The organism is Rhizobium ruizarguesonis (assembly GCF_012349115.1).
GTDB lineage: Bacteria > Pseudomonadota > Alphaproteobacteria > Rhizobiales > Rhizobiaceae > Rhizobium > Rhizobium ruizarguesonis.
Window position 1 is genome coordinate 1 of the sequence record NZ_PQIG01000077.1, and the last position, 55618, is coordinate 55618.

Genomic DNA, 55618 nt, shown 5'->3' on the forward strand with positions numbered 1-55618 from the left:
CGCCGGCCCCCTCATCCGCCCTACGGGCACCTTCTCCCCGCTGGGGAGAAGAGGGGATCGAGACGTTGCGGCATGTCCCCTCGGCCGGGCGGACGAAACCGACCCCGCGATCTCAGCCGATAATCAACGCCGTGCCATAAAGCCCCAGCGCAAACACCGTATGAGCCAGCAGATTGAAGCATCGGACCTTGTTCGGGGTAGGGTGTTTGGAGGCGGCCCAGCCGATGCCGAGGCCGGGCTGCAGCAGGAACCACCCTGCCCCGACGGTGACGATGCCGAAGATCCAGGCGGGAAGAAATGTCGGGGCCGTCAGCCAGGCCGAGCCCATGATGATGGCGAAGATCACCCCATAGAGGATGCCGACGGCGTAATGGCTGATCCAGCCGAGCGCCAGCTCATGGGCATAGGGCTCGGCATCGGCAATGCTCTCGTGAAAGACCTTGCCGCGGCCGAGGTGCCAGAACCAGCGTCCCACAGGTGCCCAGTTGGGCGCCGCCTGGCCGAACTGGGTGAGCAGGATTGCCCAGAGGTCCATGAGGATGGTTGCGCCGGCGCCGATCACCAGGCCGCGCCACAGAATATCGAACATTGGGAATCACCGGAAAACGTTGCGATTGCAGGACGCTACAAGATCATCGCAGACGCGCCGGCGCAATGGCTCCGGTGAATTGAATGGCCACATAAGGGAAGGATTCCAAGGCTAATCCGGCTGCGGTCCGCCCTCGCCCTCAGTTTCTCCGGCGCCATTGCCGATATCGCCGCTGATATCCTCGGCAAACTTCCGCATGAGCCGCACGAGTTCATTGAAGTCGTGTTCCTCCCAGCTCTCGAAGATGGCGCGGCCCATCCGCTCGCGGGCGACGTCGATGCGATCGGTCATTGCCTTGCCCTTCGGGCTGATGACCGCCTCGCGCACGCGGCGGTCGGCGGCGTTGCCGCGGCGCTCCACCAGATCGAGACTTTCGAGCTTGGCGACCTGACGGCTGACGGTGGTGTAGTCGCGCCCGGCGCGGTCGGCGAGTTCGACCACCCCGATCGGACCGAGCCGTTCGATCGTGACCAACAGCGGAAACAGCGCACGATCGAGCGAAATGCCCGCCTCGCGGACCATCTGCTCGTCGCGCTGCGGGCGGTTCATGACGCTGACGATCTCGATCAAAGCCCCATGCAGTTCGCGCAGTTTTTCACTGATATGTGTATTTTGCACATTCTTTGTTGACGCCATGCCGATTCTCCTATTATGTGCATAATACACATATGGAGAAACCAATGACAGAAAATTCCACAGTCGACGTGCTGATATCAGGCGCCGGGGCTGCCGGCCTGACGCTGGCGATCGAGCTGGCGCGGTGGGGCGTGTCCTTCCGCCTGATCGAAAAATTGAACGACCCATTCCGCGGTTCCCGCGGCAAGGGTATTCAGCCGCGAAGCCAAGAGGTGTTCGAGGATCTCGGCATTCTCGACCGGATCGTCGCGCTCGGCGGCGCCTACCCCAGACAGCGGGAATATCGCGATGACGGCAGCGTTAGCGAATCCGATGCCGTGATGGGTGGGGCGCCGACGCCCGCCGAGCCCTATCATCTTCCGCTGATGGTGCCGCAGTTCCTGACCGAAGGGGTGATGCGCGAGCGCCTGCTCGAACTGGGGCACCGGCCCGAATTCGCCAGTGAACTTATCGGCTTCGAACAGGATGAGGCGGGCGTGACCGCGCGGCTTAAGGGCACATCCGGCGAAGAGACCATCCGCGTACGCTGGCTCGTCGGCGCCGATGGCGGCCGCAGCTTTGTGCGCCATGCGCTGGATATCGGCTTTCCCGGCAAGACGCTCGGCGTGCGCGCTATCGTCGCCGATGTCGTTCTCAAGGGATTGGATCGCGACGTATGGCATCGCTTCGGCGATGGCGACATGCAGCGGCAGATCGCCATTTGCCCGCTCGCGGGGACGGATCTGTTCCAGATCCAGGGACCCATCCCGCTCGAAGGCGAGCTCGATCTCTCCGCGGCAGGCTTGACCACCCTGGTGAAGGAGCGCACCGGCCGCGACGACATCGAGGTCCAATCGGTCTCCTGGGCATCGGCCTTCCACATGAACGCCCGGCTTGCCGATCGCTACCGGCTCGGCCGCGTGTTCCTCGTCGGCGATGCCGCCCATACGCATCCGCCGACCGGCGGACAGGGTCTGAATACCAGCGTTCAGGACGCCTATAATCTCGGATGGAAACTGGCGGCGGCCACTGCCGGCGCGCCCGACGCGCTGCTCGACAGCTATGAGGAAGAGCGCCGCCCGGTCGCCGCCGCCGTGCTCGGTCTGGCGACCAATCTTCTTGACGCCATGAAGCGAGGCGATATGCGGCGCGGCCGCGATGTGCATCAACTCGATATCGGCTATCCCTCCTCCTCCTTCGCGCTGGAAAAGCCGGAGCGGAGCGCCGGTCTGCTTGCGGGCGACCGTGCACCCGATGCGCCGCTCAGAGGTGTCGCCGGCCAGCCGACGCGTCTGTTCGAACTATTCAGGGGGCCGCACTGGACGCTGCTGGGCTACGAGGCCGAGCAAGCCGCCGTGCCGCCACGCCCGAGCCTGCATATCCACAGGATCGGCCGGTGCGGAGATCTCATCGACGACGGCGGGCATTTCCATGATGCCTACGGCGTGACATCGGGCGACTGGGTGCTCGTGCGTCCGGACGGCTATGTCGGCGCCATCATTGCGTCCGGCGAAGTCTCAACGCTGGAAGCGTATCTCGCAAAAGTCGGCCTTGCTGCGTAAGCGGCAACTCAAAGCACCACGGTGTTCTTCGCGCGCCTGAAAACAGGTGTGAGTGCCGTAGCCAATCGCCACGCCGAGTAGCGCACTTTCGTTTGCTAGCCGCCGCACAAGGCCCAAGAGAGCCTCATCCTGAGGCGCCGTAGGCCATAGGCCGAAGCCTCGAAGGACGAGGCGGGTGTTCGGCGCCAGATGTGAGATGGCAGAGAGCAGCGTTGCGGCAGGTCCTTCGAGGCTCCGCCCAATGGGCTACGCGCCTCAGGATGAGGAGCGTTGGAGGATGCCGCATCATAGACCAAGCGGCATCGGATCTTTCAGAGAGCATCCCGCTCGTATCGCGGCGCCCAGCCGCGGGCCATCCCGCGGCTCATTACGCTTTCCGCCAGCGCCAATTGCTGGCGGAGATGTTTGCAGTCATCGAGCAGCGAGCGTATCGCCGCTTTGGCATTGTCGTCATGCCAGGCGAGCACGGCTTCGACTTCCCAGGCCTGATCGGGCCAGGTTTGTTCCGGCCCAGCTTGTTCGGGGGATGCCCGATCGGGTTCCAAGGTCCTTGTCGGTCGCATCAGTTCAGCGCCAACGGCAATTGCACAGGGCGCGGCAATGGCGGCAGCGGCCGGCTGAGTTCGACTTTTCTCTGCCAGGCGGCACGCCGCTGTTGATCCCGCTCGCGGGCTGCGCGGGACGCTTCGACGAGCGCAAGGGCGTTGGCGATCACCTGTTCCGTATGCGTCATGATCATCTCCAATGTTCCTGTTTTGTTCTAAGTTAGAACTTTGGCAGGAAAAGTCAAGCGTCGGGACGATATGGCTTTGAGGATAGTTGAGGAAGCGCGGAGAGTATTCAGTCCGCCGCTTCTATCACGGCGATGCCCGCCTCCTGTGCCGCCCTGATGAAGGCCGCCCGCACGTGTTCAGGTGGGAGATCGCCGATAATCGCATCCAGGCACGACTTGACGGCCTCGAAATACTCTTCGCCGTCGTCTACCGGCCAGTCGCGCAGGAGCGTGCGCGCGGCGTCCCACACAGAGTTAATAACGGCATAATGACCAAGCCCCATTGAGGCCAAGCCAACCGGTCGAAAATGTGCCGTCTGTCTCACTTTGCTACAGCTTTTCCCAATTTCGGTGGAGCTTATGGATACGATGCAATTTGCGTGCCGTTGGTATGCCGCGTCAACGGCCGAAGCGGGGATTTTGATCCTGGCCAATGATGCCGCGACGGACGTGTTTCTCCATCCCTCCGGGTCCCTGCAGGCGACGCGTTTGAGAACATGGAACGCTTGAAGCTTCCTGAGCGACCCCCGAGAGCCCCACGATCAGTCATTAAGCAACTGATTATGGTAAATATCAGGCTTATCATCCCAAGCCCGCTGATTAAACCTCAGTCTTTCCTTCTATACTCCATAAGGATTACAGCAACTCATATGCTTTGCTGGAAGCAAAAGTCTCTATCATCCTTCATTGATTGTCCCAGAGGTGGACGGAGTTTCATCCGGGTCGTACAATGCGATCTATCCTGCACGCGGCGGATCTGGGAGGAGCGCGCGATGCCTATTTTCATGGATCGGCACTTTCTTGAAGGAACGACGGCCGCCGACGTTGCCCGGGCGCATCGCATGGATCTCGACATCCAGGACAAGTACGGCGTCAAGTTCCTGACCTACTGGTTCGATCAGCGGCGTGGGACCGCCTTTTGCCTCGTGGATGCGCCGGACGCGGAAACTGCGCAATGTGTGCATCGCGAGGCCCATGGCTTCGTCGCCGGCGAGATCGTCGAGGTCGCCTTGTCAGCGGTCGAGGCTTTTCTTGGCCGAATTCATGATCCGGAGCCGGCGCCTGGCCAGTCGTCCAGCGACGTCGATCCCGGCCACCGGGCAATTCTCTTTACCGACATCGTCGGATCGACAGCGATGACATCGCGCCTCGGCGACCGGATTGCGACAGAAATGGTCAGAGCCCATGACGCTATCGTGCGCCGATGCCTCAGCCAGAATTCAGGTCGCGAAGTGAAACACACAGGCGACGGCATCATGGCGGCCTTCGCCGCGACAACGGCAGCCGTCGAATGCGCCATGGCGATCCAGCGGGAATTCGAGCGTTACAACGGCGGAAACACCGAGCCTATCCATATCCGCATCGGAGTGGATTGCGGCGAGCCGGTCGAGGACAGCAACGACCTCTTCGGCTCGACCGTGCAACTTGCCGCGCGTCTCTGCGCGGCAGCCTCCACCGACCAGATCCTCGTCTCGGAGAATATTTTTCGGGAGTATGGCGCCGCCGATCTCTTCACTCACGCAACGCGCCGACGGTTCAAGGGGTTCTCGAAGCCGATGCAGGTCTTCCGATGCGACTGGGCCAATGCCGACGTAAACTAAGATCTGTTGGATCCGATACCCGAATAGCCGGCTGCCTCTTGGCGGGGCTTGCCGCGGCGCTTTTTGGCCAAGAAATAGGCGATCATCCGATCCGGAGATATCTAAACCAAAACGCGCCGCAACTGATGTGACGGCGCGCCCTCACCTGCCATGCAGACGGGCCTAACAGGCCTATATCTGACTAAGCATTACCAATTTGATGGTTCATCAGCCGCTCGAATTTGGGGCCGCCCTCGACCATTGCAAGTACGCCCGACATCTTCAGGAACCGGCGGAAATTCTCGCGCGCAGCGCTCAACGGGAAACGCCCGTTGGCCGTATCCCTGCACGCCTTCAACAGCGTGTCATATGCCAAACCCCGTTTGTCCTCCGGCCACCCGTCCAGAACATCGAAGATTTCATCGAGGCACGTGACCTCATCGATGAAATGTTGACGATGAAGCAGAATCGGATCAAACCGAGTTGACGACATAGTATCCTCCCATTTATATTACTTTTTATGGTGTAATTTTACTGAATAACCGCGATTTTTTCAAGTCAAAATCGAGTTCGTCGGACTATTAACGTCATGCAACTACTTCCACAACGGCAGAATAGCCCGATCAGAGTAGACTTAAGCGCATTTGACCATCGGTTGAGGGTCGACGCATCACCAATATAGATTGGTAGATCAATCGTAGGAATGTTTCGGATCAGCTAAGCGTGATCAGACGTGCTAGAAGTTTCGTATATTCTCGTGTTGGCATGGTAGATTGCGACCATGACAACCTCGCGAGGAGACGTTCGGATGAACCGATTTTTTTCATTGGTAGCGGGAGTGCTGATCGGTGTGTCCGCGTTCACGTCTTCCTGCACATCGCCTGCAAGGCAGGATCACCAGGATTTTCAATATCAGCGGGATACATCGGTAAACCCGGCATGCGCGGATGGGTTCAGACCCAGCAATGCGCGCTCGTGCAGTTATTGAAAGGTTAGAGCCGGAAATTGGGTTTTGCACTAGGGGCGGCACGCGACAGCAATGGGGCCGGTCGGGAACTCCTAACCTGCTTCACCGTTATGTGATCGGGTCACAGTTGGCCCGATCCTAAACAGGAGAACGGTTCCCCATGAACAATTTGATCTGGCTCGTCGGCGCTGTCGTCATCGTGCTCGCGGTTTTGAGTTTCTTCGGCTTCCGCTGATTGCAGACGCGCTGATGGAAATGTGGCGGCACAACCGCGTGTTCCCTACCCGGCGATCGGATGGACGATGAATTCCTCCGCGCCGATGGATCGATTGGGACGGGCGTGCCTAGTATCTCTGCACAGTGATTATGACTCTTTGGCCGTATCGGGATAGGTGCGGCCCATTTTGGTGCGGGCTTTGTCGGTCGTGAACATCCACTTGATTTGGGCGCCGGCGGTGTTGCGCTGTTTCTCCCATGCGGCAAGCTCACGGACAAGGCGCGCTTGGGGTCGTTGATTCTGCGATCGAGGCACCGGCAGCGCAAGGCGCCGATTTCGATCTCGACCATGTTCAGCCAGCTGGCGTGCTTGGGGGTGTAATGGAGCTGCAGGCGACGCAGAATGCGCCGGGCTTCGGCGGGCGCAAAGGCTTCAGACACTCAACACGCTGCCATCGTTACAGGTGGTCATTCACGGTGCCGCATGGTGGCGTTTGAACATACGGTAGGTTGTCTCGACGAGACCGATCGTCCAGCAGATGGGGCAACCGCGAAAAGCCACCATCGACACGCCAGCCAGGGCCAGCGAATAAAATGGATGTGGCACAGAGATCGATATCGCGTAACTCAAAGCGCTGATGCCGACAATACCGCGGGCCAGATGTTCGACAAGACCATTGCTGGCGAACATTGTCTTGGGCGAGGCGGTAGGTGACAGGTTCATGGGATTCATGGAAATTCATCTCTCCAATTCATAGTGGTTCAATCAATCCAAGAGGTATTCACGTAGCAGCGCCCGGCTCCGGTGCAGTCGACCCTTGATGCTCTCGCGGGTGAGGTTCAGTGAAGCGGCGACCTCGTCGATCGTCATCTCTTCGATATCGCGTAGTATGATCACCTCGCGGTAGTGTTCGGGCAGGGATTGGATCGCGCGTGAAAGGTCAAGCCGGAGTTCGTCCTGCGACAAATGTGCCAGGCGGTCCACGTTGGCCGGATTCAGCAATGCGTCGTCCAGATTGTCCGGCTTTCCCATCGCGCGCATTGCCATGCGCAAACATTCGCGGCGTACCACGGCCAGCAGCCAGCCCGATATCGAGCCCAGTGCGCGCAACGTTCCGACGCGGCGGTACAGTAGCCACAATGTCTCCTGCACCACGTCGTCAACGTCGTCGGAAGCGCTGCAGCTGCGCCGCGCATAGCGCCGAATGTCTGGCTGTGCGAGGTCCAGCAAAGCCAAGATGGCTTGCTTGTCACCATTGCGCGCGTCGTCAACCAGAGCCAGGTCATACTTCGGCGTGTACATGCGGGTGTCCTACTTCGCAGTGTCGAGGCGGCGGTTCGCGGCATCCAAGCGGCGGCCCGCCATGGCACACATGGGACAAAAACCGATGAAGCCGGTGAGCATTGTGCTGACGCCGACGCCAGCAATCGCATAGCCGATCATAAGCCCACTTAAGCCCAGCAAGCCGCAGGCGATCATAGCCAAACCGGCAACGACACGAACCGCGCGTTCCCATCCAGGTACATTCTTGACATAAAGCACGGTAAACCCTCCAAAGTTGCAAGCGCAATGGCACGCTCGAAAGGTAAGAGGGCTGGGAATGCAGTTTCGGTTCGCGTCGTTCTAAAAATATTTCAACAGCGCCATTTCCAGGTCACCCCGCCCTCGGTTCATCAGATGGTTCTTACGCTCGAACGCGCCGGCCTGATCCGACGCCAAACCGGCGTCGCCCGAAGCATCGAAATCCTGGTCGCCCCAGAAAACTTGCCAATCCTGCAATGAACCAAAATCAACCCGTCAAATCCTCCGTGCAGAGGTACTAATCGAAAGCTATGTCTCCGCCGGCGTCAATCGGCGGACGCCTAGAACGGGGTCAAAGCCGTCGATTACCTCTCGCACATCTTCGCGAGGTTCTTCTCGAGACTTCGGCGCAGCGCGTCGGAAATCTCGGTCTGCAGTCCTTTGACAATATCGCCGAAGCGACCGCCAGTCTGCACGATCTCGATCGAACTCTCGGTGGTCTTGCATGTCGCAAGGTCGACCTGCAGATGGACTTCTGCGGTCGCCGAGAACCCGCCTTTGACGAGAGCTTCGTCCGATGTCTTGCAAGCCAGCGTGCCCCGGGCACTGGCCTGCGCAGCGTCGCCATTCACCGACACCTGGAGGTTTTCGATCTTCACCGAATCGAGCTTGTCGACGCCTACCTGCACGGTAATCCCAAAACTCGAGACCTTCGCCTTGAGCGACCTGCAAGGTTGCGCGTCTCCGATGGCCCGCTCCAGCGCATTCGCCGCTTGCGCCTGTGAGACGATGAGCGGTTGCAAGGCAAGTGCGCCTATCGCAAGCAGGCCCAGCCAATAGCGCATCTCCTTCTCCTTCCCGTATAGTCCGATGACCAGCCCGCGGACGCCCCGCATCATAAGCGTGCAACAGGCCATCGGCAAAGCAATGCCGATCGCCGCCACACACTCGGCACCTGAGCGACTCCTTTGCTATCGCATTTGCCATTTTCCGAGCTGCGGCGGGTCGATTCGAGATCGACCGCCATGTCCTCGACTATCCGCAGAATGACGTGTGAACAGCGCGAAAAGTGGATGATCACCCCCTCGGTCTTCCTTTACAATCAGTCGTTTCGGCCTCTCAAGCCAGTGCATGGGAAAATCGATGGATCGTCTTGTTGGTGCAGATGAAGCGACGCAATCGGAGAAGCGGGCTGAGAAAGCTGATCGGCCGGAGGGCTTGGCGCGGGATGTTGCGGTCATCAAGATCGGCGACTGTCTGCTGGGCTACAAGGCCGTCCAGCGCCGCATGCGGGCCAGCCGTTGGAACCATTTCCGCGGCCGGATGCGCGAGATCGAAAAATTGATCAGGCATCGTCACGGAGACATCGTGCCCGAGGCCGATGACGCATTGATCTATGTCGAGGTGATCGCCGGCCTCGCCCTGGTCGAGTTCAAGGAAGAGTTCGTCGAGGTGGTGCTCGGCTGGGCGGCGCGATGGCTTCCCTGGGCTGGGAAAGCCGACATAGAGGACGTCATCTACGAGCGGACCAAGGCGCGCTTTTCTGACTTGTCCGCCGACGCGCTCGGTCACGCGCTGCATCTCAGCTACGCGGAACGGAGCGCCCTCAATATCCGCACCATCGGTGCGTTCGATGTGACGAAGCGGAAGAGAGCAAAACTTCAAAAGGAAAAGCGGCGCCAGCGGGACCGAGCGCGAAAAGAGGAGCAGCGCCGTGCCGCCGGCGCCCTTTCCAGAGCCGACTATCTCGCCAATTCTTTCAGCCAAGCGCGCCCCTGGGAGGCTTTCGGCATCAGCCGCCGGACGTGGGAACGCCGCGGCAAACCGATGCCGGATCCGGAGACGATATCGGACTGCGGTTCGATCTCGCTCGCCGCTTAGTCGGCGCTTTCTCGGCCTTTAGCCGGGTGGTCCGAACCAGCTATTCACAGCCTCCTGCAGACCATCCTGCGTCCCGTTACCCACCCACGCCACATATCCATCGGGCCGGATCAACACGGCGGCTGGAGCGGAGACCGCACCCAGCGCAGGCAGCTCCCATGGACCGTCATATCTGCCGTCGACCAACCTGATGCGATCCGACCACCGCGGGATGTCGACGCTGCCGGGCGCGCCAAGGTTCAAGAGCACCGGCCGCGCATCTTGGAGCAGCGTAAAAACACGCACAGGACCATCTGAGGTAACCAGGTCGAGGTCAGGCATGCGGCGACCGAGCAGCGGGTGCCCCTCGCCGAACTCGTAATGGATAGCCAGTCCAGACATTTCGGCAGCGATGCGTTTGCGCGGCTCCTCCATGCCAAGCAGCTCCGTCACGATGTCTCGCAAGGCTTCGGTACGATCATCGGTGCGCTGCAAGGCGACCTGCGCCATCGTCATGCGCAACACGCGGGCCGCAACCGGATGGCGCTCGGCATGATAGGTGTCGAGCAAGGCTTCGGGCGACGTGCCTTTCACCACCTGGGCCAATTTCCAACCGAGATTGACGGCATCCTGCACACCGGTATTGAGGCCCTGCCCGCCGACCGGAGAATGCACATGGGCGGCATCGCCAGCGAGGAATACCCGGCCCTTGCGGTAGGCCATCGCCTGCCTGGACATGTCGGTGAACCTGGAAATCCAGTTGACGCGATGGAGTCCGTAATCTGTTCCGAACGCGGCGATGAGCGCTTCCCTGAGATCGTCGAGCGTCGGTTCGGTCATGGCGCCGGCATTCTTCTCCGGCACCATCACGCCGATCGGACCTTCCTTGGCAAAGACGATCTTGCCGTCGTGGATTTCGTACTCCTCCCTGCCGAAGGCATAAATACCAAGGGCCGTGCGGTGGATGCCCAATGGCGGCTCCTCTTCCATCTCCACTTCGGCCAGGATATTGCCGGTCGTCGGATCCCATCCCTCAAACGCAATGCCGGCAACCTTGCGAACCAGACTGCGCCCGCCATCGCAGCCGACGAGATAGCCTGCCCTGAGCGAGGCGCCATCGGAGAGTTCGATGGTGACGCCTCTGTCGTCCTGCGCGAAACCCGTTACCTCGAGACTACGATAGATCGGCACCGCCAGCTCGTTGACCCAGCCGGCCAGAATGCGCTCGATATGCTTCTGCCGCAGCGCCAGCCCGTAATTGTGCCGGGTCGGAAAATCGCTGATATCCAGACGCATGACCGCGAACCCCGTGACCTGGGCTGTCTGCCCTTCCGCGAGGAACCGGTCGACGATGCCGCGCTGATCGAGAATCTCGAGCGTGCGCGCACTCAGACCGCCGGCACGCGTACCCGCAAGCTCCTGGTCAGGGCGGCGTTCGACGATCGCCACGTCGACGCCCGCCAAGGCCAGCTCGCCTGCCAGCATCAGGCCCGTCGGCCCTGCCCCCGCAACCACGACTGCATGTTCCCTCATCCGCAAACTCCCTTATTTCAATTGCTCCAACGCAATATCTCAGGGTTCCAGAGACCTGGCCCCACTGCTTTCTCCCCATCAAATCGGCCCATCCAATCGGCCCTGCGCAGATACCGATTTTCTCTGTCGCAGGTTGTTCTCCCTATAAATATAAGCTCCATACTGGTTGGAAGGACTTGCGACAGGATTTCAGGCTTGCTCTCCAAAGCCCTATTCGCCGCCACTTGCGGGTCTCTTGCTGTGGAGCCCAAGCTTTTCAATACGACCTGACCGGGTGGGCGCCGGATGTGGCAGGCGCCGTCCGGGGTCGTTCCTCTCGAAGGGGATCAATCAATTCCTTGGAAAGACGTATCTCACTGCGGAGCTGGAGCTTTTTGCGGAATCGTCTCAGCCGCCGGTCGCTCGGACGGATCGGCGGGATGGCCATAGATTGTGTACACGGCCCCCGCCAGCACCCCCAAGACGAGAAGAGCGACGACGTACAACATCATGCCACGGATTGCCGTCTTCGGTGTCTCGTCCATCAAGATCTCCAAGGTTACTCAGCGGTCAAATTCGCTGCGAGCGCCTTTGGTTCCGACGCGGAGGTTGTTCAAGTGAGCACCCATTCACGGAACGATCCGGTCCGGATCTGGTTTACCCCACATCCTGGTTGCTATGGAGGTCGCCATGTGGGCAATCCTGACCGGAGCCGCTCTCATCATCGGCGGACTTCTTTTTCTCTTTACCTCGGCGCTTGGTCGAAGACCGAGTGATCCGCATCAAATGCCGCAAGGCGGCACCACGCTGGAGCCACGGCGGCAAGGCCTCAGATTCCTCGGGATATCGAAAAACTGGCCGGCCCTGGCGGTTATCGCACTCGGCGCACTTCTCTTGGCTTTTGGCGGATATTCGTGACATCCGACAGCACTCGACCGCTCCAAAATTCCGGCATTATGGGGGCACGTGCGGCCCTTGTTTCACAATGCCGCCGAGATAGTGCAGCAAAACCACGAACGTCGATTGACGGCAATATAAGAGCCGCCGGTCAATGCTTGAGGCATTTGCGGCCCATTGCCATTGCTTTGTAAGTTCCCTTCAAGTCGACGACAAAGGTCCCCTTGGTTTCCGGAAACACGATCATTTCATATTTCTTCGCCAGGTCGCGCTTGAACTCCGGGCTGTCCGTCAAGATGTAGCCGCCAGAATATCCGCCCTTGAGCTCACCGTGGGTGCTGGTGGCAACACCACCATAGAGATGACCTCCGATTGAGACGAAGACTTCCGACTTGGTCCCGTTCTGAAGGCCGATATCAGCCTTCGAGAATACGCCAAGATATCCCACCTGCTGATCTGCGGTAACACCCATTTGCACCGAACTTGCACCATAGTCGCGCACGATCAAGCAATCTCCGCGGGTTTGATTTGTATAGACGGTCCAGTTCTCAACCTCCCCATATTTGACAAGCACATCACTGGCTTTGGGAACGGGATTTTGTCCATAGGCCGCCATCGCCGACAGCCCTACTGACGTCGCAGCGATCAGTGTCAAGAAACTTCTCATCGATATCCCCTTTTCGTGCGCAGGCTGAATTGCTCTGTGGCCGGGGCGGTGATCTGCGCGACCCACGTGATGACCCGGAAAAATTGAGCGGCAGAAAAAATTGGAACGGCAAGGCGGTCGAGAAATGCTTGGGCACTGTTCTGGCGGATTGGCATGCCCCGATGCCGGATCTGGATGTGTGGAACTTCTATTCCAATTACCGCGGTCGAGACCGACCGCGACCATATATATGAATATGCTAAATAAGGAAATGAGAATGATCTCGATTTCGACAATAAAGGACTTGCAATCTTGTGGCAGCAAGCGGCTCGAGAAATGTTGGCCGGCAGGCGCCGACAGCAAAAACCCGGCTTTCACCGGGTTTTTGCTCAGGCACTACCAAGTCTGGCGACCGCTCCAGTCATCGATGTCGCGTTTAATACGATCCCTTTCGATGCCATACCGCTCCTGGATCTTGCCTTCCAGCTGGTCGCGCTTGCCGGCGATCTGGTCGAGATCATCGTCGGTGAGTTTGCCCCACTGCTCCTTGATCTTGCCCTTCGCCTGCTTCCAGTTTCCTTCGATCCGATTCCAATCCATGGTCGATTTCTCCTGTTGTTGATGAGAAGAAAACGGACCGCAGTGGAAGTTGGTTCCTGTGTCTCAGCGGATTTCCGCGAAGCTCAATTCCAACGGCAAAGACGCAAGGCGCTGCCCATGTCAAATATCCACACCCTAATGAATAAAACCATAAATAATTCGTGAAGAACGAATAGATGTATAAAATATTTATTTATGCATGAAGCAAATATTCCTCTGTTCTTGTGCTATACTGCCCCATGGGGAGAAGAACAATGGCACTCGATGTATTCGTGAACCTCTACAATTTAGGTGGCCTGGACGCACTTAACGTTTCTCTGCGAAGCCTGCCAGATGAAGAAAGGCTTGGCGCTTTACTCTCGCTTGAGAAGATAGGGTACGAAGTGATCTGGAATGCCCGGAGAAAGCCGGCTTCTGCATATGTGTGGAGCGGGCCGAACGAGAATTAGTTGCCAGATGGGACAAAGACCTATCCCGACAATGGGGGTGAGACCTCACGACCTTGTGTCTCCCTTCACGTGCTTAAAGAGGCGATGTTCCATCCTCCCATCGGTCCGAAGGAAGCGAGGGCGATCATGATCCGATCCCAGATAGCCGACGCACAAACCGTGTTGAGCGACGAAGAAGTTGCCCTCTGCCAGAGAGTATTTGACCACATCAGCTCGATGCGACAAGTCACAACAGATACCGAGCGCGAAGATCTGGCTCGGCGGGTGATCCACTCGTACCAGCATGGGGTGAAGGACGAGGGCGCGTTACTGCGACTATTGATCTAAGATTGCGGCAGCTATCTTGAAGACTAGAAATGGTGAGAGCGTCGGGGTTCGAACCCGAGACCTAGTGATTAGAAGTCAGTTGTATCATGACATAAATCACTGATTTTACTTTATTGTTTAGCGTTAATTTTCAACTGTACGTAAAAATGTGTGTACGAATAAGCGGAAATTTTCCCGTTATTTGTGGTGTGCGATCAATTCCGGCCTCGGCCGCCTCCCCAAAAAATTTCCTAGATGTTTAGTCCCGGCATTTGATGGAGCGGATCGAAGGTGAAGCGCTCGAGTTGTGAAGCCTATGCTTTGCAAATGAACTCGTAGGGTGTGAGGCCTTGATGGTTCGGTTCATCCTCTCGACTTGACCGCGGATGCCTCGGCTTGGTCGTGCGGTGCTCGATATCGCTAGTGGCGCAGGTGTATTCGAAGGCATGGCCCAGATGCGTTCGCCATTGGCGATCGCTTCTTTGATCAGCGGCACACGCGGCGGAAGCACCGACGTGCTGCGTCCGGCAAAGCATTCGGCAGCGTTCTGTTGGTTCCGTAAGCAAATTAGCGGTGGTCACGCAATCAAGGCCGACTGCTGAATAGCTCGATCAAGTTGCCATCTGGATCCTCCAGTATTGACTGTTCACCAGTCGGTCCAGATCCGATGTCAATTCGAACCCTCCCCCCACAATCCAATGCTCGAGCGGTGACGTTTTTGATGTCGTCGGTCAAAACTACTATCCGGTTAAAGCCCGGCATAATATCCGGGTTGACCTTCTTCTCCGCTTGAACGGCAGAGGACGCTGGACCAGCCAACCACAAGGTCAGATTATCCTTCGTCAATATTGCCATGGCTGGCCCGTATTGCTGCACAAGTTCGAAATCGAAAGCATCTGAGTAATACTTGATTGATGCACTCACGTCTTTCACGAAGTAGCGGACAGCAAACATCTCTGCTCCTACACTTTGACCGGGCATTCCCCGAAAAAAGTAGGTTATAACTGCATCCTACGGTTCTGCAACGCTTGGGGGAGTGGCATGCGAAGAATTGTATCCACGATAAAATTCGCCTTTACGGAATAAGGTCGCGAAGGGATGCTGTACCAGCCAGCTCTCGCTCGTTACCGGGGTGACGCCCATCAGTAGCGGAGCCGCCCAGAGCCCTGATGAAAAACGCGATCTGGTCGCGAAGACGTGCTCCAGTATCGTTGCCTTGCCGGACCTCCTGTTCAACGAGCACAGGGTGGTAGAATGGCGTGAAGGCCGTCATGATACTTCTTGCCTCACGCCCGGGATCCTCGGCTACGAATTCGCCGGATACTGTACCGTCCCTAATAATCGCTTCGATGATCGCAACAACTTCATCAGTATGAGCTTTATTGATCTCCCAATTCTCACCCGCCGCGGCAACCATCAAATCATGGACGCGCTTCTCTTCGACAAACGTTGTCTTCCGCTTCTGGTGTAGCAGCGCCAGAATTTTTGCGAGCTTCGTTTGAGCCGATCCACGAATGCACGCGGTCAGCTTCGCGACTTGAACGAATTCCGCGAAGAACCGGTTACAGATCAACGCGTCTATTGCCGACCTGGAGGGGAAGAAGCGGTAGATATTCGCGCTGCTCATACCCAGGCATTTCGCGATATCGGCGACTGTAGTCTTCTGGAATCCGATGCGGCGAAAGTGCTCTTCCGCCACATCCAGAATGCGCTCATGTGTAGTCTCGACGTCAAGTTCGATCCTTATACGGTGGTTCATGACATCTCGAGCAGAGTTCCTATCCATCCGGCGTTCCAACGGCGATCCTTATTCGGCAGCCATAGCTCGCCCGTGCTCCGGCTCGTCGCGGGCAGATTGCCCATGGTCTGCCGCTTTCGGCGGCTTTATACGGAACCACACGGCGTAGAGGGCCGGAAGGAAGAGCAGGATCATCACGGTGCCTGCCGCCGTTCCGCCGATCAGCGTATAGGCCATCGACCCCCAGAACACTGAGTGGGTCAGAGGTATGAATGCCAGGATCGCCGCGAGTGCAGTCAGGATAACAGGTCTTGTTCGCTGGACGGTCGCTTCGATCACGGCATGGTAGTCGTCGAGCCCTGCCGCCTGGTTCTCCTTGATCTGCTCTGTCAGGATAAGCGTGTTTCGCATCAGGATGCCTGCGAGCCCGATCAAGCCGAGGATGGCGTTGAAGCCGAAGGGTTGACTGAACAGCAGCAAGGTCGGAACCACCCCGGCAAGACCAAGCGGTGCGGTCAGCATCACCATTGTCATTGTCGAGAGACTGCGAACCTGCAGGATGATGACGATCAGCATGGCAGCAATCATCAGCGGGAAAATCTGCGCAAGCGCAACATTGGCTTTCAATGACTCCTCGATGTTGCCGCCCATTTCGATACGGTATCCAACGGGAAGCGATGCGATCAGCGGCTGGAGGGCCTTCATTACCTGTTGCGAAACCTCCGGTGGCTGCGTCGCCTCGTTGATATCAGACCTTATAGTGATGACCGGGGTCCGGTCACGACGCTTCAAGATCGGCTCTTCGAACCTGATTTCGGAATGCCCGATCTGATCGAGGGGAACCTGGCGGCCATCCCGACTCATCAGCGAAAAGTCGGCAAGTCGTGACGGGTCGAGGCGGTTTTCGCCAGCACTTCGAGCAACGACAGGCACGTTGCGGATGTTGTCGCGCACCTGCGTGACAGGGATGCCGGTGAGCAGCATCTGCATCTGCTGGGCAGCCTCCGATGGAGAAAGACCAATCAGATTGAGCCTTTCCTGGTCGGGGACAAATCGCAGAACAGGTGTTCGGTTGCCCCAGTCACGGTTGGCTTGGCGGACATCGGGAACGGTCTTCATGATCGCCAGAGCCTGCTCGGAAATCTTATAGAGTTCATCCTGATCAGGCCCCATGATCCGGAACTCGACCGGGAACGGCGTGTACGGACCAAACACGAGCTGGGTGACGCGCACTGAAGCTTCGGGAACAAGACCCTCCGAAATAGCGGCACGAAGGCGGTGCTTCAGTTCTTCGCGCGCATGGGCATCAGGCGTGAGAACGACGACCTTGGCGAAGGCGGGATCCGGCAATTCCGGTGCCATAGCAAAGAAGAACCGGGGTGCGCCCTGCCCTACGTAACTTGTGACGATATTGGTCTCGGGCTGGGTCTGTAGCCAGTCTTCAACCTTCTTAACCGCGGATGTCGTCGCCTCGATGCTGGTGCCCTCGGGCATGCGCACTTCAACCAGCCCCTCCGGGCGATCCGATGTCGGGAAGAATTGCTGTTTCACGCCGCCCATCCCAACAACCGAAACGGCCATGGTGATGCCTACCACGGCGCAGACCATGAACTTATGGCGGACAGCGAACTCGATGACGGAACGCAGACGACGGTAATTCGGCGTGTCATAGATGGCGTGATGACCGCCCTCGACCGGCTTGATGTTCGGCAGCAGCTTGACGCCAAGGTAGGGCGTGAAGGTAACAGCCACGATCCAGGATACGATCAGGGCAAAACCGACGACCCAGAAGATGTTACCGGCATATTCGCCGGCCGTTGATTTTGCGAACCCCACGGGCATCAGCCCGATGATCGTCACCAGCGTGCCCGACAGCATTGGCGCCGCAGTATGGCTCCACGCATAGGCGGCCGCCTTGATGCGGTCCATGCCCTCTTCCATCTTCACGACCATCACCTCAATGGCGATGATGGCATCGTCCACAAGAAGGCCCAGCGCAAGGATCAAAGCGCCGAGCGTGATGCGGTCGAAGAAGCGCCCGGTTTCCAGCATGATGAGAAAGACCACGGCAAGTGTGAGCGGCACAGCAAGCGCGACGACAATGCCGACGCGCCAGCCGAGTGCGACTAGACTTACGAACAGGACGACGCCAAGCGCCATGGCGAACTTGAGCATGAACTCGCCGACGGCCTCCTCGATATTGACAGCCTGATCGCTGACCTTGGTGAGCGTCATCCCCAGCGGCAGTGTCTCCGCGATCGCGGCGGATCGAGCCTCAAGCGCTTTTCCGAGATCAAGTCCGTTCCATCCCGCCTGCATTACGGCACCCAACATAATTGTTGGCTCGCCTTCATGGCGGATAATGTAGGTGGCAGGATCTTGATAACCGCGCCGTACATCCGCGATATCGGAGAGTTTCAAAGTCCGGCCAGCGGCCACGATCGGCGTGTCGGCAACGGCCTGCACACTGTTGTAAGCTCCGTCGAACCGGATGAAGACCTGTGGCCCCCTTGTGTCAATCGAGCCGGCGGGTGTGACCGTGTTCTGTCGCTGCAAAGCAGCAGCGATATCTTGAGCCGATATGCCGAGTGTCGCGAGCTTCGCGTAGGAGAACTCGACGAAAATCTGTTCGGGACGTTCCCCGACGATGTTGATTTTCTTGATGCCAGGAACATGCAGCAGGTCCTGCCGGATGACCTCGGCCTGCCGCACGAGATCGCGCATCGGCAGTCCCTTTGCCTTCAATGCATAGAGACCGAAGCTCACATCGGAGTATTCATCGTTGACAAATGGCCCGATGACGCCCGGAGGGAGATTGCGGGCATCGTCACTAAGCTTCTTGCGCGCCTGATAGAATTCTTCTGCCACGGCACTTGCCGGGGTGTTATCCTTGAGGGTGACCGTCAGGAAGGCGTAGCCCGGTCGGGTTGTCGTCTCGACGCGGTCGTACCATGTGAGTTCCTGAATGCGCTTTTCAAGCGGCTCGGCGACAAGGTCCTGCATTTCACGGGCAGTGGCACCTGGCCAGACCGAAGTAACAGTTAGGGTCTTGATTGTGAAAGACGGATCTTCGGCGCGCCCCAGCTTGACGAAGGCGTAGGCGCCAGCGGCGGCCAGCAGCACAATAAAGAAGAGGGTGATGGCGCGTTCGCGAACGGCGATGGCTGACAGATTGAAGTTCATCACTTTTTCGCCTCTTGCTGCGAGGCAATCCTGATGACCGCGCCATCGGCGAGGAGATGCGCGCCCAGTGCTACAACCTGCTCTCCAGTTCCAATTCCCGTGACGAATGCCATCTCCTCGCCAATCTGCTGAACTTTGACCGGGGTGAACTTCACCGTTGATGTTGTGCCGTTGACGACCCACACTCCGGTGCGACTACCGTCATCGAGAATTGCGCCCACTGGTATAGCAACCTCCGACTGGCGGTCAGCATCGAGAATTCTAATCGTCACTGTCGAGCCAAGCGGGGCGGAAGCCGCATCGCCTTCGAGAACATAACGTGCCTCGTAGGTACGGGTTTGCGGATCGGCGGAATCCGAGATCTGCCGAAGTTTGGCCTTTCCGCTTAAACTTCCGCCTCCATAGACGCTGGTCTGCGCTTCGGAGCCAATCTTGGGCCGCAGAGTCTCCGGAAGCCAGACAACAGCCTCGCGCGGGCCCGCCTGCGCCAGTTGAACGACGGTCTGGCCCGCTGCCACGACTTGTCCCGGATCTCCAAGGGTCTGGGTTATGGTTCCATCAGCGTCGGCAACAAGAAGCGTGTATGCAGTCCCATTTTCGGCCACTTTGGCGTCGGCTTCTGCTGCAGCAAGCTGAGCAGAGGCTGTGTCGAGCGCTGCTTTTGCCTGTTCATAACGCTGCGGAGTAGCTGCCAAGCCATTTTTTACCAGCGCCGCATAGCGCTTTTCGTCTGCTTGCGCCTGGACCAAGACAGCACGTGCTGCGGTAACGGTATTACGCTTTGCGGTCAGCGCGAGTTGGAGATCGGTCTCGTCAATGCGGATCAGTGCCTGGCCTTGCTTCACCTGCTGCCCCATGTCGACCATCCGCTCGACGATTTTGCCGGGAACACGAAAACCAAGGTTGCTTTGTACCCGGGAAGCGACAGTGCCTGTGAAAGAGCGCTCAGCCGCACCGGTGGTCGTTGCCTCCACCACTCTTACGAGTGGTGACGCTGTTCTTGGATCAGCGGCCACCGCTTCCTGCTTGGTGGGTTCAAAAACCACGAAAAAGGCCCCGGCTGCGCCGGCCGCTGCCACGAGACCTACGAAAGTCAGGACAAGTTTGCGTTTCATTTTGAGTTTCTCTTCTTGACGGGCGACACGGATTATTTAGATTGCGATCTAAATCTATTTTTGTTATAGATGTCAAACAAAATCTAATCGGAGGTCGATATGAGAGTGAGCCGGGCACAGGCTGAGGAGAACCGCGAAACGGTGATCAACGTCGCAAGCCGTCTGTTCCGAGAACATGGCTTCGATGGAATTGGGCTGAAGGATCTGATGAAAGGGGCCGGCCTGACCCAGGGAGGTTTCTACAAGCAGTTCGCGTCGAAGGACGACCTCGCCGCACTAGCATCGCGGCGTGCGATGGAAAGCGCCACACAGAGATGGTCCGCAGCGGCTGCAAACAGCTCTGAGCCCCTTGAGGCAGTCATGGCGTTCTACCTTTCATCGGACCACAGAGGCGAAAAGTCAGAAGGCTGCCCACTTGTGGCGCTGGGATCGGACGCGGCTCGCCAGAGCAAAGAGGTCAGGCGCCCATTTGAAGACGGGATCCGGGCTCACTTCGAGGTTCTGGATGAACTGATGGCCAGCGACACGAGCTCTAGTCCCAGCGGCAGGGCGATGGCCATACTGTCTCTCATGGTGGGTGCCGTTACGCTGTCGCGGATCATGGAAGACGAGGACCTTTCACTAGACATCCTTAACGCAGCGGCTGGCGAAGTCAGGCGCATTGCGCGCGGCGACGATGTCGCTGACGGCTAAGCCGGGTTCAATGACCTGGCGCGGAAAAGTGCCGAAGTTTAGCTCCCGCCCTGGCAAGGTGAGTGTGTCCTAAGGCTCCTGCATAAGCCGCATGTTTAGAGAACAGGCCCTTACCACATCATCCGTCAACAGGCTTACGGCATGCCTATTTTTACAGTGAAGACAGGTGGAAGAAAGATGCGTCGTATCGTTGTCACAGGAATGGGAGCTGTCAGCCCACTTGGTGCGAATGTCGGGATATCACGGTCGCCCCTGCTTGCGGGGCCAAAGAGGTATCCGTCGACTGCCTGACGATATCGTCGGAGACCTCCCTTTTGCACGTAAGTCGCAGACAGCCTACCCGACTTTTACAAGACGCAGCTCATTACACAGAAAGAAGTGATTTCGATGAACAAGAACAATCTTGGCGTAGCCTTGGTGACTGGGGCATCCACCGGCATCGGGTATGCAACGGCCGCAGCCCTGCAGAACGCGGGCTTTCGCGTGTTCGGAACCAGCCGCCGCCTCGCAACCCAGAGGAGCGACGGTGTATCCATGCTGACATGCGACGTGACCGACGACGCGTCGGTGGCGAAATTGGTTGATGACGTGCTAGCAGAGGCCGGCCGCATCGATCTTCTTGTCAATAATGCTGGCATGGGGCTGCTTGGTGGCGCGGAGGAGTCCTCAATGACCCAGGCTAAGTCGTTGTTCGACGTGAACGTCTTCGGCGTTTTCCGTGTGACCAACGCGGTGTTGCCGGTAATGCGACGCCAAGGGAAGGGCAGAATCGTGAATTTGAGCTCGGTACAGGGTTTCATCCCCGCTCCCTATTTCGCGCTCTATTCGTCGACCAAACATGCCATCGAGGGTTATTCCGAATCGCTCGATCACGAATTGCGCGCCTTCGGCATTCGCGTTTCGCTGGTGGAGCCAGCCTACACCCGGACGTCGTTCGAAGACAATCTCGCCAAACCGGATCAGGTGCTCGATATATATGACTCTGCGCGCGCTGGCATGAATGTAGCCGTGCAGAAAGCAATGGAAATAGGCGACGCGCCCGACGTGGTGGCCAAGGCAATTATTGCCGCTGCGACTGACCCCGCTCCCAAGAGGCGTTACGCGGCCGGAAAAATGGCACGCCAAGTCAGTTTTTTGCGCCGCTTCGTCCCTGCATTCGCATTCGACAAGAGCCTGCGAAAACAACTCGGGCTGCCGGTCTGAAACCGACGACATCCTGTTCCGCTTAATGAGCAGGCGCGGTAGATTCGAACCTTGTCACCGAAGACCGTATGCGAGGTCATTTAACCCCCCTCAGACTGTGCGAGACATCTGTGAGGGTATTGTAGCCGATATTTTGGCCAATCTAAGGTTTTAAGCCGTTGAAATCGTTGGTGAGAGCGTCGGGGTTCGAACCCGAGACCTACTGATTAAAAGTCAGTTGCTCTACCAGCTGAGCTACGCTCTCCCTCTCCGCGGGTGTGACCACCCCGGCTGGAAGTGGGCGGAACATAGGCAGGCGACCCATTGCGGTCAACCGAAAAATTTGCCTTTTTCCGGCGGTCGGCACATTTCTTGCCAAGCGCTAGACAGATGTCTCGCGTGCAAAGACAGATTTCCTGCGCGCGCAAAAAGGTGATTGGCAATCCCTGGCCTGCAAAGCTAGGAACATCACGCAGATTGCAGCCGGAGAGAATGCGTGTCGATTGCCGATATTTCCCTGTGGAGCGCGTTGATAGCCGGGGCGCTTTCGTTTCTGTCGCCCTGCGTGCTTCCCCTCGTCCCGCCCTATCTCTGCTATATGGCCGGCATTTCAGTCGAGCAGTTCCGCGGCGGCGGTGCGATTGCGGTCGCGCCCGGTGTCAGGCGCGGCGTCTTCTTCTCTGCCCTCTTCTTCACGCTCGGCTTTGCCACCGTCTTCGTGGCGCTCGGCGCTGGCGCTTCCAGCATCGGCATGGCACTTCGCCAGCATCTCGACCTCCTGTCGAAGATCGGCGGGCTGATCATCATCGTCATGGGGCTGAATTTCCTCGGCCTCTTCCGAATCGGACTGCTGACCCGCGAGGCGCGCTTCCAGGACGGCGGCAAGCCCGGAACGCTGACGGGCGCCTATGTCATGGGGCTTGCCTTCGCCTTCGGCTGGACGCCCTGCATCGGTCCCGTGCTCGGCGCCATCCTCGGCGTTGCCGCCTCGCGCGAGACGGTCGGCTCCGGCGCCGGGCTGCTTGCCATCTATTCGCTCGGTCTTGCCATCCCCTTCTGGATCGCCGCCGGCTTTTCCGGCGCCTTCATGCGCTTCCTGTCGCGCTTCCGCCGCCATCTCGGCACGGTGGAAAAGGTGATGGGTCTCTTCCTCGTGCTGACCGGCCTCGCCTTCCTGTTCGGATGGGTCAGCAATGTGGCGATCTGGTTCCAGCAGACCTTTCCGATCCTGATGCAGATCGGCTAGATTCCGCACCCAACTGCCGGTCGCGGATTTTCGAGGCGATGGCAGCGGCTTGCCGCATGCGCTGTATCTGATCGATTGCTCGATCATCCGCGCTCATCAGCATGCCGCCGGCGGTAGAAAGGGGGCCTGGACCTATGCCGTGGTATGGCTTGCCCTGTCCCTCGGCCCCACCCGCCCTTATCCCTCGATCCAATCGATCGCAAACACGCCTCCATGTAGCGTCGTCGATGCCGTGTTTAAGGCGGCGGTCAGAAGGAGACGAACATGAACCTTGAGACAAAGATGAGCCTGGAAAACACCGCACACACCGGCAGACCTCGGCTCGACGAATTGGTTCCGTCGCGCTACGCGGTGCAGGTCGGCGAGATTGAGGTGCTGGTGGTCAGCGACGGAGTGCTACCGCTCCCAACCGCGATGCTGGGACACAACATCGATCCATCAGTCCGAGCGGCCTGGCTGAAAGACATGTTCCTGCCAGCGGACGCTTTCGACTGGGCGCTGAACGTTGTCGTGGTACGCAGCGGCGACCAGACCATACTCCTCGACGCCGGGCTGGGGATCGACCCGGACTTGCACCTGCCGCGGGCCGGGCAGTTGATCAAGCGACTGGAGGCCGCCGGTATCGATCTTGCGTCGGTGACCGATGTGGTCCTGACCCACATGCACATGGACCACATTGGCGGGCTGCTCGTCGACGGGGTGAAGGACCAGTTGCGTCCGGACCTGCGGATCCACGTGGCGGCGGCCGAGGTCAAATTCTGGGAGGCGCCCGATTTCTCCCGGGTCTCCATGCCGCCGGGCTTCCCGGACGCGCTTCGGGCGACCGCCAAGCGGTTCGCCAAAGAGTATCGCAGCTATTTCAGGCTGTTCGATGATGAGTACGAGGTGGCGCCGGGCGTGGTCGTCCATCGCACCGGCGGCCACACCCCCGGCCACAGCGTGATCCGCGTGGCCTCCGGCGGCGACAGGCTGATGTTTGCCGGCGACGCCGTGTTCGCGGTCGGGTTCGAACACCCCGACTGGTACAATGGCTTCGAACACGACCCCGAGGAGGCGGTCCGCGTTCGCCTCCGTCTTCTGCGGGAACTGGCGGATACCGGCGAGCAGCTGGTGGCCACTCACCTGCCGTTCCCGTCTGTCGGTCGGGTGGCGGCCGACGGCGACGCCTTTCGCTGGGTAGCGGCCTTCTGGGACTACTGATCGCTCGCTGGGTTGGGATCTTAGAGCGTGTACTCATCGCGTGAATGAGTCCACGCTCTTGGTTTGTTTTTTGAGCAATTCCGGACGCAAAACCGCTACACAGTTTCGCAGGAATTGCTCTTGTTACTGCGCAATTCCGGACGCAAAAACCGCTACACACTTTTGCTGGAATTGCTTAAGTCAGATCCAGACCCGCCGATCACTCCCGCGCCCTGGAAGACCTCTTGGCCGATATTGTCAGCCTGCTATTGCCGTTCTTCGGCCTGATCCTGATCGGCTACATCGCCGCCAAGGCGACCAAGCAGCCGGCCGAAGCACTCGGCTGGCTGAACACTTTCATCATTTATGCCGCCCTGCCCGCTCTGTTCTTCAAGCTCGTCTCGCGCACGCCGATCGAAGAGCTGACGCGCGTCGATTTCATCGTCACCGACATCGCGGCGACCTATGCGGTCTTCATCCTGCTTTTCGTCATCGGCCGCGTCGTGCGCGGCAATTCGCTGGCCGATTGCACGATCCAGTCCTTTGCCGGCGCCTATGGCAATATCGGCTATATGGGGCCGGGCCTGGCGCTGTTGGCGCTTGGTGAAGGGGCGGCCGTACCGGTGGCATTGATCATCTGCTTCGAAAACGCGCTGCATTTCATCATGGCGCCAGCGCTGATGGCGGCGGCCGGCGATGATAAGCGTTCAGCCCGCCGGCTCATCGCCGATATCGTGCGAAAGGTCGCGCTGCATCCCTTCATCCTGTCGATGGCGCTTGGCTTTGCGGTGGCTGCCTTGCACTTCGACCCGCCGCTGGCGTTTCAGCGCCTCGTCGATTATCTCGCCCAGGCGGCGGCTCCCTGCGCGCTCTTTGCCATGGGCGTGACGCTGGCGCTGCGGCCGCTGAAGCGGATCCCGGCCGAGATCTCCTATATCGTGCCGGCGAAACTGATCCTGCATCCGATCGCGGTTTTTATCGCACTCACGGCAGTCGGCGGCTTCGAGCCGGTCTGGATCCAGGCGGCCGTGCTGCTCGCCTCACTGCCGACAGCCACCAACGTCTTCGTCATCGGCCAGCAATATGGCGTCTGGCGGGAGCGCGCCTCGGCGACGATCCTGATCACGACGGTGTTTTCGGTGGTGACGGTTTCGCTCTGGCTGATCGTGATCCGATCAGGCCTTCTTCCGCTTCAACTTTTCCCGTAGCGCATCCGGAATATCGCGGAAGCCGCGGCCGGGCTCGATGCCCTCGCGCATGACGATGTTGCGCAGCGGCGGTATGGCCGAGAGGATATGCAGGCCGGCAGCGCGCAGCATCTGGACGGGCAGGAAATCCGAAAGCAGCGAGCGGTTGAGAAGATCGACACTGGCCGTGCGCGTCATGATGTCGGCGCGACGCCTGCGATCGAAGCTTTCGCCGGCATCGGCCGGTACCGGCAATTCCGCCCGGTCGCAGAGGATATCGGCAAGCGCCATGATATCGCGCAGGCTGAGGTTCAGCCCCTGCGCCCCGATCGGCGGGAAGACATGGGCGGCCTCGCCAATCAGCGCGATGCGCCCCCTGCCGAAACGATGCGCCATCATGCCGGAGAGCGGCCAGACCTGGACGCCCTCCTCGACATCAACCTTGCCGAGCATGGACTGCATGCGCGCCTCGACGAGAGCGCCGAGATCGGCAAGCGGCAACTCCATGCGGCTCGCCGCCTCAGCGGGATCCTGCACCCAGACGAGGCTCGAGCGGCTCCCCGGTAGCGGTACCTGGGTGAAGGGGCCGTGTTTGGTGTGGAATTCGGTCGAGATGTTCTGGTGCGGCAGCGAATGGGCGAAATTCAGCACCATGGCCGATTGCGGATAGGACCAGTTGCGCACGGCAATGCCGGAGGTCTCGCGCAGCTTCGAGCCGCGGCCATCGGCGCCGACGGCAAAATCGGCCGACAGCATCTCGCCGCCGGCAAGCCGGATCGAGACAGCCTCGGCTGATATGTCGATCGATTCGGCCATATCGGTGAAACGGGTGATATTGCCCTCGCCGGCTGCAGCCTCTTCGAGAATGCCGGTCAGCGCCTTGTTGGGGAAATTGTAACCGAAGGCATCGAGGCCGACCTCGGCGGCACGGAAGGTGGTGGTCGGCGCGCGCAGCAGCCGATCGGTGCCGTCGACGATCCGCATGCTGGTGAGAGGAGCGGCTGCGGGGCGGAGCTTTTCCCAGAGCGCCAGGCGGTCGAGGAAGCGGATCGACTGATCCATCAGCGCCGTGGTGCGCCGGTCTTCTTTCGGAGCGAGGGGTGCCACCAGCGCCACGCTGCGGCCGCCGCGCGCCAGCGCGATTGCGGCGATCATGCCGGCGAGACCACCACCGATCACCGCCACTTCGAATCTCTTCATGCTAGCGTTCCGTCATTCTAAAGCATGTCGTTATCGCAAAACCGCCGCACACTTTTGCGCGACATGCTCTGCAACGACGAACCGGTCGCTTATGCGGCCGGCTTCGCCTGACGGCGCCAACTATAGCCCTTGCCGGCTTCGGCGTCACGCGCCGCCGGCTGATAATGATGGGGAATGGCGGGAAGACGGTTTTCGGCCAGCCGCTTCAGCGCCGTGGCGTTGGTGACGGCAAAGCTGTCGATGCCGACGCGCAGCATCAACGGCACCTGATCGATCAGCACGTCGCCGACGGCGCGCAGCTCGTTGGTGTAGCCGAGGCGCTGGCGCAACAGCGAGGCATGGCTGAAGGCGCGACCGTCGTTGAACGCGGGAAAAGCGACGGCGACGATTTCGAGGCGATCGAGATAGGGCTCCAGCCTGCGCACGTCGTCGGCCGGCTTGATCAGCACGCCGAGGCCGATATCGTTGCTTTCGTCGGCCCTGGCGATCAGTTCGTCGAGACCGAGCAGCGGCTTCTGCTCCTCAGTCGCCTTCACCTCGTCGGTTTCGATCACCCAGGGATCGTTTTCGACAAAACCGGTTTCTCTCCAGATCTTCGTCATCATCCCCTCCTTATGCCGCTTCAGCGGCCGAGCCGTAGAGCGCAGTCTTGAAAGGCTGCGGTCCGACACGGCGATAGGCGGCGAGGAAGTTCTCGGAATGATCGAGGCGCAGGCCGAGATAGGTGTCGACGATCGTCTCGATCGCGTCGGTCACCCGGTCCGGCTCGAAGCCGCGGCCGATGATCTCGCCGATCGAGGTATGTTCGTCGCCGGAGCCGCCGAGCGTGATCTGGTAGAGTTCGGCGCCCTTCTTCTCGACACCGAGCAGGCCGATATGGCCGACATGGTGATGGCCACAGGCATTGATGCAGCCGGAGATCTTGATCTTCAGCTCGCCGATCTCGGCTTGGCGTTCGGCATCGCCGAAGCGGCGGGAGATTTCCTGCGCCAGCGGGATGGAGCGCGCATTGGCGAGCGCGCAGTAGTCCAGCCCCGGACAGGCAATGATATCGGTGATCAGGCCGGCATTGGCTTCAGCGAGATTGATGGCGACGAGGCCGCGATAGACGGCTTCGAGATCGGCCAGCGCCACATGCGGCAGGATCAGGTTCTGCTCATGGCTGACGCGGATTTCGTCGAAGGCATATTCCTCGGCAAGATCGGCGATCGCATCCATCTGCGCATCCGAGGCATCGCCCGGAATGCCGCCGATCGGCTTCAGCGAGATCGTCACCATGCCGTAATCGGGGTTCTTGTGCGGCTGCACATTCTGCTGGACCCAGCGGGAAAAACCGGAATCGGCCTTCTTCCAGCGGGCAAGGTTTTCCCAGCCTTCGGCGCGCTCGGGCAGCTCAGGCGGCGCGAAATAAGCAGCGATCGACTGGACGTCCTTTTCCGGCAGCTTGAGCTCGGTATCCTTCAGCGCGGCGAATTCGGCCTCCACCTGGCGCGTCAGTTCCTCGGTGCCGGTTTCGTGCACCAGGATCTTGATGCGGGCCTTGTATTTGTTGTCCCGGCGGCCGTGCAGATTGTACACGCGCACGATGGCCGTGGTGTAGGAGAGCAGGTCTTCCTCGGGCAGGAAGTCGCGGATCAGCTTGGCGATCATCGGCGTACGGCCCTGGCCGCCGCCGACATAGACGGCAAAGCCGATCTCGCCCTTGTCGTTCTTCTTCACGTGCAGGCCGATATCATGGACCTGGATCGCGGCGCGGTCGCGCTCGGCGCCGGTGACGGCGATCTTGAATTTGCGCGGCAGGAAGGAGAATTCCGGGTGGACCGACGACCACTGGCGCAGGATTTCGGCGTAAGGACGCGGATCGGCGATCTCATCGGCGGCGGCACCAGCGAAGTGATCGGCGGTGACGTTTCTGATGCAGTTGCCCGAGGTCTGCAGCGCATGCATTTCAACGCTCGCGAGGTCGGCCAGCGCATCAGGAATGTCGGACAGCTTCGGCCAGTTGAACTGCAGGTTCTGGCGCGTGGTGAAATGGCCGTAGCCGCGGTCATAGGTGCGAGCGATATGGGCGAGCATACGCAGCTGGCGCGAGCTCAGCGTGCCATAGGGAATGGCGATGCGCAGCATGTAGGCGTGGAGCTGCAGGTAGACGCCGTTCATCAGGCGCAGCGGCTTGAACGCGTCCTCGGCGAGCTCGCCGGAAAGGCGGCGCTGGACCTGATCGCGAAACTGCTCGACGCGCTCGGTAACAAAGGCATGGTCAAATTCGTCGTAACGGTACATCGTCTTCCTCAGACTGCAATGAATTCGGGATCGGCAGGAGCGTAGCCCGGGGCATATTCCATGGTCGGGCCTTGTGCGCGGATGCGCTCGCGAAGGCGAAGCGGCCAGAGAATGCCGTTGGTTTCCTGAACGTCGACGACGGCGACGTCAACGACCTCGTTGTCGGCATAGGATTTTTTGCCGATCGCCTCCAGCGCCGCAACGGCCTCGGCATGACGGGCAACGAGCGCCTCCTGCAGCGCGGTGGACCACTTCCCATTCGCATCCAGCCAGACGGCAATGCCGTCCGTCAGCCGGTTGGCGGTCAGAACCTTGTCACCCATATTCAGCTCCTTGCAAGTTCCTCGAGCCGGGCGTTTGCGCGCACCAGGGGCTCGGACAGTTCGAAATTGGCGCCGGCGACCGCATCGCCGATGATGACCATGACAGGCCCGGTCAATTCGTCGCGGTGCTGCAGATCGGGCAGATCGGCGAGCGTGCCATGCAGCAGGCGGCGATCAGCGCGGCTGGCATTCTCGATGACGGCGACGGTGGTCTCAGACGGAATGCCCGCCTGCATCAGCCGCTCGGCGACGGAGGCAGCAACCGTGCGGCCCATATAGACAGCGATCGTCGCGCCGGAGACGGCAAGGCTTGCCCAATCGGGCAGCACGTCGCCGGTGAGATCATGGCCGGTGGTGAAGACCAGCGAGGAGGCGACGCCGCGCAGCGTCAGCGGCAGCTCGAAATCGGCTGCGGCTGCGAAAGCCGAGGTGATGCCGGGCACGACCTCATAGGTGATGCCGGCAGCACGCAGTGCCGCCATCTCTTCCCCTGCCCGGCCATAGACCAGGGGATCGCCGGATTTCAGACGGACGACGCGCTTGCCCTGACGACCGAGATCGACCAGCAGGTCGTTGATCTCTTCCTGGGACTTCGAGTGGCAGCCCTTGCGCTTGCCGACGGAAAGCCGCTCGGCATCGCGGCGGCCCATATCGACGATCGCCTGCGGGACGAGCGCGTCATAGACGATGACATCGGCTTCCATCATCACGCGCTGGGCGCGCAGCGTCAGCAGATCCTCGGCACCCGGACCGGCGCCGACCAGCCAGACGTGGCCGGCCACCTTGTCCATCGCGTGCAGCAGCCGGTCGGCGGCATGCCGGGCCTGCGGCAGGTTCCCATTGGCGACCGCATCGGCAACGGCACCGGAAAAGAAGCGGCGCCAGAAGACCCGGCGGGAGACGCCTCTGGGAATCAGTTGTTCGACGGCCTTGCGGTAACTCGTCGCCAGACCGGCAAGACGGCCGAGCGAGGGCGAAAGAAGCTGGTCGATCTGCGCGCGGATCATCTGCGCCAGAACCGGCCCTGCCCCTTCGGTGCCGATCGCAACGGCGACGGGGGCGCGATTGACCAGCGCCGGCGTGAAGAAATCGCAGTAATCGGGCTGATCGACGGCATTGGCCGGAATTCTGGCGGCACGGGCGGCATCGACGATGCTGCGGTCGTCGGCTTCATTGCCGGTTGCGGCGAAGACGAGTGCTGAACCCTCGACCTGTTCGGCGGAGAAGGCAGCGCGCACGGTCTCGATGCGGTTGGCAATCAGGAAGGCGTGGTAATCGGCTTCCGGCCGGTCGGCATAGGCAATGATCCGCGCCTTTGTGTTCAGCAGCAGCCGCACCTTGGCGAAAGCTTCGTCGCCATTGCCGAAGACAGCCGTCTTCTGGCCTTCCACGCGAAAGAAGGCGGGAAATACCGAAAGCTGTTCAGTCTTGGGAGGCATCATCAATCCACTTCGAAGTTGCCGGAATATGCCCTTGATCGACAAGGGATTGAAGGAACAGAAATTCGAAAGCCCAAGCAAGCAGGTATTCTTTTGCTCGTGCCGTCAGTGATTTGAGAAAAGTCACCCGTGCTGCCAAAAAGCCGCATATTCCCAGCCCGCTTGCTGCAGCGCAGTATAAAGCCTGTGACAAAAGACGTCCACCGGTGCTTCACGCATTTCACTCGCGCCGCCAAGGCGATAGACTGAGGAAAACTGGAGGGCCCTCATGCCTGATAAGACCATTGCCTCCCGCCTGCTTCAGGTCATGGAAGACGATATCCTGCCGCTGACGGAGCGTGGCGTTTCGCTTGGCAATAAGGTGTTCGGTGCGGCGATCCTGCGGAAATCCGATCTTTCGCTTGTCGTCGCCGAGACCAATAACGAGCTGGAGAATCCGCTCTGGCACGGCGAGGTGCATACGCTGAAGCGCTTCTACGAGCTGGGCGACAAGCCGCCGACCAAGGATCTGATCTTCCTTTCGACGCACGAACCCTGCACCATGTGCATGTCGGCGATCACCTGGGCGGGCTTCGACAATTTCTACTATTTCTTCAGCCACGAGGATTCGCGCGACGCCTTCGCCATTCCGCACGACCTGAAGATCCTGAAGGAAGTCTTCGGGCTTGAACCCGGCGGCTACCGCAGGCAAAACGCCTTCTGGAACAGCTTTGCCATCGCCGATCTCGTCGAGACCGAGGAGGCTCCGCTGAAGACCGCGCTGCAGACACAGACCGCCCGCATCAAGGCGCGCTACGACGCGCTGTCGACCAGCTACCAGTCGTCGAAGAGCGCCAACGACATTCCACTGAACTGAGGGCCATTGAACTGAGGGCCTCTGAACTGAAGCCTGCTGAACCGAGGCAACATGGAACCTTCCAAAGACATTTCGCGGCTGATCGAGATCATGGCGGCGCTACGCCATCCCGAAACCGGCTGCCCCTGGGACATCGTGCAGAGTTTCGAGACGATCAAGACCTATACGATCGAAGAGGCCTATGAGGTCTCCGATGCGATCGAGCGTAGCGATATGGACGATCTCTGCGACGAACTGGGCGACCTGCTGCTGCAGGTGGTCTTTCATGCCCGCATGGCCGAGGAGGCGGGCGAATTTTCCTTCGGCGACGTGGTCAACGCCATCACCGCCAAGATGATCCGCCGCCATCCGCACGTCTTTGCCCGCTCGGCGGCGGATACGCCGGACGCGGTGAAGAGACAATGGGACGAGATCAAGCAGGCGGAGAAACGCGAGCGCACTGAACGGCGGTCACGGCGCGGCATCACCGAGGACTTCAACGGCGGTTTCCTCGGCTCCGTGCAGCGTAGCTTCCCGGCCTTGACGGAGGCACTGAAGCTGCAGGAACGCGCCGCCAAAGTCGGCTTCGACTGGTCGGCACCCGAGCCGATCCTCGACAAGATCGAGGAGGAGATCGGCGAATTGCGGGTGGCCCTTCGCGAAGGCGATCAGGCAAAGGTCAGCGACGAGCTCGGCGACCTGATCTTCGCGGTCGTCAATATCGGCCGGCATGTGAAGGCGGATCCGGAGCAGGCGCTGCGCGGGACGAATACGAAATTCAGGCGTCGGTTCAGTCATATAGAACAAGTTCTTGAAGCAGAAGGCGAGACGCTGGAGGCAGCCAGTCTCGAACGCATGGAAGAAATCTGGCAGGCGGCGAAAGCGATTGAAAGAGCTGTTACGTCGGGGGCTGAGTGAGCGGGACGTTGCCACATCTCCCTTCTCCCCGGCGGGGAGAAGATGCCGGCAGGCAGATGAGGGGGTGAGCGACGACAGGAGCGACTGCGCTGAGCGCAAGCGAAGGGCAATGAAGGGCGTGCCCCGTGGCCCCCCACCGACCGGGGTCGAGCCACGGGTCTCGACCCGTCCTTCGGACCCCCGAGGGGAGAAGGGAACGCCTTACCGCTCCCAATCTTCCTTTGAAGACTTCGGTCCAGTGCCGATGCGGCGTTCGAGTTCGGTCGCCTCGGTTTCGGAGAGGCGCAGATCGAGGGTGATCGTGCCATCCTCATTATCCTCGCGGCCGTCGACGATCGCATGATCGTAAAGCCAGGGCAGCAGCGCCAGCTTGTCGACCGGAAGGCGGATCGTCGCCACGGTCATCACGCCGGACAGCCTGCGGCTGATCTCTTCCATCAGCGTGTCGACGCCCTCGCCGCTGACGGCCGAAACCGCCACCACGTTGCTGGCGCCGGCCGATTTCTGCACCATGGCATCGTGCACCTCGGGCTCCAGCCGGTCGATCTTGTTCCAGACTTCGATCAGACGCTTTTCGGCTTCGGCTTCGTCGATGCCGAGGTCGTTCAGGATGCGCATCACGTCGGAGCTCTGCGCCTGGTTGTCGGCATCGGACATGTCGCGGACATGCAGGATGAGATCGGCTTCCAGCACCTCTTCCAGCGTCGCCCGGAAGGCGGCGACCAGATGGGTCGGCAGGTCGGAGATGAAGCCGACGGTGTCGGACAGGATGACGGTGCGGCCGTGCGGCAGCTTCATACGCCGAAGCGTCGGGTCGAGCGTGGCAAAGAGCATGTCTTCGGCCAGCACGCCGGCGCCGGTGATACGGTTGAACAGCGTCGATTTGCCGGCATTGGTATAGCCGACCAGCGCCACGATCGGGTGCGGCACCTTGCGGCGCTTGGCGCGGTGGAGCTGGCGGGTGCGCACGACCTGCTCCAGCTCGCGTTCGAGCTTGATGATGCGGTCCTGCAGCATTCGCCGGTCGGCTTCGATCTGGGTTTCGCCGGGGCCGCCCATGAAGCCGCCGCCGCCGCGCTGGCGTTCAAGGTGGGTCCAGCTCCGGACCAGGCGGCCCTTCTGATAATTCAGATGGGCGAGATCGACCTGCAGCGTGCCTTCCTTGGTGGAGGCGCGGCGGCCGAAGATTTCGAGGATGAGGCCCGTCCGGTCGATGACCTTGGCGTTCCATTCCTTTTCGAGATTGCGCTGCTGCACCGGCGTCAACGGATGATCGACGATGACCAGACCGGAATCGCGCTCATCGAGCAGCGCCTTGATCTCCTCGATCTTGCCGGTGCCGAGCAGTGTGGCCGGTCGCGGATCGTTGACCGGGACGATCGAGCCATTGACGACATCGAGGTCGATCGCCTGGGCAAGGCCCGTCGCCTCTTCGAGACGGCTTTCCGGCGTGCGGGTCGAGGCCGATTCACTCTGGCCGCCGCGACTGCGCGATTTCAGCACCGGCACGACCACAGTCGCGCGCATGTCGTCCCTGTGCTTGGCGGCCTCAGGGATGATCGAATCGTTCTTGGTATCGCGTGTCGAAATGACGGCTGATCCTGTTAGGACGCTGCTTCTTCGCTCTCGAACATCTGCATGGGCTGGCCCGGCATGATCGTCGAGATCGCATGCTTATACACGAGCTGCGAATGGCCGTCACGGCGAAGAAGAACACAGAAATTGTCAAAAGACGTAACAACGCCCGTGAGTTTCACGCCGTTGATCAGAAAGATTGTCAGGGAAATCTTTTGCTTGCGAACAGTATTGAGAAATAAGTCCTGAAGATTCTGAGAACGTTCCGCCATCGCGCCGCTTCTTTCTTTATTGCCGACCTGATCTGGCCGGTAGAATATCAATCAACCTCACCATGCGAAGACCGGGTGGCATCCTCGTTCCACCTGTCCAGCAAATCTTGGTATCAAATCGCAATCTTTTCCGCAACGTCGAAAAAGGCTTCGCGGACTTTCTGCGAAACGCTGCCCGGATGACCGTTGGCAATGGCCTGGCCATCGACGGAAACGACCGGAAAACAAATGCTTGTGGCTGCAGTGAGGAAGACCTCGCGGGCTGCGAGCATCTCCGAAACGGAGAAGTTCCGCTCGGCGATCGTCAACCCCAACTTGGCTGCGACATCCATCAGAGTGGTGCGGGTAATGCCGCGCAGAATGCCGTGTTCGGCCGGGCGCGTCACCAGCGTTCCATCCGGATCGACGATCCAGACATTGGTCGCCGCCCCTTCCTTCACCATGCCGTTGCCGTCGACATAGATCGCTTCCTGGGCGCCGGCCTCCTTGGCCTGTTGGCGGGCCATGGCATTCGGCAGCAGGCCGACGGACTTGATGTCGACGCGGTCCCAGCGGTTGTCGACAAGGGTGATCGCCTTGATGCCGTTGGCGTTCTTGGCGGCGATGATCTTGGCATCGGTGCTCTTGGCGGTGATAACAAGCGAGGGCGGCGTCCCCTCAGCCGGGAAGACATGATCGCGGCGGGCGACGCCGCGCGTCACCTGCATGTAGAAAAGCCCGTTGCGGACATGGTTGCGGCGCAGCGTCTCGCGAATGACCTGCGTCAGCGCCGCCCGGCTCATCGGCCAGGCGATGCGCAACTCACCGAGCGAACGGTCGAGACGGTTCAGATGGCGTGTGAGATCGACGATATAGCCGTGGCGCACCTCGCAGACCTCGTAGACGCCGTCGGCAAACTGGTAGCCGCGATCCTCGATATGCACGCTGGCATCGGAATGCTTGACGTAACGGCCATTCACATAGGCAATTCTCGGCATGGGAAACCTGGTCTTCCGGAAAGCAATATGGGCGCGGCGCAGCGTCGGCCACGCCGGAAACGATCAGACGCCGAGCGACTTCAGCTTGCGGTGCAGCGCCGAACGCTCCATGCCGACGAATTCCGCGGTGCGCGAGATATTGCCGCCGAAGCGGTTGATCTGGGCGATCAGATAATCCTTCTCGAACATCTCGCGGGCTTCGCGCAATGGCAGCGTCATGATGTGATAGTCGTTCTTGGCGGAAACCTTCGGCAGCATGTCGCCGAGATCGGTCGGCAGCATGTCGGCGGTGATCGGCGCATCCGGGCCGTCGGTGCGGGCAAGGATCATCAGCCGCTCGATGTTGTTGCGCAGCTGGCGGATGTTGCCGGGCCAGTCATGCGCCTGCAGCACCGCCATGGCGTCGTCGCCGATACGGCGCGGACGGATGCCGGCCTGCTCGGAAATCTGGCGCATCAGTTGATCGACGAGGAAGGGAATGTCCTCGCGCCGTTCGGCAAGGGCCGGCACACGCACCGGCACGACGGCGAGGCGATGATAGAGATCCTCGCGGAACCAGCCCTCGGCGATGCGGCTCTCGAGATTATAGGCGGTCGAGGAGATGATGCGGACATCGACCTTGACGCGCTTGGAACCACCAACGCGCTCGAACTGCTGGTCGACCAGCACGCGCAGGATCTTGTTCTGCGTCTCGCGCGGCATTTCGCCGACTTCGTCGAGATAGAGGATGCCGCGATGGGCTTCTTCGAGCGCGCCGATCTTGCGCGCCTGGCCGGGCGTGCCCTCGGTGCCGAACAGCGCCACTTCCATGCGCTCGGGCGTGATGTTGGCGGCGTTGATCGCAACGAAGGGGCCGTTGGCGCGGGCCGACTTCTTGTGGATCATCCGCGCCACCAGCTCCTTGCCGGAGCCCGACGCGCCGAGGATCATGATGCGGCTGTTGGTCGGCGCAACCTTCTCGATCGTCTGGCGCAGCTGCGAAACGGCGACCGAGGTACCGATCAGCTCCAGCGCGTCACCGGTGCGGCGCTTCAGGTCGGAAACCTCGCGCTTCAGTTTGGAATTCTCCAGCGCCCGTTCGGCGATCAGGATCAGCCGGTCGGCCTTGAAGGGTTTCTCGATGAAATCGAAGGCGCCGCGCTTGATCGCCGAGACAGCGGTCTCGATGTTGCCATGGCCTGATATCATCACGACGGGCAGTTCCGGATGGCGGGTCTTGATCTCGTCGAGCAGCGACAGACCATCGAGCTTGCTGCCCTGCATCCAGATATCGAGGAAGATCAGCCGCGGCACCCGATCGGAAATCGCCGCCAGCGCGCTGTCGCTGTCATGGGCCGTGCGCGTCTCGTGCCCCTCGTCGGAGAGAATCCCGGAAACGATCTCGCGAATATCGTGCTCATCGTCGACGACGAGAATATCAGAGGCCATAAACGCTTTCCTTGTCATTGGCTGCGGGAGCAGAAGGCGTCGGATCCAGGCGTGGCAGATGCACGCGGATCATGGCCCCTCTTCCCCGGTCAAAATCGGCAGGCGCATCATGCAGCTCGAGCTGCCCGCCATGTTCCTCGATGATCTTCTTGACGATGGCGAGGCCGAGGCCGGTGCCCTTCTCACGCATCGTCATATAGGGTTCCAGAATGCTGTGGCGGTTCTCCACCGGCAGACCGCGGCCATTGTCGATCACGTCGACGGTGAAGCGGTCGCGGGCGGTATCGAGGGCGGCGCGGACGAGAACCTTGCGTTCATCCCGCTCGTCGCTCGGAACGGCCTCGATCGATTCGACGGCATTCTTGATGAGATTTCCAAAAGCCTGGCCGAGCATGCGGCTGTCGAACAGGCCCTCCAGCGGCTGGTCGCCGAAATCCTGCTCGAAGGTGACGTGATGGTTGCCCATCTCGCGCAGGAAGATCGCGTCGCGCAGGATATTGCGCAGGTCGCTCGGCTCCTTGGTCGGCTTCGGCATGCGGGCAAAGGCGGAGAATTCGTCGACCATGCGGCCGATATCGCCGACCTGGCGGATGATCGTATCGGTGCACTGGTCGAAGACGGTCCGGTCACCCGGGTCGATCTGCTTGCCGTAGCGGCGCTGGATGCGCTCGGCGGACAGCTGGATCGGCGTCAGCGGGTTCTTGATCTCATGGGCGATGCGCCTTGCCACGTCGCCCCAGGCGGTCGAGCGCTGGGCGATGACGAGATCGGTGATGTCGTCGAGCGTGATCACGTAGGATTCGCTCATGTCGCGCACCTCCTCGCGGGTAACCTGCACACTCAGCGTCCTCACAGTGCCGCCGCGCACCAGCGCGATCTGCTTGCGGAAATCGCCGCGATAACGCACCGCTGCCTCGGTCAGCACGTGATCGACCTCAGGGGCGATATCGACCAGCTGCTTTCCGAGCATCTCGTCGGCCGATAGCGACATCAGCGTCTCGGCCGAACTGTTGACGATGGCGATGCGGCGGTCCTGCTCGACGCCGATGACAGCGGCGGTGACGCCCGAAAGCACCGCCTCGATGAAGCGGCGGCGGTCGTCGACCTCGTCCTTGGCCTCCAGGATCTCGTCGCGCTGGGTGCGGATTTCCGAGATCATCTTGTTGAAGGTGCGTGAGAGATTGGCGACATCGCCGTCGACGGCATGCACCGGCACGACGATGTCCATATTGCCCGATGCAACGCTGTCGGCCGCGGTGATCAGCAGGCGGATCGGCCGGACGATGCGGTCGGCGACGGCGATCGCCGTCCAGATCGCCGCCAACAGCACGATCAGCGCGAAGCCGATGTAGAGCACGGCGAAGGCGACCTGCAGCGAGAAGCGGTTCGCCTCCATCGAGCTGTATTCGGTGGCGTTCTCCTCCATCATGCGCATGGCACCCATGACCTTGGGATCGACGGCGCGCACCGTATAGAGAAAAGTGCCCTGGATGGCATCGAGCTTGATGATGGCGCCGACGAGATTGGTGACGCCGGGCGGGATCAGCGTCGGCTGGCCGGCAGCCGCCTTTTCCAGCGCGTCCTGTGGAATGGCCGGCAGCGGCTTTTCGGTGGCGATATCGGCCTGCACGATCACCGAGCCGTCGCGCTCGACGAGAAAGGCGCCGAGCAAGCCGCGGCCCCTCGCCTGGCGGGTCATCAAGTCGGCAAAACCCGTCCTGTCGAGGCTGTAGAGCGCACGGTTGCGCTCCAGGTCGTTGGCCATGGAGACCGTCTGCCCCTGCAGATAGCTGGCATTCTCCATCATGTAGGCCTGGCCGATATTGCGCGACGAGCTGACGATCGACTGGGTGCGCAGGGCAAACCAGCGGTCAAGGCCGGCATTCAGCGTGATGCTGGCGAAGATGGCGACGAGGATCGCCGGCGTGATCGCCACGATCGAGAAGAGCACGACGATGCGGATATGCAGACGGGCTGCCGCACGGCCGCGGGTGCGCGCCTTGAGCAGCCTTGCCACCTCGCGAGCGATCAAGGCCAGCAGCGTCAGGACAAAGAAGGAATTGACGATCACCGAGGTGATGACGACATGCGACGTCGGCGCGATCGGCGTCAGACCGAGCAGCACGAACAGCGTCGCCGTGGCGCAGAGAAGCGCGCCGCCGGCGAGCACGAGGCCGGGCACGGCAAAAAGGGCGCGGCGATCGGTCACCGTCGTCACCGTCTCGCCCGCCGCCGCCGGCGATACCCCATCCTGCGTCATTCGGCCTCTCTTCAGACGGCATCTGCCGCCCTCGCCATCCGATCGAAACCAAGGAAACGCCGGCTTAAAAAAGCCAGCGTTGCAACGACTCGATCGGGAGCGAATGTCTAAACCCTTGCGTGACCTTTAAGCAACGCATTGTGGCGAAAATGCAACGCATCTCGTCACATTGTCAAGCCGCGCTGACCTTGTCCATCACAATGAGCGCCTTCAGTTCGAAGGCCCGGTTCGGCAAGCCCTCGCTCCATTTCGCAACGGCGATCAGGGCACGGCGGGCGGTCGAAAAAGAAAGCGGAGTGATTTCCCAGGTTTAATCTCGGCGGACGGACAATGACGATGCGCCGTCATCTCGCCGACCGGCATGCCATACGCCTTGAAATGCACGGTTCTTGGAAAGTCCGATCCGCTTACCGATCGCACCGACGATAGCCTAGGACCTATTGCAGATCGGGTTAGGATCGGCAGCCCTCTCGGGTTGGTAAAGCCGTCCTCCAAGGTTCGGACTGCCGCCAGGCGCGGATTACCGCGACAGGCAATTTGATCCAGCGCAACGCTTGAACCCGGCATTCATCGTAATAACCATGGAGGATAATGCCTCAAAGAGGAGATGCAGAATGTCCATGTTCAGACTGCCAACTATCACTCTGCTGGCCTTGCTCGGTGCCATGGGCATCGCGTCCGCCCAGACGAAAAGTCCAGACTTGGCCCAGTCGGAGGCTAAGCCCGAGGCCGAAGGATCGGAAATGATGCCCGGCATGATGGGCCGCAACATGATGTCATCGGGCATGAGTGAAGGAATGCGCATGATGGGGCCAATGCGCGGTCATATGATGAAGATCATGTTCGTCATCGCCGATAGTGATGGGGACGGCGCAATTTCTTTCGAAGAGTTGACCGCAATCCACAAACGCGTCTTCGACGCGGTCGATGCAAACAATGACGGCAAAGTCACACCTGAAGAAATGCAGGCGTTTATGCAGGACATGTGACCGGAGGCTCGGCATTTGTCACCCCGCGTCAGACCGAGAGCTGATCTTGATCCGGATCAATGCAACGGACCCACGACACGCCTAGGTTTGCTTGCGGCGGAGGGAATCGCTCGTTTTCTTCGATCAGGGGGCGAGATTGGCAGCAGAACAATGTGTCGGTCACGAAGATGAAGCCGACTGGAGAACGACCATGCAGAAGCAATCCTCCTCGCAACCGAGGCAGCATATCGAAAAGCACAAGGCGATCCTTGACGAACGCCGGCATGAGTTGGAAACCCGCCTGCGAGCGATCGAGCATGATTTCGAGCAGCCTCGCAATCCTGATGATGACGATCGTGCCGCTGAGCGAAATAACGATGAAGTCCTGGAAGAACTCGGCGAGACCGGACAAAAGGAGCTCCTCGCCGTCCAGGCGGCGTTGGACCGGATTCAGGCTGGAACTTTTGGCATCTGTGTAAAATGTGGCAAGCCGATCGCCGAGAGGAGGCTTGACGCCGTCCCCCACACACCTTTCTGTCAGTCTTGCGCTCAGTCGATTTAAAGCAAGGTCACCGCGCTCTGCGATCTGAACCCTTCCAAATGACTTAACTTAACGGCCGTACGTCAACCGCTCGCGCCTTGACAAAAGCTGGTTCAATGCGGCTGGAGGCACAAAAGCTCTCCACCCGCATTGATCTGCCGCGCCATGCGACGTGCAACTTGGCCTACTGTGCGTGTTGCTTGCGCATGGCCTCGGCGATTTGTGCCTTGACCGCGTCTATTCCGAAGCTTCCGCCTTTCTGCATCGGCGGAAATTCAATGGCGGTCTTCGCTAGCTCTTCAACTTTTTGCTGAACCAGGACGAAACGCCAGAACTCGAACTTGTACCATTCAAAGTATTCTTGTGAACCAACGTTACCCTTGAAAAAGGCCGTACGCTCGAATGGATCAAGGCGCAGGTTTATCACGGTCGGCACGTCCAATTTCACCGTATTGCCTATCCAGCCGTCCGGCTGTTCCATGAACGTGTATTTATAGTCATCAATCCGGGCCGCGCCGAGCACGCTTTCGGCGAAATACCAGATTTCATGACGGTTCGACGGGCCAGTTCCGGTGATCATGCTGGTCTGATCATAGCCGTCCAGGTGAACCTTATAGGTCTGGCCATCGAGTTCCTTCCCCGCTTTCAGTTCGACGGCGATATTGGTGCTGCCAGCAGCGGCCGCAAGAGTGGGGAACCAGTCGAGGCCCGACATCAGCCCATTGCAAATCGACCCGGGAGGAACGTGTCCCGGCCAGCGGACCATTGCGGGGGCGCGGAAGCCGCCTTCGTATGTCGTGCCTTTTCCGCCGAAGAATGGTGTCTGACCGCCGTCCGGCCAAGTGAAGTTTTCGGTGCCATTGTCAGTGGTGAACACGACGATCGTATTCTCATCGTCGCCCATGTCCCTCAGCTTCTGCATGGTGTCGCCAACAATGTCGTCAAGCTGCGCCATCCCTGCTTCATGGATGGTCCAGCCATTCTCGGAATTACGCATCTTCTCGTACTTTTCCGATAGATGAGTCACGATGTGCATCCGTGTCGGGTTGAGCCAAAGGAAGAACGGCTTGCCATCGGCCTTGGCCCTGTCGATAAACTTGAAGGAAAGATCCCGGATCTCGTCGTCGACCGTCTTCATCCTCTCCGGATAAAGCGTGCCAGCATCTTCAATCTTCTGTTTGCCGACCTTGCCCCATCGTGGCATTTCCGTCGGGTCATCGGTCTCCGTGGCCCAGGAATGGACCATGTTGCGCGGGCCCACTACGTTCAGCAGTTCCTGCGGATAGCCGGGATGGGCGGGGTCTTCCATCGCATCGAGATGATAAAGGTAGCCGAAGAACTCATCGAAGCCATGAACCGTTGGCAGAAACTCGTTGAGATCGCCAAGATGGTTCTTGCCGAACTGCCCTGTGGCGTAGCCCAGGGACCTCAGCACGGTGGCAATGGTTGGCGCCGCAGCAGGAAGGCCGACGGGCGAGCCTGCCTGGCCAACCGTGGTCATGCCAGTTCGAACCGGAAGCTCGCCGGTGATGAAGTTCGCCCGTCCTGCCGTGCAGCTCGCCTCGGCATAGTAGTCGGTAAAGAGCATCCCCTCTGCAGCAAGCCTGTCGAGATGTGGAGTACGACCGGCCATCATGCCGCGATTGTAGGCGCCGATATTCCAGATGCCGACGTCATCGGCCATGATAACCACTATATTGGGTCTTTTGCCCGTGGCCTGAGCCATGGCATTCCGGCTCATGGTGGTGCTCGCAGCCGTGCCAATCGCCGACATGGCGAGCAAAGATCCGCCGGTTAGCAGGATATCCCGCCTCGTTGGAGTCGCGTTTTCTGTCATGCCCATTTCTCCCTCTTTTGGTCAGGCAAAGCAAAGCTCAACACTGCAAGGGCTGCTGGATACGGTCCGATGAGGTTCTCGAATGCTCTGTTGAGATAGCCGTGCGAAAGTGCACGCCGCGTTGAGAACAACAGGGCCCGTCGGCTTGCCTGGACGCGTATATAAGGCGTAGCAAATATAAAGAGAGCAAGTATCTTACCGTAACCTACGGGCGAGACCGCCGATAGGCAGGAACCAATGTCCGGGCGAAAGCCGCCCAGAAATACCGATAGCGTGAAAGGCGACATCCGTGCTGACGCGATATCATCTCCGCGACTTCTATTTCGCTCGATAGAATTCGGCGGGGTGGCGTATTTTACTGTAACCTACTTCAAGAAGGCGGCTGTGAGGGATAGTTATCTTGATCGAAGATCGGGGATAAGCTGCTAGGGTGACGAAAATGATACCTGACCGGCGCGCAGTGGACGACGCGGGATTTCAGGGTCTGGTCTGGGTGGCCGGCCGTACCTTCACCATGGGATCGAACGAGCATTATGTGGAGGAGGCCCCCGCCCATCCGGTGACGGTCGACGGCTTCTGGATCGACGCCACCCCTGTCACCAACCGGCAGTTCGCCTCATTCGTCAACGCCACCGGACATGTGACCGTCGCCGAAAGGGCTCCCCGTGCCGAGGACTATCCGGGAGCGCTTCCCAAAATGCTGCGGGCCGGATCTCTGGTGTTCACCCCGCCGAAAGCCGTCGTCGGCCCCGACATTGCCCAGTGGTGGTCGTTCAAGTTCGGCGCGGACTGGCGACACCCTTACGGCGGTCGCACCGACATCCGCGGCAAGCTCGATCATCCCGTCGTTCATATCGCCTATAGCGACGCCAAGGCCTATGCGGCTTGGGCGGGAAAAGATCTGCCGACCGAGGCAGAGTGGGAACTGGCTGCGCGCGGCGGCCTTGATGATGCAGAATTTGCCTGGGGCGACGCGTTGAACCCGGAAGGAAAGCTCATGGCCAACACCTGGCAGGGTACCTTCCCTACGCTGAGTACAAAGCCAGCCGGTGCGGACAGAACGTCCCCGGTCGGATCCTTTCCATCAAACGGCTACGGCATCTACGACATGATCGGCAATGTCTGGGAATGGACCTCTGACTTCTGGTCGACACGCCATCCCGAGCCTGCCAGCCATTCATGCTGCATCCCCAGCAATCCCCGCGGAGGCGACGCCGACGCCAGCTACGATCCGCGGCTGCCCGACATCAGGATCCCGCGGCGCGTCCTCAAGGGCGGATCCCACCTTTGCGCGCCGAACTACTGCAGGCGCTATCGTCCCGCCGCCAGACATGCCGAGCCTGAGGACACGTCCACAAGCCATGTCGGCTTCAGATGTGTCAAGCGCGCGTGAGGCGGCGTCATGGCCACATGTCGCGTCGGCGGAATAAGCCACCGATTGTGACAAGACCTTTCATGACGCGTCCTTCGTGGTCCGCAGGTTCTGGGCGTACTCCCGTCGATTGCGGTTAGCGACGGCAGCGCGAAACTGGAGTTCATGCCTGTCGGACATGCTTTGAACGGCGGATTCCGATTTCGTTCCCGTTCCTTACTGTAAACTACGTTGCTTCCGCCCTATTCTGGATCATCATGCACCACTTATAATGCGATGCGGCCGCCGGACTTGCAGAGGCCGCCTGGAGGTAGGATGGATGGATTACGACACACGGTTCGCCAAGCGCATCTTTCCAGCCAGCGCCAAAACCATCGATTCACTGGCCGCCCGTGACGATAACTTCCGCGAACTCTGTGCCGACTTCTCCATTGCAGATGAACTGAGGAGAAAATGGGAAACATCCTCCGCCGCAGAGCGAAATGAGCGCCATGCGGAATGCCTCGAACTCGTGGAGACGCTGCGCAACGAGATCGAAGCCGCTCTGGAAAGTGCCAGTGTGATCGTGATCAAGCTTCTCCCTCGCCGTTGAGGACCAGACTCCGGCGCCAAAGATATTCGCTCGAATAGAGGTTTGCGCGTATCATACGGTAGTATCTGTCAATCCGGCGCAACGGCAGCGGGACGATCACTCGTTCGGCCGTTGCCCGGAAATCAGGTCCGCAACGCGGTCTCCAATGTGACTGTCGGAGCGAACGCGGATCAACAGTGCATACTGTATGTTACTGGCGCGCTCGCGGTACTCGCCATACCCTCCCCGAATAAAACGGTCCACATCACGCGGGATCGATTGCCGGGGGGAATCGAGATGAAAAGCAGCATCCTGACTTTGGCTGCCCTATTAGGCGGCACTGCGCTTACATTTTTTTCCATTGGCGGGACGAGTGCGTCAGCTCAAGTCATCAATGGAACACCCGGCACGCCGAGTGCGACGATCACAATCGACGGCCGACAGATCCCGCCGCCGCCAGGGCAGTTTGGCGGCACGACAAATCTCGACGCGCTTCAGTCGACGCCATACTGGCAGCCGCAAGTTGTGCCGCCCAAGGGTGCGCCAAACGTCTTGCTGATCTTGACCGATGACGTCGGATTTGCGGCCCCGAGCACCTTCGGCGGCGTCATTCCGACGCCAACACTCGACCGGATTGCCAACATCGGTCTGCGTTACACGAACTTCCATACGACATCGCTGTGTTCCCCCACACGCGCCGCTCTGATCACGGGCCGCAATCATCATTCAGTCGGCTTCGGTGTGATCAGCGAGGCGTCGACCGGTTATCCGGGATACGACAGCGTCATCACCGCGGACAAGGACACGATCGGCACGATCCTCAAGGCAAATGGTTATGCAACATCGTGGTTCGGCAAGAATCACAACACGCCATCTTTCCAAACCAGTCAGGCGGGTCCCTTCGATCAATGGCCCATCGGAATGGGATTTGAGTATTTCTATGGCTTTGTCAGCGGCGAGACCAACCAGTGGCAACCGGACCTCTACCGCAATACCACGCGTGTCTATCCCTATCTGAACAATCCCACCTACAACCTGACGACTGATATGGCGGACGACGCCATCAACTATCTCAACCAACTCAATCAGCTCGATCCCAAGAAGCCATTTTTCCTCTACTACGCACCGGGCGGGACTCATGCGCCTCATCACCCGACCCCCGAGTGGATCAAAAAGATCAGCGACTTGCATCTGTTCGACAAGGGATGGAATGCGCTGCGCGACCAAATCTTCGCCAACCAGAAGAGGCTTGGAGTTGTCCCTCAGGATGCGCAACTGACACCCTGGCCGGATAAGCTCATCAAGCCGTGGGACGTCCTTTCGGCTGATGAGAAGAAGCTTTTCATCCACCAGGCCGACGTCTACGCAGCCTACCTCGCCTATACCGACAATGAAATCGGCCGGGTCGTCAAAGCGGTCGAGGACATGGGCAAGCTCGATGACACGCTGATTATCTTTATCAGCGGCGACAACGGCGCGAGCGCGGAAGGCTCCCCGGCTGGAACGCCAAACGAGATGACTTTCTTCAACGGCGTCGACGTGCCCGTCCAGGACCAGCTCAAATTCTACGACGCCTGGGGGTCGGCGTTGACCTATCCGCACTATTCAGTCGGCTGGGCCTGGGCTTTCGATACGCCCTTCAAATGGACCAAGCAGGTCGCTTCCTATTTTGGGGGCATTCGTAACGGCATGGCCATCGCATGGCCGGGCCACATCAAAGATCCGGGTGGGGTGCGCAACCAGTTCCACCATGTCATCGACATCGTCCCGACGATCTTGGAAGCGACGGGCATCCGTGCTCCTGATGCAGTCAATGGGATCACCCAGACGCCGATCGAAGGCGTGAGCCTGGCCGACACATTCGACAAGGCAAACGCCGATGCGCCATCGAAACATTCGACCCAATATTTCGAGATGTTCGGCAATCGCGCGATCTATCACGATGGGTGGATCGCCTCCACATTGCCCTATCGGGAACCTTGGAACGGAACGGCTCCGATCCCGAAAGACATCGTCAACGGTGTGACCTGGGAGTTGTTCGACCTGTCCAAGGACTGGACGCAAAACAATGATCTGGCGGCCGCCAATCCCGGCAAGCTGAAGGAGTTGCAGGATTTGTTCTGGATCGAGGCCGCGAAGTACCAGGTTCTGCCGTTGGACGCCTCGGCCTTGACGCGCTTCATTCTCCCGCGACCGAGCATCGTCGCTGGACGCAATGACTTCATCTATACGAAACCCATCGTCGGCGTGCCCCTTGGGACCGCACCGAGCGTCCTCAACAAGTCCTTCACGATCACGGCCGATATCGATGTGCCCACGGGCGGCGGCAACGGCATGCTTGTGACTGCGGGCGGGCGCTTCGGGGGATGGGGCTTCTACCTGCTCAAAGGCGAGCCAATCTTTGTCTATGACCTATTGGACCTCGCCCGGCCAAGGGTGGAGGGCGCAACGGCATTGACGCCTGGAAAGCACAATCTCGTCTTCTCCTTCAAGTCCGATGGGCCCGGCCTCGGCAAAGGTGGCAAGGGGACAATCACGATCGACGGCGCCGAGGCAGCAAGCGGGACCTTCCCAAACACCATTCCCTTTGCTCTCGAAGCGAGTGAAACCTTTGATATCGGCTCCGACACGGGAACCGGTGTCGACGATAACGACTACCAGGCACCGTTCGCCTTCGACGGCAAGCTGAGCAGCTTGAAGATAGAACTTCAGCCGCAACCTTGAGGCAAGAGGTCCTGCGCAGAGCGGCCCGTCGCCAAGGCGGCCCGTGCCGAAAGTGACGTTGACCTGGGCACGGGGATTCTGCGCCATGAACACAGCTCACCGACACACGCTTCTGACCCTGTTCGCAATCGCCGAAGGTGCGACGGGATTGGGGCTTGTCGTGGCGCCATCGATCCTCTTCGTTCTGCTGTTTGAGGCAAGGCCGGTCGCTTCGGAGGCACCGCTGATCGCGCGGATCTGCGGTGCGGCGCTGCTCGCTCTTGCCGCAGCAAGCTGGGGTGCGCGTGACGCCGAAGACAGACGAAGCACCCTGGGCCTCCTCGTCGGAGTGGCGCTCTACAATTTCCTAACCACGGCCGTCTTGACCTATTCCGCCCTCGTTCTGGAGATGGTCGGCATCCTGTTATGGCCCGCGATCCTCTATCACGCGGCGACTTCCCTGTGGTGCTTGCTCGCTATCTGGCGGGCGCGTTAGACCGAGTCGTCGTGGCTCCTTGGGTGGTCATTTACGGCTTTGGCCGTTTCGGGTCGCGGGCTGCTACGGGGCGGTGAAGACGCGATGTCCGCTTCTGCGGTTCACGCGCCTGGAGTCCCCTTCCCTCGATCTGCGAAGTCGTCAAACGGGCTCGATGCAGTGCCTTTGATGGACGAGGATCGGTTTCTGCGGTAGGTTACAAAAGAGATAGTTAATAAAATCTCCGGTAGTCACGTCCCTCAAGAGCGGGTGAGGAGCAAGTCGTGCAGGATACATTGCCATCACGGCGTGATATCGCGCCGGATTCGACGCGCCCACCCCCGACCCATGATGATGTTCGGGCCCAGCTTGATCGAATCATTACCAGCCCGCAATTTCCGCATATCGGTCGGAGTGCTGCATTTCTTACCTATGCCGTGGAGGAGACGCTTGCAGGCCGCGCAGACCGGATCAAGGGTTACTCTATCGCCGTTGAGGTCTTCAAGCGCTCCAACGGCTTCACGCAGGATGATCCGGTTGTGCGGATCGAGGCCGGAAGGCTCAGGCGGGTGCTCGAGCGCTATTATTTTACAGCAGGTCAACACGATCCGATCCGAATAGACATTCCGAAAGGCGGTTACGTGCCGACCTTTGCCTGGACTAGCCCGAGTGATGACAATCCCGATGCTGAAGAGCAAAGTCTGCCGCCGGAGCGCGCCCATTCCCTTTTTCCCGGCTTAAGACGACATATATGGGCAGTGGTCCTTGGATTGATCGTGATTGCGGGCGGCGCCGCAGCCCTGGCTGGCTTGACCTCCATTCGATTTGGCTCGATCCGGCCCTTTGCGACTGCCGACATGACGGGATCTGATGGACCGACATTGGTGATCGCTCCATTTGCCAATCTCGGTGATGGTCCTCAGGCGGAACTCTACACGACGGGCCTGACCGAGGAACTCCTCACTGCCCTTCCCCGCTTCAAGGAGATCAAGGTCTTCGGTCGCGAGACGTCCAAATCGTTGCCGCCAGAGGTGGAGACATCGCGGATTCGCGGGGAACTTGGCGCACGCTTCCTGCTGGCAGGCGGTGTTCGCGTCTCCGGAAGCCGAGTGCGTGTGACGGCACGTCTGCTCGACACGCAGACTGATGAGATCCTCTGGTCGCAGACCTACGACGACGACATCGGCGTCCGCGACCTGTTCACCATCCAGTCCGACGTCGCAAACAAGGTTGCGACCGCCGTGGCGCAGCCCTATGGCATCATGGCCCAGGCCGATGTCTCCAATCCGCCGCCTGATGATCTTGGCAGCTACGGCTGCACGCTGAGCTTTTATGCTTACCGTGCCGAGTTAAGCATCGAGCGACACGGAGAGGTTCGAAACTGCCTCGAAAGTGCCGTCGCCCGCTATCCATCCTTTGCGACCGCCTGGGCGATGTTGTCCATCCTCTATCTCGACGAGGATCGTTTCAGATTCAATCGGAAGCCCATTTCGTCCGAGCCAATAGATCGCAGCTTTCAGGCCGCCCGCCGTGCCGTTCAGCTGGATCCCGGCAACACCCGCGCCCTTCAGGCGCTGATGACGGTGTTGTTTTTCAGCCAGCGGGTTTCGGAGGCACTTCAGGTCGGCGAACGGGCACTGGCGACCAATCCGAACGACACCGAATTGCTGGGAGAGTTTGGTACCCGGCTGGCGATGAGCGGAGAGTGGCAGCGCGGGGCAGCACTGCTGGATCGCGCCATTGCTCTCAACCCTGCCGGCGGCGGCTACTATCGCGGAACGCGCGCACTCGCAGCCTACATGCTGCACGACGACAAGACCGCGGTCATCGAGATCAGGCAGGCGGACCTGCAGAAGTTCCCGCTATTCCATGCGGTGGCTGCCGTCATCTACGTCGACGCCGGAATGATCGAGGACGCCCGCAGCGAGGCCGCGCGGTTCAACGAAATGAGACCCGACTTCATTGCGAACATCGTGGCCGAACTCAAGGTGCGCAATTTCCAGCCACAGGACCGGGCGCGGATGATTGCCGATCTGCGAACGGCCGGCCTGCTTGTGAGGGACGAGGTGCAGGCGACCATGTCGCTGCCGATCGACGGCTCCAAGGCCCTTCAGCCGCGGTAGCGCTACTGTCACGACAACTGGCACAGAACATACCCGATGTTACACGCGCACGCCGTCGTCTCCGTGTAGGCTGTGGTCGCTGATAATCGTTCTTTCATACTCGAGACACAGGGAGCGACCTCAGTCGTCCGACCAAACCATCTAGAAGGGATTCGTCGATGACCAATGCACCCCAGCGAGCCTTACACCCTGCCGTGGCGGCGGTGTCTTCCGCGGCACTCGGCTTGATGATCACCTTGGGATCCGGATCGGCTGCAAACTCGGCCGACGCAGACACCAAGAAGCTTGTCAAAACAATGTCCGACTACCTGGCCGCAGAAAAGGCGATCTCCTTTTCGTATGACACCAATCTGGAGGTCGTCACCGTCGACCATCAGAAGCTTCTGCTGGCAAGTTCCGGCAAGATCGAAATGGGCCGGCCGGATAAACTCCGGGTGACCCGGTTTGGCGGTTTCGCCAACGTTGAGATCACATTCGACGGCAAGACGCTCTCGCTGCTCGGCAAGAATGCCAACCTCTATGCCCAGGTAGAAGTTCCAGGCACCGTAGATCACCTGATCGACGAATTGCGGGACAAGCTCCACAGACCCGTTCCGGGTGCCGATCTTCTGCTCCCGGATGCCTATGCCGAGCTGATGCGCGACGTGGTCGACGTCAAGGACCTCGGCAGCGGTGTGATCGGCGGCGTCGAATGCGACCACCTTGCATTCCGCACCAAGGAACTCGACTGGCAGATATGGATCGCTCAGGGCGAACATCCGTATCCCTGTCGATATGTCATCACCGCAAGTCAGGTGGATCAAGGCCCACAATACAGCGTCCAGATCAGTGACTGGAAGACAGGCACCGATGTCGTTGCCAACGATTTCGGTTTCAAAAACACCACGAACGCCAAGAAAGTCGACCTGACGAAGCTTGCCGATATCGACGAGCTTCCTGATCACTTTGCCATGGGAGGCACCAAATGACCGCCGTGAGAAAACTGAAATTCCTGCTGCTCGCTGCGGCGATCGGCGTGTCCGGCCTCGAACTTGGAAACGGGCTTTCGATTCCGGGACTGGATGGCGTCTTCACGTCAGCAGAGGCCAGGGTCGGCCGCCCGCTGACACCCGTGAGTGTCGCTGGAGTTGCGCGCCGCTCGGTCCGGCGTTGCGCCGTCGGCGTCTATAATTGCTAGAAAACAGGCCCGGCGAACGCATTCGACAAGCGCCCAGCATGAGGGAAATCGCTGGGAAGCAAAAACAACGGGGGAATAGTGTCGATAGTAGCCGAGTATGTTCAGTGGCTTCTGCTGTGCGCATTGATCGTCGTTCTGCCTGGGTGCGGCGGTCATCCGAAGGATGTGATGACGCCTGTTGCAGACACGTCTGCGAAGTCGACCAAGGTCAACTTGCTGATCGCGACGACACGCAGCAGGTCTGCGGTGCCAGGAGAGATGTTCAACGGAGAACGGGCGCGGCCCCGGCATTCGCCGATATCACCGTGTCCATCCCACCGAAACACGGTCCGCAAGGAGGGAGAGGTCGCCTGGCCAAAGAGGCTTCCCTCCAATCCGGCGACAGATTTCGCGACCGTGAAGGCCGACGATCTCAATATTGACGAGGCCAAACGCTGGCTGAGCGCGAGCGTCCGCAAAAGCCCCGACCACAGTGTCCTGGTATTCATCCATGGTTTCAACAACCGGTTCGAGGACTCCGTCTACCGCTTCGCCCAGATCGTTGAGGACTCGGGTGTGCACAGCGCTCCCGTGCTGTGACCTGGCCGTCGCGTGGCAGCCTTCTCGCCTACGGCTATGATCGGGAGAGCACGAACTATACGCGAAATGCTCTGGAGACCCTCTTCCAGTATCTCGCGAAGGATCCGGAAGTGAAGGAGGTGTCCATCCTCGCTCATTCCATGGGGAATTGGCTGGCGTTGGAATCGCTGCGCCAGATGGCCATTCGTAACGGCCGACTGCCCGCGAAGTTCAAGAATGTCATGCTCGCAGCTCCCGACGTCGATGTCGACGTGTTCCGCCAGCAGATCGGCGACATGGGCAAACAGCGTCCGCAGTTCACCTTGTTCGTATCCCGTGATGACCGTGCATTGGCGTTCTCGCGTCGGGTCTGGGGTGACGTGTCCCGACTTGGAGCCATCGATCCCGAACAGGCGCCCTACAAGGCGGAATTCGAGGCCAACAAGATCGTGGTGATCGATCTCACCAAGATCAAATCTGGCGACCCGATGAACCATGGCAAATTCGCGGAATCGCCGCAGATCGTTCAGCTCATCGGATCACGCATCTCGGAGGGGCAGACGCTCACCGACAGCAGGGTCGGACTTGGCGACCAGATTCTGGTGGCGACAACCGGAACGGCGTCGGCAGCCGGGAAGGTAGCTGGTCTGATCCTTGCCGCTCCCGTCGCTGCGGTCGATCAGGACACGCGGGACAACTACGCCGGCCAGGTCAGCGGCCTGATGGGCACTGCCAAAACGCGGCCAGCATCGTTGAAAAACTGCGACGAGGTACGGCCAACCCCGAGCTGCAGACCTTAGCCCCGACGTCGGCGGGACAAGCGCGGGCAATACCGCAGACGGACAGATGTTACTGTAACATACTTATCCGCAGGCGGGTGTTGCGCCAAAGTTGAGCGGAGATCGATGATATGTTTCGATTCGTCGGCGACCACGATGGAGACCGACAAAGCAGGGGGAGTTTCATGACGGCTTTTATTCTTCGCGCGGCGGTCCTTTGCGCGGGTCTCGTAGCCACCTCGCCCGGCTGGGCAGCCGATCCGACGCCGCTAACACCCGATGCAAAGGTGGTCGAGAGCCCGAGCGGCTGGACGTTCACCGTCGCGCCCTATTTCTGGATGGCAGGGATTTCCGGCGACATTGCACAGTTCGGATTGCCGGAGGTTCATATCGACTCCGATTTCGGCGACATCCTGGAGAACCTCGATTTCGCCTTCATGGCCGCAGGTGAAGCGCGTTACGATCGCTACAGCATCTTCGGCGACATCATCTACACCAAGCTTGGCGCAGACGGGAATACGCCCCATGGCATTCTCACCGACAGCGTCGACGTCACCTCAAAGACTTTCGCCGGACTTCTCGGGGTCGGCTATTCGGTGCTGGAGGACCAGTCGGGACACCTCGATGTCGTCGGCGGCATCCGGGTGTGGTCGGTCGACACCAACATCTCCTTCAATGGCGGGGTCCTCGGTGGCATCGAGCAAGATGACAGCGCGACCTGGGTCGACGGTCTGGTGGGCGTCCGAGGCAATTACTTCTTCACGCCGGAGATCTATCTGACAGGATGGGGTCTCGTCGGCGCCGGCGGCGCGGATCTCGACTGGGATGTGGCGCTCGCGGTCGGCTACAAATTCACCGACACGATCTCGGCCGTTGCGGGATACCGCGCACTCGGCGTCGACTACGACAATGACGGCTTTGTCTTCGACGTCGTCCAGCAGGGTCCGATCCTCGGCGTCGTTATCCACTTCTGAGAACGACGTCTGGAACAGCAGACTGGGTTTGAACGATGAAGTCGTCGATGAAGCCCGCGACTTCTCGGCTCATGCAGCCTGCCGCGGCGCTAGTTCTGTCATCAGGCCGCATGTCGGCCGCATGCGAGCGCGAACACACTCAGGCGGTGCGGGAACTCCTGTAGACCGAGACGCCAAGTTCCCTGATCTTCTTGCGCAGAGTGTTGCGGTTGAGACCGAGAAGATCGGCGGCCTTGATCTGGTTGCCGCGCGTCGCCGTCAGGGCGGCGAGGATCAGCGGATATTCCATTTCCGTCAGCACGCGGTCATAGAGGCCGGGCGGCGGCAGATTGTCCCCGAAGCCTGCGAAGTAGCTGCGCATGTTCTCCTCGACCGCCTGGGCGATCGTCATCGAGCCGCTGCGGATCGGCCCCTTGTCGATCGGGCTGTCGGGCACGTCGGAACGAAGTTCGGCGTCGATGATCTCGCGGGTGATGACATCCTGCGGATAGAGCGCCATCAGACGGCGGATGAGATTTTCCAGTTCGCGGACATTGCCCGGCCAGGCATAGGCCTTCATCAGTTCCAGCGCTTCCTGATCGAAGCGCTTGGAGCCAAGCCCTTCCTTTTCGGCCTGCTGGATGAAATGGCGCACCAGATCGGGAATGTCCTCGGCGCGATCGCGCAGCGGCGGCAGACGCAGCGGCACGACATTGAGGCGGTAATAGAGGTCCTCGCGGAAGAGGCCCTGGTTGATCGCCTGCTTCAGGTCCTTGTTGGTGGCGGCAACGATGCGCACGTCGGTGCGGATCGGCGTGCGGCCGCCGACGGTGGTGTATTCGCCCTGCTGCAGGACGCGCAGCAGCCGTGTCTGGGCGTCCATCGGCATGTCGCCGATCTCGTCGAGGAAGAGGGTGCCGCCTTCGGCTTGCTCGAAGCGGCCGGTCGAGCGCGTCTGCGCGCCGGTGAAGGCGCCCTTCTCATGGCCGAAGAGTTCCGATTCGATCAGGTCGCGCGGGATAGCCGCCATGTTGATCGCAACAAACGGGCCGTTGCGGCGCTTGCCGTAGTCGTGCAGTGCGCGGGCGACGAGTTCCTTGCCGGTGCCGGATTCGCCGGTGATCATCAGCGTCAGGTCCGTCTGCATCAGGCGGGCGAGCACGCGGTAGATTTCCTGCATCGCCGCCGACCGGCCGACGAGCGGCATGCCGTCCTGCATGTCGTCTTCAAGCTTGGCGGGCTTGCGCTTCGGCTCGGCCAGCGCCCGGCCGATGATGCCGATCAGCTCGGTGAGGTCGAAGGGCTTCGGCAGATAGTCGTAGGCGCCCTTCTCCGAGGCCTTGATGGCGGTCATGAAGGTGTTCTGCGCGCTCATGACGAGGACCGGCAGGTCGGGACGCGCCTTCTTGATGCGCGGCAGCAGGTCGAAGGCGTTTTCGTCGGGCATCACCACATCGGTGACGACCAGATCGCCCTCGCCCGCGGAAATCCAGCGCCAGAGGGTAGCGGCGTTGGAGGTGATGCGAACGTCATAGCCGGCGCGGCTCAAAGCCTGGTTGAGCACGGTCCGGATGGCCGCATCATCATCTGCAACGAGGATCGTGGCTGTCATCGAGAAGGTCCTGTCGAGCTTGCGATAGAAGCGTCTTCAAGCGAGGCGTCCTTGGACGCCGGCATGAGAACGCGGAATGTCGTGCGGTTGTTCTGGCTGTCGCATTCGATGATGCCGCCGTGATCGCCGATGATCTTGGCGACCAGCGCCAGGCCGAGGCCGCTGCCATTCGGCTTGGTGGTGATGAAGGGATCGAAGAGATGTGGCACCAGATCGGCGGGAACGCCGGGACCGTTGTCGTGGACGCAGAATTCCAGCGGCAGCGAGATCTTCTCGCGCGTGCCGGCGACCGAAAGACGGATGCCCGGGCGATAGGCGGTCGTCAGCATGATCTCGCCGTCCGGCCGATCGCCGACCGCTTCGGCGGCGTTCTTCACCAAATTGAGGAAGACCTGGACGAGTTGGTCGCGATTGGCATAAACGGCCGGCAGCGACGGGTCGTAACTCTCGGTGACGCGGATGTTGCGGGCAAAACCTGCCTTGGCGACGGCCTTCACATGGTCGAGCACGGAATGGATATTGACCGGCATGCGGTCGACAGGGCGTTCGTCGGAAAAGACTTCCATGCGGTCGACCAGCGAGACGATGCGATCGGTCTCGTCGCAAATCAGCCGGGTCAGCGCCCGATCGTCGTCGATCGCAGACTGCTCGAGCAGCTGGGCGGCGCCGCGTATGCCGGAGAGCGGGTTCTTGATCTCATGCGCCAGCATCGAGGCAAGGCCGGTCACCGAGCGGGCAGCGGCGCGATGCGTCAGCTGCCGGTCGATTTTGTCGGCCATCGAGCGTTCCTGAAAGACGATGACGACGGCGCCGGGCTCGCTGA

Annotated in this window: 54 protein-coding genes, 1 tRNA gene and 4 pseudogenes (1 of these 59 cut by a window edge); 25 read left to right on the forward strand and 34 right to left on the reverse strand. The window is 60.1% G+C overall.

The annotated features are described in order from the left end of the window. Nucleotides 1-112 precede the first annotated feature (112 nt). Nucleotides 113-589 (reverse strand): DUF2938 domain-containing protein, encoded by a 477-nt coding sequence (locus C3Y91_RS15625; RefSeq protein WP_130672563.1) that lies wholly within the window; start codon nt 587-589, stop codon nt 113-115. A 111-nt stretch (nt 590-700) separates the two neighbouring features. Then, nucleotides 701-1225: a MarR family winged helix-turn-helix transcriptional regulator gene (locus C3Y91_RS15630; protein WP_075223878.1), complete on the reverse strand. Its 525-nt coding sequence runs from the start codon at nt 1223-1225 to the stop codon at nt 701-703. Between the two features lie 44 nt (nt 1226-1269). Here C3Y91_RS15630 and C3Y91_RS15635 point away from each other — a divergent pair, with 44 nt between their 5' ends. Further along, nucleotides 1270-2766 carry an FAD-dependent oxidoreductase gene (locus C3Y91_RS15635; protein ID WP_168575559.1) on the forward strand — a complete coding sequence of 499 codons (1497 nt, stop codon included), beginning with the start codon at nt 1270-1272 and terminating at the stop codon, nt 2764-2766. Nucleotides 2767-3077: 311 nt separating this feature from the next. On the opposite strand, the gene C3Y91_RS15640 is transcribed toward C3Y91_RS15635, so the two are convergent. From C3Y91_RS15640 to C3Y91_RS15650, 3 genes are all read right to left on the reverse strand, one after another. Further along, entirely contained in the window at nt 3078-3329 is a 252-nt protein-coding gene (locus C3Y91_RS15640) for a hypothetical protein (protein WP_018068670.1), read from the reverse strand. Continuing rightward, nucleotides 3329-3499 (reverse strand): hypothetical protein, encoded by a 171-nt coding sequence (locus tag C3Y91_RS15645; protein WP_162039352.1) that lies wholly within the window; start codon nt 3497-3499, stop codon nt 3329-3331. Before C3Y91_RS15645 ends, C3Y91_RS15640 begins: the two co-directional genes overlap by 1 nt. 107 nt (nt 3500-3606) lie before the next feature. Continuing rightward, the gene (locus C3Y91_RS15650; RefSeq protein WP_011651896.1) at nt 3607-3864 is read right to left on the reverse strand and encodes a DUF982 domain-containing protein; all 258 of its coding nucleotides are present in this window, start codon (nt 3862-3864) and stop codon (nt 3607-3609) included. Nucleotides 3865-4311: 447 nt separating this feature from the next. Here C3Y91_RS15650 and C3Y91_RS15655 point away from each other — a divergent pair, with 447 nt between their 5' ends. Continuing rightward, nucleotides 4312-5139 (forward strand): nickel-binding protein, encoded by an 828-nt coding sequence (locus C3Y91_RS15655; RefSeq protein WP_024321930.1) that lies wholly within the window; start codon nt 4312-4314, stop codon nt 5137-5139. A 181-nt stretch (nt 5140-5320) separates the two neighbouring features. Here the strand turns inward: C3Y91_RS15655 and C3Y91_RS15660 are convergent, their stop codons facing one another. The 6 genes and pseudogenes from C3Y91_RS15660 to C3Y91_RS15695 all read right to left on the reverse strand — a co-directional run bounded on the left by C3Y91_RS15660 (nt 5321) and on the right by C3Y91_RS15695 (nt 8668). Further along, on the reverse strand, nt 5321-5611 hold the full coding sequence (locus C3Y91_RS15660; RefSeq protein WP_018073545.1) for a DUF982 domain-containing protein: 291 nt from the start codon (nt 5609-5611) through the stop codon (nt 5321-5323). An 838-nt stretch (nt 5612-6449) separates the two neighbouring features. Beyond that, a pseudogene (locus tag C3Y91_RS15670) lies at nt 6450-6736 on the reverse strand (transposase); the annotation flags it as partial. 37 nt (nt 6737-6773) lie between these two features. Next, nucleotides 6774-7034: a hypothetical protein gene (locus tag C3Y91_RS15675; RefSeq protein ID WP_027689089.1), complete on the reverse strand. Its 261-nt coding sequence runs from the start codon at nt 7032-7034 to the stop codon at nt 6774-6776. A gap of 33 nt (nt 7035-7067) precedes the next feature. Continuing rightward, nucleotides 7068-7604 (reverse strand): RNA polymerase sigma factor, encoded by a 537-nt coding sequence (locus C3Y91_RS15680; RefSeq protein WP_168575560.1) that lies wholly within the window; start codon nt 7602-7604, stop codon nt 7068-7070. Between the two features lie 9 nt (nt 7605-7613). After that, complete coding sequence (locus tag C3Y91_RS15685; RefSeq protein ID WP_130655342.1) at nt 7614-7844, reverse strand: YgaP family membrane protein; 231 nt, start codon at nt 7842-7844, stop codon at nt 7614-7616. A 344-nt stretch (nt 7845-8188) separates the two neighbouring features. Further along, entirely contained in the window at nt 8189-8668 is a 480-nt protein-coding gene (locus C3Y91_RS15695) for an LBP/BPI/CETP family protein (RefSeq protein WP_168575561.1), read from the reverse strand. Nucleotides 8669-8966: 298 nt separating this feature from the next. On the opposite strand from C3Y91_RS15695, the gene C3Y91_RS15700 reads away from it, so the two are divergent. Continuing rightward, nucleotides 8967-9704, forward strand: a complete 738-nt coding sequence (locus tag C3Y91_RS15700; RefSeq protein WP_130763487.1) for a hypothetical protein — start codon at nt 8967-8969, stop codon at nt 9702-9704. 18 nt (nt 9705-9722) lie between these two features. Here the strand turns inward: C3Y91_RS15700 and C3Y91_RS15705 are convergent, their stop codons facing one another. Beyond that, complete coding sequence (locus C3Y91_RS15705; RefSeq protein ID WP_130686377.1) at nt 9723-11216, reverse strand: FAD-dependent monooxygenase; 1494 nt, start codon at nt 11214-11216, stop codon at nt 9723-9725. 353 nt (nt 11217-11569) lie between these two features. Beyond that, nucleotides 11570-11740, reverse strand: a complete 171-nt coding sequence (locus tag C3Y91_RS15710) for a hypothetical protein (RefSeq protein WP_165410325.1) — start codon at nt 11738-11740, stop codon at nt 11570-11572. Between the two features lie 145 nt (nt 11741-11885). Here C3Y91_RS15710 and C3Y91_RS15715 point away from each other — a divergent pair, with 145 nt between their 5' ends. Next, nucleotides 11886-12113, forward strand: a complete 228-nt coding sequence (locus C3Y91_RS15715; protein WP_024321922.1) for a hypothetical protein — start codon at nt 11886-11888, stop codon at nt 12111-12113. A gap of 130 nt (nt 12114-12243) precedes the next feature. Here the strand turns inward: C3Y91_RS15715 and C3Y91_RS15720 are convergent, their stop codons facing one another. Together C3Y91_RS15720 and C3Y91_RS15725 are read right to left on the reverse strand one after the other, a co-directional pair. After that, the gene (locus tag C3Y91_RS15720; protein ID WP_018484770.1) at nt 12244-12759 is read right to left on the reverse strand and encodes a hypothetical protein; all 516 of its coding nucleotides are present in this window, start codon (nt 12757-12759) and stop codon (nt 12244-12246) included. Nucleotides 12760-13134: 375 nt separating this feature from the next. After that, a complete protein-coding gene (locus C3Y91_RS15725) occupies nt 13135-13338 on the reverse strand; it encodes a CsbD family protein (RefSeq protein ID WP_168575562.1) in 204 nt (67 codons plus the stop codon). A gap of 254 nt (nt 13339-13592) precedes the next feature. Here C3Y91_RS15725 and C3Y91_RS15730 point away from each other — a divergent pair, with 254 nt between their 5' ends. Further along, the gene (locus C3Y91_RS15730) at nt 13593-13787 is read left to right on the forward strand and encodes a hypothetical protein (RefSeq protein WP_130664547.1); all 195 of its coding nucleotides are present in this window, start codon (nt 13593-13595) and stop codon (nt 13785-13787) included. Nucleotides 13788-13913: 126 nt separating this feature from the next. Continuing rightward, nucleotides 13914-14114 (forward strand): hypothetical protein, encoded by a 201-nt coding sequence (locus C3Y91_RS37935; RefSeq protein ID WP_026171011.1) that lies wholly within the window; start codon nt 13914-13916, stop codon nt 14112-14114. 230 nt (nt 14115-14344) lie between these two features. Here C3Y91_RS37935 and C3Y91_RS37940 read toward each other — a convergent pair. From C3Y91_RS37940 to C3Y91_RS15760, 5 genes and pseudogenes are all read right to left on the reverse strand, one after another. Beyond that, nucleotides 14345-14542: pseudogene (locus tag C3Y91_RS37940) on the reverse strand (IS481 family transposase); the annotation flags it as partial. A gap of 136 nt (nt 14543-14678) precedes the next feature. Then, complete coding sequence (locus tag C3Y91_RS15745; protein WP_164020954.1) at nt 14679-15047, reverse strand: VOC family protein; 369 nt, start codon at nt 15045-15047, stop codon at nt 14679-14681. 121 nt (nt 15048-15168) lie between these two features. Then, nucleotides 15169-15852 carry a TetR/AcrR family transcriptional regulator gene (locus tag C3Y91_RS15750; RefSeq protein ID WP_168575563.1) on the reverse strand — a complete coding sequence of 228 codons (684 nt, stop codon included), beginning with the start codon at nt 15850-15852 and terminating at the stop codon, nt 15169-15171. Nucleotides 15853-15900: 48 nt separating this feature from the next. After that, the gene (locus C3Y91_RS15755) at nt 15901-19014 is read right to left on the reverse strand and encodes an efflux RND transporter permease subunit (protein ID WP_130763483.1); all 3114 of its coding nucleotides are present in this window, start codon (nt 19012-19014) and stop codon (nt 15901-15903) included. After that, entirely contained in the window at nt 19014-20129 is a 1116-nt protein-coding gene (locus C3Y91_RS15760; RefSeq protein ID WP_075223888.1) for an efflux RND transporter periplasmic adaptor subunit, read from the reverse strand. Before C3Y91_RS15760 ends, C3Y91_RS15755 begins: the two co-directional genes overlap by 1 nt. A 99-nt stretch (nt 20130-20228) precedes the next feature. On the opposite strand from C3Y91_RS15760, the gene C3Y91_RS15765 reads away from it, so the two are divergent. The 3 genes and pseudogenes from C3Y91_RS15765 (at nt 20229) to C3Y91_RS15770 (ending at nt 22025) form a co-directional block, all read left to right on the forward strand. After that, the gene (locus C3Y91_RS15765) at nt 20229-20822 is read left to right on the forward strand and encodes a TetR/AcrR family transcriptional regulator (protein WP_075223889.1); all 594 of its coding nucleotides are present in this window, start codon (nt 20229-20231) and stop codon (nt 20820-20822) included. Between the two features lie 177 nt (nt 20823-20999). Then, nucleotides 21000-21135, forward strand: a pseudogene (locus C3Y91_RS37945) (beta-ketoacyl synthase N-terminal-like domain-containing protein); the annotation flags it as partial. Nucleotides 21136-21209: 74 nt separating this feature from the next. Further along, nucleotides 21210-22025 (forward strand): oxidoreductase, encoded by an 816-nt coding sequence (locus C3Y91_RS15770; protein WP_075223980.1) that lies wholly within the window; start codon nt 21210-21212, stop codon nt 22023-22025. Nucleotides 22026-22193: 168 nt separating this feature from the next. On the opposite strand, the gene C3Y91_RS15775 is transcribed toward C3Y91_RS15770, so the two are convergent. Then, nucleotides 22194-22269, reverse strand: a tRNA-Lys gene (locus tag C3Y91_RS15775). Nucleotides 22270-22500: 231 nt separating this feature from the next. Between C3Y91_RS15775 and C3Y91_RS15780 the strand changes: the two genes are divergently transcribed. From C3Y91_RS15780 to C3Y91_RS15790, 3 genes are all read left to right on the forward strand, one after another. After that, on the forward strand, nt 22501-23250 hold the full coding sequence (locus C3Y91_RS15780; RefSeq protein WP_018484762.1) for a cytochrome c biogenesis CcdA family protein: 750 nt from the start codon (nt 22501-22503) through the stop codon (nt 23248-23250). Between the two features lie 264 nt (nt 23251-23514). Further along, on the forward strand, nt 23515-24450 hold the full coding sequence (locus tag C3Y91_RS15785) for an MBL fold metallo-hydrolase (RefSeq protein WP_075223890.1): 936 nt from the start codon (nt 23515-23517) through the stop codon (nt 24448-24450). 224 nt (nt 24451-24674) lie between these two features. Next, nucleotides 24675-25637, forward strand: a complete 963-nt coding sequence (locus C3Y91_RS15790) for an AEC family transporter (protein WP_130664546.1) — start codon at nt 24675-24677, stop codon at nt 25635-25637. Here C3Y91_RS15790 and C3Y91_RS15795 read toward each other — a convergent pair. The 5 genes from C3Y91_RS15795 to cysG form a co-directional block, all read right to left on the reverse strand. Continuing rightward, nucleotides 25605-26816: a UbiH/UbiF family hydroxylase gene (locus C3Y91_RS15795; protein ID WP_130664545.1), complete on the reverse strand. Its 1212-nt coding sequence runs from the start codon at nt 26814-26816 to the stop codon at nt 25605-25607. The genes C3Y91_RS15790 and C3Y91_RS15795 overlap by 33 nt on opposite strands. Nucleotides 26817-26905: 89 nt before the next feature. After that, the gene (locus C3Y91_RS15800) at nt 26906-27418 is read right to left on the reverse strand and encodes a DUF934 domain-containing protein (protein ID WP_018073506.1); all 513 of its coding nucleotides are present in this window, start codon (nt 27416-27418) and stop codon (nt 26906-26908) included. A 10-nt stretch (nt 27419-27428) separates the two neighbouring features. Then, nucleotides 27429-29099, reverse strand: a complete 1671-nt coding sequence (locus C3Y91_RS15805; protein ID WP_018073505.1) for a nitrite/sulfite reductase — start codon at nt 29097-29099, stop codon at nt 27429-27431. An 8-nt stretch (nt 29100-29107) separates the two neighbouring features. After that, a complete protein-coding gene (locus C3Y91_RS15810; protein WP_018073504.1) occupies nt 29108-29422 on the reverse strand; it encodes a DUF2849 domain-containing protein in 315 nt (104 codons plus the stop codon). Between the two features lie 2 nt (nt 29423-29424). Continuing rightward, a complete protein-coding gene (cysG, locus tag C3Y91_RS15815) occupies nt 29425-30861 on the reverse strand; it encodes a siroheme synthase CysG (RefSeq protein WP_026171009.1) in 1437 nt (478 codons plus the stop codon). 268 nt (nt 30862-31129) lie between these two features. Between cysG and C3Y91_RS15820 the strand changes: the two genes are divergently transcribed. Further along, nucleotides 31130-31717 (forward strand): deaminase, encoded by a 588-nt coding sequence (locus tag C3Y91_RS15820; RefSeq protein ID WP_018484754.1) that lies wholly within the window; start codon nt 31130-31132, stop codon nt 31715-31717. A 51-nt stretch (nt 31718-31768) separates the two neighbouring features. Then, nucleotides 31769-32614 carry a nucleoside triphosphate pyrophosphohydrolase gene (gene mazG, locus C3Y91_RS15825; RefSeq protein ID WP_018073501.1) on the forward strand — a complete coding sequence of 282 codons (846 nt, stop codon included), beginning with the start codon at nt 31769-31771 and terminating at the stop codon, nt 32612-32614. Between the two features lie 201 nt (nt 32615-32815). Here mazG and hflX read toward each other — a convergent pair whose 3' ends face one another. The 5 genes from hflX to C3Y91_RS15850 all read right to left on the reverse strand — a co-directional run bounded on the left by hflX (nt 32816) and on the right by C3Y91_RS15850 (nt 39126). After that, entirely contained in the window at nt 32816-34141 is a 1326-nt protein-coding gene (hflX, locus tag C3Y91_RS15830) for a GTPase HflX (protein ID WP_018073500.1), read from the reverse strand. A gap of 77 nt (nt 34142-34218) precedes the next feature. Further along, on the reverse strand, nt 34219-34461 hold the full coding sequence (gene hfq, locus C3Y91_RS15835) for an RNA chaperone Hfq (protein ID WP_003539403.1): 243 nt from the start codon (nt 34459-34461) through the stop codon (nt 34219-34221). Nucleotides 34462-34574: 113 nt separating this feature from the next. Continuing rightward, a complete protein-coding gene (locus C3Y91_RS15840; RefSeq protein ID WP_024320726.1) occupies nt 34575-35438 on the reverse strand; it encodes a D-amino-acid transaminase in 864 nt (287 codons plus the stop codon). A 63-nt stretch (nt 35439-35501) separates the two neighbouring features. Beyond that, nucleotides 35502-36866: a nitrogen assimilation response regulator NtrX gene (gene ntrX / locus C3Y91_RS15845; protein ID WP_011651865.1), complete on the reverse strand. Its 1365-nt coding sequence runs from the start codon at nt 36864-36866 to the stop codon at nt 35502-35504. Next, on the reverse strand, nt 36856-39126 hold the full coding sequence (locus C3Y91_RS15850; protein WP_018073498.1) for a sensor histidine kinase NtrY-like: 2271 nt from the start codon (nt 39124-39126) through the stop codon (nt 36856-36858). Before C3Y91_RS15850 ends, ntrX begins: the two co-directional genes overlap by 11 nt. Before the next feature lie 614 nt (nt 39127-39740). Here C3Y91_RS15850 and C3Y91_RS15855 point away from each other — a divergent pair. Next, nucleotides 39741-40115, forward strand: coding sequence for an EF-hand domain-containing protein (locus C3Y91_RS15855; RefSeq protein WP_226532149.1), 375 nt, complete (start codon nt 39741-39743; stop codon nt 40113-40115). 190 nt (nt 40116-40305) lie between these two features. Beyond that, the gene (locus C3Y91_RS15860) at nt 40306-40656 is read left to right on the forward strand and encodes a TraR/DksA family transcriptional regulator (protein ID WP_130655325.1); all 351 of its coding nucleotides are present in this window, start codon (nt 40306-40308) and stop codon (nt 40654-40656) included. A 163-nt stretch (nt 40657-40819) separates the two neighbouring features. Here the strand turns inward: C3Y91_RS15860 and C3Y91_RS15865 are convergent, their stop codons facing one another. After that, nucleotides 40820-42478 (reverse strand): arylsulfatase, encoded by a 1659-nt coding sequence (locus tag C3Y91_RS15865; protein ID WP_029767695.1) that lies wholly within the window; start codon nt 42476-42478, stop codon nt 40820-40822. Between the two features lie 433 nt (nt 42479-42911). Here C3Y91_RS15865 and C3Y91_RS15870 point away from each other — a divergent pair, with 433 nt between their 5' ends. From C3Y91_RS15870 to C3Y91_RS15910, 9 genes and pseudogenes are all read left to right on the forward strand, one after another. Beyond that, nucleotides 42912-43865 carry a formylglycine-generating enzyme family protein gene (locus C3Y91_RS15870; RefSeq protein ID WP_075223896.1) on the forward strand — a complete coding sequence of 318 codons (954 nt, stop codon included), beginning with the start codon at nt 42912-42914 and terminating at the stop codon, nt 43863-43865. Nucleotides 43866-44163: 298 nt separating this feature from the next. Further along, nucleotides 44164-44436, forward strand: coding sequence for a hypothetical protein (locus C3Y91_RS15875; protein WP_018073493.1), 273 nt, complete (start codon nt 44164-44166; stop codon nt 44434-44436). A 276-nt stretch (nt 44437-44712) separates the two neighbouring features. Further along, nucleotides 44713-47139: an arylsulfatase gene (locus C3Y91_RS15880; RefSeq protein WP_168575569.1), complete on the forward strand. Its 2427-nt coding sequence runs from the start codon at nt 44713-44715 to the stop codon at nt 47137-47139. 85 nt (nt 47140-47224) lie between these two features. Beyond that, nucleotides 47225-47614, forward strand: a complete 390-nt coding sequence (locus C3Y91_RS15885) for a hypothetical protein (RefSeq protein WP_024320722.1) — start codon at nt 47225-47227, stop codon at nt 47612-47614. 263 nt (nt 47615-47877) lie between these two features. After that, nucleotides 47878-49716, forward strand: a complete 1839-nt coding sequence (locus C3Y91_RS15890; RefSeq protein WP_130686366.1) for an adenylate cyclase — start codon at nt 47878-47880, stop codon at nt 49714-49716. 158 nt (nt 49717-49874) lie between these two features. Further along, a complete protein-coding gene (locus C3Y91_RS15895; protein WP_130655322.1) occupies nt 49875-50684 on the forward strand; it encodes a DUF2092 domain-containing protein in 810 nt (269 codons plus the stop codon). Beyond that, the gene (locus C3Y91_RS15900) at nt 50681-50893 is read left to right on the forward strand and encodes a hypothetical protein (RefSeq protein ID WP_024320719.1); all 213 of its coding nucleotides are present in this window, start codon (nt 50681-50683) and stop codon (nt 50891-50893) included. Before C3Y91_RS15895 ends, C3Y91_RS15900 begins: the two co-directional genes overlap by 4 nt. A 168-nt stretch (nt 50894-51061) precedes the next feature. After that, a pseudogene (locus tag C3Y91_RS15905) lies at nt 51062-52251 on the forward strand (alpha/beta hydrolase). 164 nt (nt 52252-52415) lie between these two features. Further along, nucleotides 52416-53204 (forward strand): hypothetical protein, encoded by a 789-nt coding sequence (locus C3Y91_RS15910; protein WP_130763479.1) that lies wholly within the window; start codon nt 52416-52418, stop codon nt 53202-53204. 139 nt (nt 53205-53343) lie between these two features. On the opposite strand, the gene ntrC is transcribed toward C3Y91_RS15910, so the two are convergent. Together ntrC and C3Y91_RS15920 are read right to left on the reverse strand one after the other, a co-directional pair. Beyond that, nucleotides 53344-54795 carry a nitrogen regulation protein NR(I) gene (ntrC, locus tag C3Y91_RS15915; RefSeq protein WP_017964172.1) on the reverse strand — a complete coding sequence of 484 codons (1452 nt, stop codon included), beginning with the start codon at nt 54793-54795 and terminating at the stop codon, nt 53344-53346. After that, nucleotides 54792-55618: the 3' portion of a two-component system sensor histidine kinase NtrB gene (locus C3Y91_RS15920; RefSeq protein WP_168575564.1), read on the reverse strand. 328 nt of this gene lie beyond the right edge of the window; 827 of the gene's 1155 nt are visible here — the last part of the coding sequence; the start codon falls outside the window, past its right edge; it ends in the stop codon at nt 54792-54794. Before C3Y91_RS15920 ends, ntrC begins: the two co-directional genes overlap by 4 nt.

Coding starts and splice junctions, on each gene's coding strand:
- C3Y91_RS15885 (WP_024320722.1), top strand. CDS start 47,225: ATGAACACAGCTCACCGACACACGCTTCTGACCCTGTTCGCAATCGCC.
- ntrX (WP_011651865.1), bottom strand. CDS start 36,866: ATGGCCTCTGATATTCTCGTCGTCGACGATGAGCACGATATTCGCGAG.
- C3Y91_RS15700 (WP_130763487.1), top strand. CDS start 8,967: ATGGATCGTCTTGTTGGTGCAGATGAAGCGACGCAATCGGAGAAGCGG.
- C3Y91_RS15840 (WP_024320726.1), bottom strand. CDS start 35,438: ATGCCGAGAATTGCCTATGTGAATGGCCGTTACGTCAAGCATTCCGAT.
- C3Y91_RS15695 (WP_168575561.1), bottom strand. CDS start 8,668: ATGCGCTATTGGCTGGGCCTGCTTGCGATAGGCGCACTTGCCTTGCAA.
- C3Y91_RS15750 (WP_168575563.1), bottom strand. CDS start 15,852: ATGAACCACCGTATAAGGATCGAACTTGACGTCGAGACTACACATGAG.
- C3Y91_RS37935 (WP_026171011.1), top strand. CDS start 13,914: ATGATCCGATCCCAGATAGCCGACGCACAAACCGTGTTGAGCGACGAA.
- C3Y91_RS15715 (WP_024321922.1), top strand. CDS start 11,886: ATGTGGGCAATCCTGACCGGAGCCGCTCTCATCATCGGCGGACTTCTT.
- C3Y91_RS15850 (WP_018073498.1), bottom strand. CDS start 39,126: ATGACGCAGGATGGGGTATCGCCGGCGGCGGCGGGCGAGACGGTGACG.
- C3Y91_RS15630 (WP_075223878.1), bottom strand. CDS start 1,225: ATGGCGTCAACAAAGAATGTGCAAAATACACATATCAGTGAAAAACTG.
- C3Y91_RS15680 (WP_168575560.1), bottom strand. CDS start 7,604: ATGTACACGCCGAAGTATGACCTGGCTCTGGTTGACGACGCGCGCAAT.
- C3Y91_RS15660 (WP_018073545.1), bottom strand. CDS start 5,611: ATGTCGTCAACTCGGTTTGATCCGATTCTGCTTCATCGTCAACATTTC.
- C3Y91_RS15800 (WP_018073506.1), bottom strand. CDS start 27,418: ATGACGAAGATCTGGAGAGAAACCGGTTTTGTCGAAAACGATCCCTGG.
- hflX (WP_018073500.1), bottom strand. CDS start 34,141: ATGCGCGCGACTGTGGTCGTGCCGGTGCTGAAATCGCGCAGTCGCGGC.
- C3Y91_RS15705 (WP_130686377.1), bottom strand. CDS start 11,216: ATGAGGGAACATGCAGTCGTGGTTGCGGGGGCAGGGCCGACGGGCCTG.
- C3Y91_RS15770 (WP_075223980.1), top strand. CDS start 21,210: ATGAACAAGAACAATCTTGGCGTAGCCTTGGTGACTGGGGCATCCACC.
- C3Y91_RS15725 (WP_168575562.1), bottom strand. CDS start 13,338: ATGGATTGGAATCGGATCGAAGGAAACTGGAAGCAGGCGAAGGGCAAG.
- C3Y91_RS15655 (WP_024321930.1), top strand. CDS start 4,312: ATGCCTATTTTCATGGATCGGCACTTTCTTGAAGGAACGACGGCCGCC.
- C3Y91_RS15625 (WP_130672563.1), bottom strand. CDS start 589: ATGTTCGATATTCTGTGGCGCGGCCTGGTGATCGGCGCCGGCGCAACC.
- cysG (WP_026171009.1), bottom strand. CDS start 30,861: ATGCCTCCCAAGACTGAACAGCTTTCGGTATTTCCCGCCTTCTTTCGC.
- C3Y91_RS15675 (WP_027689089.1), bottom strand. CDS start 7,034: ATGAATCCCATGAACCTGTCACCTACCGCCTCGCCCAAGACAATGTTC.
- C3Y91_RS15810 (WP_018073504.1), bottom strand. CDS start 29,422: ATGGGTGACAAGGTTCTGACCGCCAACCGGCTGACGGACGGCATTGCC.
- hfq (WP_003539403.1), bottom strand. CDS start 34,461: ATGGCGGAACGTTCTCAGAATCTTCAGGACTTATTTCTCAATACTGTT.
- C3Y91_RS15765 (WP_075223889.1), top strand. CDS start 20,229: ATGAGAGTGAGCCGGGCACAGGCTGAGGAGAACCGCGAAACGGTGATC.
- C3Y91_RS15875 (WP_018073493.1), top strand. CDS start 44,164: ATGGATTACGACACACGGTTCGCCAAGCGCATCTTTCCAGCCAGCGCC.
- C3Y91_RS15640 (WP_018068670.1), bottom strand. CDS start 3,329: ATGCGACCGACAAGGACCTTGGAACCCGATCGGGCATCCCCCGAACAA.
- C3Y91_RS15745 (WP_164020954.1), bottom strand. CDS start 15,047: ATGTTTGCTGTCCGCTACTTCGTGAAAGACGTGAGTGCATCAATCAAG.
- C3Y91_RS15730 (WP_130664547.1), top strand. CDS start 13,593: ATGGCACTCGATGTATTCGTGAACCTCTACAATTTAGGTGGCCTGGAC.
- C3Y91_RS15760 (WP_075223888.1), bottom strand. CDS start 20,129: ATGAAACGCAAACTTGTCCTGACTTTCGTAGGTCTCGTGGCAGCGGCC.
- C3Y91_RS15710 (WP_165410325.1), bottom strand. CDS start 11,740: ATGGACGAGACACCGAAGACGGCAATCCGTGGCATGATGTTGTACGTC.
- C3Y91_RS15645 (WP_162039352.1), bottom strand. CDS start 3,499: ATGACGCATACGGAACAGGTGATCGCCAACGCCCTTGCGCTCGTCGAA.
- C3Y91_RS15805 (WP_018073505.1), bottom strand. CDS start 29,099: ATGTACCGTTACGACGAATTTGACCATGCCTTTGTTACCGAGCGCGTC.
- C3Y91_RS15900 (WP_024320719.1), top strand. CDS start 50,681: ATGACCGCCGTGAGAAAACTGAAATTCCTGCTGCTCGCTGCGGCGATC.
- ntrC (WP_017964172.1), bottom strand. CDS start 54,795: ATGACAGCCACGATCCTCGTTGCAGATGATGATGCGGCCATCCGGACC.
- C3Y91_RS15895 (WP_130655322.1), top strand. CDS start 49,875: ATGACCAATGCACCCCAGCGAGCCTTACACCCTGCCGTGGCGGCGGTG.
- C3Y91_RS15910 (WP_130763479.1), top strand. CDS start 52,416: ATGACGGCTTTTATTCTTCGCGCGGCGGTCCTTTGCGCGGGTCTCGTA.
- mazG (WP_018073501.1), top strand. CDS start 31,769: ATGGAACCTTCCAAAGACATTTCGCGGCTGATCGAGATCATGGCGGCG.
- C3Y91_RS15820 (WP_018484754.1), top strand. CDS start 31,130: ATGCCTGATAAGACCATTGCCTCCCGCCTGCTTCAGGTCATGGAAGAC.
- C3Y91_RS15785 (WP_075223890.1), top strand. CDS start 23,515: ATGAACCTTGAGACAAAGATGAGCCTGGAAAACACCGCACACACCGGC.
- C3Y91_RS15870 (WP_075223896.1), top strand. CDS start 42,912: ATGATACCTGACCGGCGCGCAGTGGACGACGCGGGATTTCAGGGTCTG.
- C3Y91_RS15720 (WP_018484770.1), bottom strand. CDS start 12,759: ATGAGAAGTTTCTTGACACTGATCGCTGCGACGTCAGTAGGGCTGTCG.
- C3Y91_RS15860 (WP_130655325.1), top strand. CDS start 40,306: ATGCAGAAGCAATCCTCCTCGCAACCGAGGCAGCATATCGAAAAGCAC.
- C3Y91_RS15855 (WP_226532149.1), top strand. CDS start 39,741: ATGTCCATGTTCAGACTGCCAACTATCACTCTGCTGGCCTTGCTCGGT.
- C3Y91_RS15795 (WP_130664545.1), bottom strand. CDS start 26,816: ATGAAGAGATTCGAAGTGGCGGTGATCGGTGGTGGTCTCGCCGGCATG.
- C3Y91_RS15880 (WP_168575569.1), top strand. CDS start 44,713: ATGAAAAGCAGCATCCTGACTTTGGCTGCCCTATTAGGCGGCACTGCG.
- C3Y91_RS15755 (WP_130763483.1), bottom strand. CDS start 19,014: ATGAACTTCAATCTGTCAGCCATCGCCGTTCGCGAACGCGCCATCACC.
- C3Y91_RS15865 (WP_029767695.1), bottom strand. CDS start 42,478: ATGGGCATGACAGAAAACGCGACTCCAACGAGGCGGGATATCCTGCTA.
- C3Y91_RS15635 (WP_168575559.1), top strand. CDS start 1,270: ATGACAGAAAATTCCACAGTCGACGTGCTGATATCAGGCGCCGGGGCT.